At 62.4% G+C, this 56,887-nt stretch carries 53 protein-coding genes (2 of these 53 only partly in view); 23 read left to right on the top strand and 30 right to left on the bottom strand.

Annotated features, from left to right (window positions below; genetic code table 11):
* Positions 1-527, top strand: partial view of a PAS domain-containing sensor histidine kinase gene (locus HF916_RS39435; protein ID WP_168794129.1) — the 3' end only. Its footprint begins 982 nt before the window's first position; 527 of the gene's 1,509 nt are visible here — the last part of the coding sequence; the start codon falls outside the window, past its left edge; the stop codon is at positions 525-527.
* A gap of 10 nt (positions 528-537) precedes the next feature.
* On the opposite strand, the gene HF916_RS39430 is transcribed toward HF916_RS39435, so the two are convergent.
* From HF916_RS39430 to HF916_RS39415, 4 genes are read right to left on the bottom strand one after another with little or no spacing between them, the layout of a single operon-like run.
* Positions 538-1,854 carry an MFS transporter gene (locus HF916_RS39430; RefSeq protein WP_168794128.1) on the bottom strand — a complete coding sequence of 439 codons (1,317 nt, stop codon included), beginning with the start codon at positions 1,852-1,854 and terminating at the stop codon, positions 538-540.
* A 40-nt stretch (positions 1,855-1,894) separates the two neighbouring features.
* A complete protein-coding gene (locus tag HF916_RS39425; protein WP_168794127.1) occupies positions 1,895-2,278 on the bottom strand; it encodes a tautomerase family protein in 384 nt (127 codons plus the stop codon).
* A 31-nt stretch (positions 2,279-2,309) separates the two neighbouring features.
* Positions 2,310-2,810, bottom strand: coding sequence for an aromatic-ring-hydroxylating dioxygenase subunit beta (locus tag HF916_RS39420; protein ID WP_168794126.1), 501 nt, complete (start codon positions 2,808-2,810; stop codon positions 2,310-2,312).
* Positions 2,807-4,090, bottom strand: a complete 1,284-nt coding sequence (locus HF916_RS39415; RefSeq protein WP_168794125.1) for an aromatic ring-hydroxylating oxygenase subunit alpha — start codon at positions 4,088-4,090, stop codon at positions 2,807-2,809. The genes HF916_RS39420 and HF916_RS39415 overlap by 4 nt, the downstream gene beginning before the upstream one ends.
* A gap of 105 nt (positions 4,091-4,195) precedes the next feature.
* Between HF916_RS39415 and HF916_RS39410 the strand changes: the two genes are divergently transcribed.
* A complete protein-coding gene (locus HF916_RS39410; protein ID WP_134455941.1) occupies positions 4,196-5,116 on the top strand; it encodes a LysR family transcriptional regulator in 921 nt (306 codons plus the stop codon).
* Positions 5,117-5,133: 17 nt separating this feature from the next.
* On the opposite strand, the gene HF916_RS39405 is transcribed toward HF916_RS39410, so the two are convergent.
* Entirely contained in the window at positions 5,134-6,021 is an 888-nt protein-coding gene (locus HF916_RS39405) for a LysR family transcriptional regulator (protein ID WP_168794124.1), read from the bottom strand.
* 103 nt (positions 6,022-6,124) lie between these two features.
* On the opposite strand from HF916_RS39405, the gene HF916_RS39400 reads away from it, so the two are divergent.
* From HF916_RS39400 to catC, 3 genes are all read left to right on the top strand, one after another.
* Complete coding sequence (locus HF916_RS39400) at positions 6,125-7,282, top strand: muconate/chloromuconate family cycloisomerase (RefSeq protein ID WP_168794123.1); 1,158 nt, start codon at positions 6,125-6,127, stop codon at positions 7,280-7,282.
* Between the two features lie 63 nt (positions 7,283-7,345).
* The gene (catA, locus tag HF916_RS39395; RefSeq protein ID WP_168794122.1) at positions 7,346-8,254 is read left to right on the top strand and encodes a catechol 1,2-dioxygenase; all 909 of its coding nucleotides are present in this window, start codon (positions 7,346-7,348) and stop codon (positions 8,252-8,254) included.
* 140 nt (positions 8,255-8,394) lie between these two features.
* A complete protein-coding gene (gene catC, locus HF916_RS39390) occupies positions 8,395-8,685 on the top strand; it encodes a muconolactone Delta-isomerase (RefSeq protein WP_168794121.1) in 291 nt (96 codons plus the stop codon).
* A gap of 49 nt (positions 8,686-8,734) precedes the next feature.
* Here catC and HF916_RS39385 read toward each other — a convergent pair whose 3' ends face one another.
* Positions 8,735-9,712, bottom strand: coding sequence for a PDR/VanB family oxidoreductase (locus HF916_RS39385; RefSeq protein WP_168794120.1), 978 nt, complete (start codon positions 9,710-9,712; stop codon positions 8,735-8,737).
* Positions 9,713-9,874: 162 nt separating this feature from the next.
* On the bottom strand, positions 9,875-10,759 hold the full coding sequence (locus tag HF916_RS39380; RefSeq protein WP_168794119.1) for a LysR family transcriptional regulator: 885 nt from the start codon (positions 10,757-10,759) through the stop codon (positions 9,875-9,877).
* A gap of 147 nt (positions 10,760-10,906) precedes the next feature.
* On the opposite strand from HF916_RS39380, the gene HF916_RS39375 reads away from it, so the two are divergent.
* Positions 10,907-11,656 (top strand): sulfite exporter TauE/SafE family protein, encoded by a 750-nt coding sequence (locus HF916_RS39375; protein ID WP_240975695.1) that lies wholly within the window; start codon positions 10,907-10,909, stop codon positions 11,654-11,656.
* Positions 11,657-11,852: 196 nt separating this feature from the next.
* Here the strand turns inward: HF916_RS39375 and cynS are convergent, their stop codons facing one another.
* Positions 11,853-12,323, bottom strand: coding sequence for a cyanase (gene cynS / locus HF916_RS39370; RefSeq protein ID WP_168794118.1), 471 nt, complete (start codon positions 12,321-12,323; stop codon positions 11,853-11,855).
* A 27-nt stretch (positions 12,324-12,350) separates the two neighbouring features.
* The gene (locus tag HF916_RS39365) at positions 12,351-13,010 is read right to left on the bottom strand and encodes a carbonic anhydrase (RefSeq protein ID WP_168794117.1); all 660 of its coding nucleotides are present in this window, start codon (positions 13,008-13,010) and stop codon (positions 12,351-12,353) included.
* Between the two features lie 123 nt (positions 13,011-13,133).
* Here HF916_RS39365 and cynR point away from each other — a divergent pair, with 123 nt between their 5' ends.
* Positions 13,134-14,048 (top strand): transcriptional regulator CynR, encoded by a 915-nt coding sequence (gene cynR / locus HF916_RS39360; RefSeq protein ID WP_168794116.1) that lies wholly within the window; start codon positions 13,134-13,136, stop codon positions 14,046-14,048.
* Between the two features lie 307 nt (positions 14,049-14,355).
* Positions 14,356-15,102: a glucose 1-dehydrogenase gene (locus HF916_RS39355; protein ID WP_168794115.1), complete on the top strand. Its 747-nt coding sequence runs from the start codon at positions 14,356-14,358 to the stop codon at positions 15,100-15,102.
* A 224-nt stretch (positions 15,103-15,326) separates the two neighbouring features.
* Here HF916_RS39355 and HF916_RS39350 read toward each other — a convergent pair whose 3' ends face one another.
* Positions 15,327-16,211: a LysR substrate-binding domain-containing protein gene (locus HF916_RS39350; RefSeq protein ID WP_168794114.1), complete on the bottom strand. Its 885-nt coding sequence runs from the start codon at positions 16,209-16,211 to the stop codon at positions 15,327-15,329.
* A gap of 119 nt (positions 16,212-16,330) precedes the next feature.
* On the opposite strand from HF916_RS39350, the gene HF916_RS39345 reads away from it, so the two are divergent.
* Positions 16,331-17,563 (top strand): 2-aminoethylphosphonate--pyruvate transaminase, encoded by a 1,233-nt coding sequence (locus HF916_RS39345; RefSeq protein WP_206001963.1) that lies wholly within the window; start codon positions 16,331-16,333, stop codon positions 17,561-17,563.
* A gap of 56 nt (positions 17,564-17,619) precedes the next feature.
* Positions 17,620-18,423, top strand: coding sequence for a phosphonoacetaldehyde hydrolase (gene phnX / locus HF916_RS39340; protein ID WP_168794113.1), 804 nt, complete (start codon positions 17,620-17,622; stop codon positions 18,421-18,423).
* Positions 18,424-18,463: 40 nt separating this feature from the next.
* On the opposite strand, the gene HF916_RS39335 is transcribed toward phnX, so the two are convergent.
* Complete coding sequence (locus HF916_RS39335; protein WP_168794112.1) at positions 18,464-19,360, bottom strand: LysR family transcriptional regulator; 897 nt, start codon at positions 19,358-19,360, stop codon at positions 18,464-18,466.
* 64 nt (positions 19,361-19,424) lie between these two features.
* Positions 19,425-20,660 (bottom strand): amidohydrolase family protein, encoded by a 1,236-nt coding sequence (locus HF916_RS39330; protein WP_168794111.1) that lies wholly within the window; start codon positions 20,658-20,660, stop codon positions 19,425-19,427.
* A gap of 254 nt (positions 20,661-20,914) precedes the next feature.
* On the opposite strand from HF916_RS39330, the gene HF916_RS39325 reads away from it, so the two are divergent.
* Positions 20,915-21,946, top strand: coding sequence for a sensor domain-containing diguanylate cyclase (locus HF916_RS39325; RefSeq protein ID WP_240975694.1), 1,032 nt, complete (start codon positions 20,915-20,917; stop codon positions 21,944-21,946).
* Between the two features lie 13 nt (positions 21,947-21,959).
* Here the strand turns inward: HF916_RS39325 and HF916_RS39320 are convergent, their stop codons facing one another.
* The gene (locus HF916_RS39320) at positions 21,960-22,622 is read right to left on the bottom strand and encodes a LysR substrate-binding domain-containing protein (protein ID WP_240975693.1); all 663 of its coding nucleotides are present in this window, start codon (positions 22,620-22,622) and stop codon (positions 21,960-21,962) included.
* A 22-nt stretch (positions 22,623-22,644) separates the two neighbouring features.
* Positions 22,645-22,773, bottom strand: coding sequence for a helix-turn-helix domain-containing protein (locus HF916_RS51220; protein ID WP_240975692.1), 129 nt, complete (start codon positions 22,771-22,773; stop codon positions 22,645-22,647).
* A gap of 131 nt (positions 22,774-22,904) precedes the next feature.
* Between HF916_RS51220 and HF916_RS39315 the strand changes: the two genes are divergently transcribed.
* Both HF916_RS39315 and HF916_RS39310 read left to right on the top strand, forming a co-directional pair.
* The gene (locus HF916_RS39315) at positions 22,905-23,687 is read left to right on the top strand and encodes a glucose 1-dehydrogenase (RefSeq protein ID WP_168794110.1); all 783 of its coding nucleotides are present in this window, start codon (positions 22,905-22,907) and stop codon (positions 23,685-23,687) included.
* 309 nt (positions 23,688-23,996) lie between these two features.
* Complete coding sequence (locus HF916_RS39310) at positions 23,997-24,266, top strand: hypothetical protein (RefSeq protein ID WP_240975691.1); 270 nt, start codon at positions 23,997-23,999, stop codon at positions 24,264-24,266.
* Between the two features lie 11 nt (positions 24,267-24,277).
* Here HF916_RS39310 and HF916_RS39305 read toward each other — a convergent pair whose 3' ends face one another.
* The 4 genes from HF916_RS39305 to HF916_RS39290 all read right to left on the bottom strand — a co-directional run bounded on the left by HF916_RS39305 (position 24,278) and on the right by HF916_RS39290 (position 30,769).
* A complete protein-coding gene (locus HF916_RS39305) occupies positions 24,278-27,121 on the bottom strand; it encodes an Hsp70 family protein (RefSeq protein ID WP_206001962.1) in 2,844 nt (947 codons plus the stop codon).
* A complete protein-coding gene (locus HF916_RS39300; protein WP_168794109.1) occupies positions 27,118-28,977 on the bottom strand; it encodes an Hsp70 family protein in 1,860 nt (619 codons plus the stop codon). The genes HF916_RS39305 and HF916_RS39300 overlap by 4 nt, the downstream gene beginning before the upstream one ends.
* Positions 28,974-29,552 (bottom strand): DUF2760 domain-containing protein, encoded by a 579-nt coding sequence (locus tag HF916_RS39295; RefSeq protein WP_168794108.1) that lies wholly within the window; start codon positions 29,550-29,552, stop codon positions 28,974-28,976. Before HF916_RS39295 ends, HF916_RS39300 begins: the two co-directional genes overlap by 4 nt.
* Positions 29,553-29,872: 320 nt before the next feature.
* Positions 29,873-30,769 (bottom strand): LysR family transcriptional regulator, encoded by an 897-nt coding sequence (locus tag HF916_RS39290; RefSeq protein WP_168794107.1) that lies wholly within the window; start codon positions 30,767-30,769, stop codon positions 29,873-29,875.
* Between the two features lie 133 nt (positions 30,770-30,902).
* On the opposite strand from HF916_RS39290, the gene HF916_RS39285 reads away from it, so the two are divergent.
* A complete protein-coding gene (locus HF916_RS39285; protein WP_168794106.1) occupies positions 30,903-31,562 on the top strand; it encodes an NADPH-dependent F420 reductase in 660 nt (219 codons plus the stop codon).
* 350 nt (positions 31,563-31,912) lie between these two features.
* Here HF916_RS39285 and HF916_RS39280 read toward each other — a convergent pair whose 3' ends face one another.
* Positions 31,913-33,601, bottom strand: coding sequence for a peroxidase family protein (locus HF916_RS39280; protein ID WP_168794105.1), 1,689 nt, complete (start codon positions 33,599-33,601; stop codon positions 31,913-31,915).
* A 1,116-nt stretch (positions 33,602-34,717) separates the two neighbouring features.
* Here HF916_RS39280 and HF916_RS39275 point away from each other — a divergent pair.
* Both HF916_RS39275 and HF916_RS39270 read left to right on the top strand, forming a co-directional pair.
* Positions 34,718-35,884, top strand: a complete 1,167-nt coding sequence (locus HF916_RS39275) for a hypothetical protein (RefSeq protein WP_240975690.1) — start codon at positions 34,718-34,720, stop codon at positions 35,882-35,884.
* A gap of 430 nt (positions 35,885-36,314) precedes the next feature.
* The gene (locus HF916_RS39270) at positions 36,315-36,995 is read left to right on the top strand and encodes an MBL fold metallo-hydrolase (protein WP_240975858.1); all 681 of its coding nucleotides are present in this window, start codon (positions 36,315-36,317) and stop codon (positions 36,993-36,995) included.
* A gap of 267 nt (positions 36,996-37,262) precedes the next feature.
* On the opposite strand, the gene HF916_RS39265 is transcribed toward HF916_RS39270, so the two are convergent.
* From HF916_RS39265 to HF916_RS39255, 3 genes are read right to left on the bottom strand one after another with little or no spacing between them, the layout of a single operon-like run.
* Positions 37,263-38,606, bottom strand: coding sequence for a metal-dependent hydrolase family protein (locus HF916_RS39265; RefSeq protein ID WP_168794103.1), 1,344 nt, complete (start codon positions 38,604-38,606; stop codon positions 37,263-37,265).
* A gap of 19 nt (positions 38,607-38,625) precedes the next feature.
* The gene (locus HF916_RS39260; protein WP_168794102.1) at positions 38,626-39,411 is read right to left on the bottom strand and encodes an alpha/beta fold hydrolase; all 786 of its coding nucleotides are present in this window, start codon (positions 39,409-39,411) and stop codon (positions 38,626-38,628) included.
* Positions 39,408-40,289, bottom strand: a complete 882-nt coding sequence (locus tag HF916_RS39255; protein WP_168794101.1) for a fumarylacetoacetate hydrolase family protein — start codon at positions 40,287-40,289, stop codon at positions 39,408-39,410. Before HF916_RS39255 ends, HF916_RS39260 begins: the two co-directional genes overlap by 4 nt.
* Positions 40,290-40,438: 149 nt before the next feature.
* Here HF916_RS39255 and HF916_RS39250 point away from each other — a divergent pair, with 149 nt between their 5' ends.
* From HF916_RS39250 to HF916_RS39240, 3 genes are all read left to right on the top strand, one after another.
* Entirely contained in the window at positions 40,439-41,152 is a 714-nt protein-coding gene (locus HF916_RS39250; protein WP_168794100.1) for a FadR/GntR family transcriptional regulator, read from the top strand.
* A 619-nt stretch (positions 41,153-41,771) separates the two neighbouring features.
* The gene (locus HF916_RS39245; protein WP_168794099.1) at positions 41,772-42,206 is read left to right on the top strand and encodes a hypothetical protein; all 435 of its coding nucleotides are present in this window, start codon (positions 41,772-41,774) and stop codon (positions 42,204-42,206) included.
* Positions 42,203-42,484 (top strand): hypothetical protein, encoded by a 282-nt coding sequence (locus HF916_RS39240; protein WP_240975689.1) that lies wholly within the window; start codon positions 42,203-42,205, stop codon positions 42,482-42,484. Before HF916_RS39245 ends, HF916_RS39240 begins: the two co-directional genes overlap by 4 nt.
* Before the next feature lie 203 nt (positions 42,485-42,687).
* Here HF916_RS39240 and gfa read toward each other — a convergent pair whose 3' ends face one another.
* Both gfa and HF916_RS39230 read right to left on the bottom strand, forming a co-directional pair.
* Positions 42,688-43,263 carry an S-(hydroxymethyl)glutathione synthase gene (gene gfa / locus HF916_RS39235; RefSeq protein WP_168794098.1) on the bottom strand — a complete coding sequence of 192 codons (576 nt, stop codon included), beginning with the start codon at positions 43,261-43,263 and terminating at the stop codon, positions 42,688-42,690.
* A 73-nt stretch (positions 43,264-43,336) separates the two neighbouring features.
* Positions 43,337-44,446, bottom strand: coding sequence for an S-(hydroxymethyl)glutathione dehydrogenase/class III alcohol dehydrogenase (locus HF916_RS39230; RefSeq protein ID WP_168794097.1), 1,110 nt, complete (start codon positions 44,444-44,446; stop codon positions 43,337-43,339).
* A gap of 292 nt (positions 44,447-44,738) precedes the next feature.
* On the opposite strand from HF916_RS39230, the gene HF916_RS39225 reads away from it, so the two are divergent.
* The 3 genes from HF916_RS39225 to HF916_RS39215 all read left to right on the top strand — a co-directional run bounded on the left by HF916_RS39225 (position 44,739) and on the right by HF916_RS39215 (position 47,677).
* Entirely contained in the window at positions 44,739-45,776 is a 1,038-nt protein-coding gene (locus HF916_RS39225; RefSeq protein ID WP_168794096.1) for an aromatic ring-hydroxylating dioxygenase subunit alpha, read from the top strand.
* Positions 45,777-45,795: 19 nt separating this feature from the next.
* A complete protein-coding gene (locus tag HF916_RS39220; protein WP_168794095.1) occupies positions 45,796-46,770 on the top strand; it encodes a PDR/VanB family oxidoreductase in 975 nt (324 codons plus the stop codon).
* A 100-nt stretch (positions 46,771-46,870) separates the two neighbouring features.
* On the top strand, positions 46,871-47,677 hold the full coding sequence (locus tag HF916_RS39215) for a transporter substrate-binding domain-containing protein (protein ID WP_240975687.1): 807 nt from the start codon (positions 46,871-46,873) through the stop codon (positions 47,675-47,677).
* A gap of 96 nt (positions 47,678-47,773) precedes the next feature.
* Here HF916_RS39215 and hutH read toward each other — a convergent pair whose 3' ends face one another.
* The 3 genes from hutH to HF916_RS39200 all read right to left on the bottom strand — a co-directional run bounded on the left by hutH (position 47,774) and on the right by HF916_RS39200 (position 51,553).
* Complete coding sequence (hutH, locus tag HF916_RS39210; protein ID WP_240975686.1) at positions 47,774-49,348, bottom strand: histidine ammonia-lyase; 1,575 nt, start codon at positions 49,346-49,348, stop codon at positions 47,774-47,776.
* 199 nt (positions 49,349-49,547) lie between these two features.
* On the bottom strand, positions 49,548-50,477 hold the full coding sequence (locus HF916_RS39205) for a LysR substrate-binding domain-containing protein (protein ID WP_168794093.1): 930 nt from the start codon (positions 50,475-50,477) through the stop codon (positions 49,548-49,550).
* Between the two features lie 179 nt (positions 50,478-50,656).
* Positions 50,657-51,553 (bottom strand): fructose bisphosphate aldolase, encoded by an 897-nt coding sequence (locus tag HF916_RS39200; protein ID WP_168794092.1) that lies wholly within the window; start codon positions 51,551-51,553, stop codon positions 50,657-50,659.
* Between the two features lie 486 nt (positions 51,554-52,039).
* Between HF916_RS39200 and HF916_RS39195 the strand changes: the two genes are divergently transcribed.
* Positions 52,040-52,624 carry a TMEM175 family protein gene (locus tag HF916_RS39195; protein ID WP_168794091.1) on the top strand — a complete coding sequence of 195 codons (585 nt, stop codon included), beginning with the start codon at positions 52,040-52,042 and terminating at the stop codon, positions 52,622-52,624.
* A gap of 72 nt (positions 52,625-52,696) precedes the next feature.
* Here the strand turns inward: HF916_RS39195 and HF916_RS39190 are convergent, their stop codons facing one another.
* The 3 genes in view from HF916_RS39190 to HF916_RS39180 are tightly spaced (at most 12 nt apart) and all read right to left on the bottom strand, a layout consistent with a single transcriptional unit that may run on beyond the window.
* On the bottom strand, positions 52,697-54,235 hold the full coding sequence (locus HF916_RS39190; protein WP_168794090.1) for an efflux transporter outer membrane subunit: 1,539 nt from the start codon (positions 54,233-54,235) through the stop codon (positions 52,697-52,699).
* Positions 54,232-55,308, bottom strand: coding sequence for an HlyD family secretion protein (locus HF916_RS39185; protein WP_168794089.1), 1,077 nt, complete (start codon positions 55,306-55,308; stop codon positions 54,232-54,234). The genes HF916_RS39190 and HF916_RS39185 overlap by 4 nt, the downstream gene beginning before the upstream one ends.
* A gap of 12 nt (positions 55,309-55,320) precedes the next feature.
* Positions 55,321-56,887: the 3' portion of an MFS transporter gene (locus HF916_RS39180; RefSeq protein ID WP_168794088.1), read on the bottom strand. Its footprint extends 47 nt past the window's final position; only the last 1,567 of its 1,614 coding nucleotides appear in the window; its start codon lies off the right edge, out of view; the stop codon is at positions 55,321-55,323.

The following is a 56,887-nucleotide window of genomic DNA, read 5'->3' as shown; positions in this document are numbered from 1 at the left end:
TGCGCGATTACATCGTCAAGCGCGAGCCGAGCGAGACGCATGCGGATCTGCGCGAGGTGCTCGCGGACGTTGCGTACTTCATCGAATTGCGCGCGCGCGAGGCGGGCGTGACGCTCACGATCGAGCAGGCGCCGCAGCCGCTGCCGGTGTATGTCGAGCGCGTGTTGATCGGTCAGGTGGTGTTGAATCTGGCCTTCAACGCGATCGAAGCGCTGGGAGAAGGGGTAAACGAACGGGCAAACGAAAACGCGACGCCGCCGCGCCGCGAGCTTCGCCTCGTCACGCACTTGCGCGGCAAATACGCGATCGCCCAGGTCATCGACAACGGCCCAGGCGTTCCCGCCGATGCACACGGCCGGCTGTTCGACGGCTTCTCTTCGTCGAAGGCGGGCGGCAACGGCATTGGGCTCTCGCTGTGCAAGAACATCGTCACGCGACACGGCGGCGAGATCTGGGCGAAACCAGCGCAGCACGGCGGGCTCGAATGCAGCTTCTCGCTGCCACTCGTCGCCGCGCCGGCCGGTTGATTGCAACAGATCAATCATGCGTGGTGCTGGTGTTGCGGGGAATCGTCACGAGCGTGAGCGCGGTGATCACGCCAAAGCCGATCAGCATCAGCGCGACTGGCCACGGCGCGCGCACTTTCGCATACAACGCGGTGGCGACGAGCGGCGCGAGTCCGCCGGAAAAGACCGAAGCGATTTCGTGACCGAGCGCCATGCCCGAGTAACGCACTTCAGTGGGGAACAGTTCGCCCATCAACGCGGGTTGTGTGCCGATCATGGCCGCGTGGCAGAACGGCAGGCCGAGCACGAGCGACAGAAACACGAGCATTGGCTGATGCGTATCGATCAGCCAGAACGCGGGAAACGCGATCACCACCAGCCCGAGCGCGCCGATCATATACACCGGTCGCCGTCCGATCACATCCGATAGACGGCCCCACAACACGATCGTCACGAGTTCGAGCAACATGGCGACCATCACGCCGCCGAGCATCACCGAAACCGGCACGCCGATCGTCTTGCCATACACCAGCACGAACGAAAGAAAGATATACGTCCCGCCGTTTTCGGCGACGCGCAATCCCATCGCTTGCAAGACCTGCTTCGGATGATTGCGCAGCACCGTCAGCACAGGCATGTGCTTCGGTTTGGCGGCGGTGAAGTCGCGGCTCTCCGGCAAGCGCCGGCGAATGTACACGCCGACGCCGAAGATCAGCACGCTGGCCAGAAACGGCACGCGCCAGCCCCACGACATGAAGCTTTCGACCGGCAAGCGCTGCACCAGATAAAACGCGGCCGCCGACAACACGAAGCCACCCGCCACGCCCAACTGGCTGAACGCCGCATAGTAGCCGCGACGATTGGCCGGCGCGCTCTCGCTGATCAGCAGCACGCCGCCGCCCCATTCGCCGCCTGACGCGATGCCTTGTACGACCCGCAGACAGACGAGCGCGGCAGGCGCAAGAAAGCCGACTTGCGAGAACGTGGGCAGCAGGCCGATGCCGAAGGTGGCCACGCCCATCATCATCAGCGTGATGACGAGCGCGCGCTTGCGGCCGTGCCGGTCGCCGATATGGCCGAACACGATACCGCCCAGCGGCCGCGCGAGGAAACCGATCGCGAAGCCCGCGAAAGCGGCCAGCGTGCCAAGTAGCGGATCGCCGTGCATCGGGAAAAACAGCGGTCCGAAGATCAGCGCGGCGGCCGTGCCGTACAGAAAAAAGTCGTACCACTCGAGCGCATTGCCGAGCACGGAGGCGATGATGATCCGCCGCAAGGTCCGCGAGGTCGCCGGTGCTGCGGATACAAGTGGCGATCCGGCCGTGGGAGAAAACGTGTCGTTTTGCATCTGCGTGCCCGTTGGTTCGCGTTAGCTAAAAGGAAAGGCGCTAGCGCCCTAGTGATTTCGCAGTCTGGCCGCCGATGCCGAAATCGGTATTCGGAATGTCCTTGATCATCACGCGGGCGGCGGCAAGCGGCGTGTCGAGTACGTCCGCGCCGGTCTGGCTGAGCGCGGCGATCAGGGCTTCCTTCTGCGCGGGCGTGCGGCCCGCGATCAGGACCGCCACGATGGTCAGAAGCGGCGCTCGAACATTCGCGTTGCTCACGCCGCCCAAACCGAAATCGTGCGACGGCAATTCACTCAACAGAATCCGCACCGATTCAGCGGGCGCGCGGATTGCCGCTACGGTGGCCTTCGTAAGACCCGCGATCAATTGCGCCTTACGCGCCGGCGCCTGGCCTTCCGGCAAATAAACTTCTAATGTAGGCATCGCTGCGCTCGCGGTTTCAAAGGCTAGAAGATCAGAGCAGGAAGCCGATCGCGCTCAACGCTTCGGTCGAATCGATCAGGCGGATCACCTTCTGCACGATGCGCGGCTCGCCGCTCGCGAAACTGATGCGATGCGTGAGGTCCGCGGCGAACAGCGTCGACTTGCCGCGTTTGTACGCGACGATGACCTGCGCCGAATTCACGGTGACTTCATCGCTGGCGTCGCTCGTGAGCGTGAAGCGCGACACGGTGCGTACGGTGCGGGCGGCGTCGGAAGCCGAGGCCGAATAGCCGGACGTCATGCGTTGCACGCGTTTTTCGCGCATGTCCTGATCGTCGTACGCGTAGTTCAGCGTGGCGGCGAAGTCGGTGGTGTCGTGGTCGATCGGCACCACGTAGAAGCCCGTCGGGTCCCACAGCGTGAGCCACTCGCGATAGTCCTTGCGGTCCAAAAGTTCGGCTTCGCGCCAGATGAGTTCGATTGCGCCGGCGAATGTCTTTTGCGAAAACAGCGTGTTCCTGTCGTCCATCATGCTTGCTCCATCATCGTGCGCCATTGCGCGTACGCTTCGCGCATGCCGGTTTCGTCGGTGGCGTGCGCGGTCTTTTCGCCGTTCGGCGCGGTGCTTTCGCGATTCAAGCCACGGTTGACGAGAATCGGCAGATCGGGGCCGGCCTGCGAGCCGCGCTGCACGCGCTCCCACGCTTCGGCGTCGTCCGGGCTGCCGAAACCGAACGGGCCCTGGAAGTGTTCATGGATGCGCAGGCGTACGCGGTTCGCTTCCTCGGGGCCGCCGTCCATGGCGAGGGCGACGTGACGGATCTCGGTCTCGTTCGCGGAAATGGGCCGCAGTACGCGGAAAAATGCCATCGACAGCGCGAGGTTTGGAAACAGATTCAGGTTGAAGCCGACGCCCATCAGCGAGCGCACGATGCGGCGCACTTCCTCCGGCGTGTGATCCTTGGCGAGCGAGGCGGCAAGTTCTTCGAAGCGCTCGGGAATCGGCGCGCCGTCGTCCTTATCTAGATCGACGATTTCCGGCACCAGCACGGCGAGGCTGTGGCCGTTGCCGAGCGAGCGGCAGAAGGCTTGGTCGCTCGTCATGAAGCTCGTGATCGCGGCGGCGGTTTCGTCGTCGATCGATTTCATCCACGACTTGTGGACCACCGGAAAGTGATACAGGTCGGTGGTGTTTTCGAGCTGGATCTTCCAGTTGCCATTGAAGCGGAAACGATGCTCGCCGTTGGCCTTGATCGGATAGCCGGCGCCTTGCTTCATGAACAGATCGATCCACGGCTTGGCGCCGCCGAGGAAATCTTCCAGCGGCTCGATCTCCTGATTGAAGCTCGCGAAGATCAGGCCTTGATAAATGCCCACGCGCAGACTGGCGAGCGGCAGGTCGGTCTTGTCGATCACGCCTTCATAACCGTCGCCGTACGGCAGCGCGCGCAACGCGCCGTCGAGGCCGTAGGTCCAGCTGTGATACGGACACGTGAAGCCTTTCGCGTTGCCCTTGTGCTGTTCGCAGACGGTCGCGCCGCGATGACGGCAGCGGTTCTGCAGGACGTTGACCGCGCCGCTCTTGTCGCGCACCACGATCACCGGTTGACGGCCGATCGTGGTGGTGCGGAAGTCGCCTGGATTCGGCAGTTCGCTTTCGTGCGCGACCCAGATCCAGGTCTTGTAGAAAATGCGCTCGAGTTCCGCTTCGAAGACAGCCGGGTCGTAATACAGCGACGGGGCCACGCGGTCGGACTGCGCGCGCTGATACAGCGCGCTCGTGTCGACGGTCTGATATGAGGATTCGCTCATGGCTTGTGTAAGTGGGGTGGTCGATGAAGCAAAGTCTCGCCCAACCACTGATATGCGTCAAATTGATCTAAAATGAAATGTAAGATCAACCACATGGATATCTCGATGAACTCGCTGGACCACGTCGACCTCAATTTGCTGCGCGTTTTTCAGGCGATCGTCGAAGAACGCAGCCTGACTCGCGCGGGCGAGCGGCTGGCGCTGTCGCAGCCCGCTATCAGCTATTCGCTGGGGCGTTTGCGCACGCTGTTCGACGATCCGCTCTTCATCCGCACGCGCGCCGGCATGCAGCCCACGCCGATCGCGCTGGAACTGTCGACTATCGTGTCCCGCGCGCTCGACACCGTGCGCGAGGCGCTGCGTTACGCGGAGCATTTCGACCCGGCGGTGAGCACGCGCACGTTCCGGCTGTCACTGTCGGACGCGGGCGAATTGGCCTATCTGCCGCCGATTTGCGAGGCGTTGCACCGGCAGGCGCCGCGCGTGAGGCTGCGTATCGAGCCGCTGCCGGTCGAGGAAATGGAAGACGCACTGCGCGCGAGCCGGCTCGATTTCGCCATTGGCAATCTGCCCACGTTGACCGCGCGCACGCGGCATCAGGCGCTGTTCGAAGAGACGTATGTGTGTATGACGAGGAAGCGCCGCGGCTTGCCGCGCACGAAAGAACTGAGTTTGAAGGCGTTTCTGGATGCGTCGCACGTGCAGATCACGTCGGTCGAGCACAGCCACCACGCGCTCGACGACGAATTCCGCACGCAAGGCGTCGGGCGTCATATCGCGCTGGAACTACCGCATTTCGTGGCCTTGCCGAGCGTGCTGGCCGTCACGGATCTGTTCGCCACGCTACCTCGGCGTCTCGCGCACATTTTTAATCGCGACGGCGGTTTTCAGATTTACGAGTTGCCCGTGACCTTGCCGATCGCGGCGGTCACGATGCACTGGCACGAGCACTTCGATCAGGACGAGGGCAACGTGTGGCTGCGCAACCTGATGGCGGATATCGTAAGGCGCTTCGACGAGAAGTAAAAACGAGGCAAAGGCTCTCAGGTCTTTTTGAACAGGTCTCGCGCGATCGAACACAGCAACGTGGTGGTCGGCGATTCGTCCTGCAAACGGCGGCTCATGATGATCGGCGAAGCGACGTTGGCCGCCGGAATTGGCCGATACACTACGCCGTGCGCGCGCAAACCTTCCACGCTTTCCGGCACGAGACACACGCCCACTTGCGCCGCGACCAGACCTAAAGCGGTCTGCAATTCGCGCACTTCATGAATCGCCTTCGGCTCCAACGCATGATCGTGCATAGCCGATAGCTGCTGGTCGGCATAGCTCGGGCGCGGCGTGCTCGGGTAGACGATCAAGGTTTCCTGCGCGAGCGCCGCCAGCGTCAGCGGCTTCTTCTGCCGGGCTAGCGGATGGTCTTGCGGCAAGGCGGCGATCATTCTTTCTTCCAGAAGAACTTCACGCGCGAGCTGCGCGTCGTCGAAACGCAGGCGGCCGAAGCCCACGTCGATACGGCCGCCCTTGAGCGCCGCGAGCTGTTCGATCGTAAACATTTCGATCAGCGACAGTTCGATATGCGGTGCAGCCTCGCGAAACGCGCGGATCACGGCGGGCAGTGCGCCATATAACGTCGACGGCACGAAGCCGATCACGACGCGCTCGGCCAGTTGTGCCAGGCGCCGCGTGAGCGGGGCGAGTTCGTCCGCTTCGTCGACGAGGCGTTTGGCCTGTGTATAGAAAATCCGCCCGGCTTCGGTCAGCCGCAGCGGCCGCGCGCCGCGCTCGAACAGCGCCAGGCCGACGCTTTCCTCGATCTGCTGGATCTGGCGGCTGAGCGGCGGCTGCGTCATGTGCAGGCGATGGGCGGCCCGCGTGATGTTCATTTCTTCGGCGACCGCGATGAAATAGCGGAGTTGGCGAAGTTCCATGCATACCCCTACGGTATGGAAGTAGTCGGAATCGGTGTTGGACTGCTTCGCGGGTTGTTTCTACTATTGGGGCTCCCGGTTAAGCAGTTCAGGAGGGCAACGAATGATAGCAACACCCGTGAAGATCGAGAGCGTGGAGACGATTCTCGTCGACGTACCGACGATCCGTCCGCACCGCCTCTCGGTCGCAACGATGAACTGCCAGACGCTCGTGCTGGTGCGCATCCGTTGCGCCGACGGGGTGGTCGGCGTGGGCGAGGGCACCACGATCGGTGGTCTCGCTTACGGCGAGGAAAGCCCGGAAAGTATCAAGGTCAATATCGACACCTATTTCGCGCCGTTGCTCAAAGGGTTGGACGCGACGCGTCCGGGCGCCGCGATGGCGAAACTGCGCGAACTGTTTCAGGGCAACCGCTTTGCGAAGTCCGCGCTGGAAACGGCGTTGTTCGATGCGCAGGCACAGCGCCTCGGCGTGCCGCTGTCGGAGTTGTTCGGCGGCCGTGTGCGCGAGTCCGTGGACGTGGCGTGGACGCTCGCGAGCGGCGACACGCAGCGCGATATCGACGAAGCCGAGCAGGTGTACGAGACGAAGCGTCATCGCGTGTTCAAGCTGAAGATCGGCACGCGCGCCGTGGCCGAGGACGTGGCGCATGTCGTCGCGATCCAGAAAGCCGTGGAAGGACGCGGCGAAGTGCGCGTCGACGTGAATCAGGCGTGGAGCGAATCGGACGCGATCTGGGCCGCGCGGCGTTTCGCCGAGGCGGGCGTGACGCTGATTGAGCAACCCATCGCCGCGGAAAACCGTGCGGGCCTCAAGCGCCTGACCGACCTCGCGCTGGTGCCGATCATGGCCGACGAAGCGCTGCACGGCCCGGCCGATGCGTTCGCCGTCGCCAGCGCGCGCGCCGCCGATGTGTTCGCCGTGAAGATCGCGCAATCGGGCGGACTCGTGGGCGCCGCGCACGTGGCGGCCATCGCGTCGGCCGCGAATATCGACCTGTACGGCGGCACGATGCTCGAAGGCGCGGTGGGCACGATCGCTTCCGCGCAACTCTTCAGCACCTTTGGCGAGTTGAAGTGGGGCACGGAACTGTTCGGCCCCTTGCTGCTGACCGAAGAGATTCTCACCGAACCGCTGCGCTACGAGAATTTCGCGCTGCAGCTGCCTCAAGGTCCGGGTCTTGGCATCTCGCTCGACTGGGACAAGATCGACCGCCTGCGGCGCGATACGCGCAAAGGCGCCAGCGTCACCACGAACTGAAGCATCGAAGCACTGAAGGCTCATCCGTTAGCCATCCAGAACATCAATCGAAGGAGATACCCCGTGAACAAACAAGCTATCGACGCGCTGCTCAATAAAATCAACGACAGCGCCACCAGCGAAGGCAATCCGCGCACCAAGCAGATCGTCAACCGGATCGTGCAGGATCTGTTCTATACGATCGAAGATCTCGACGTGCAGCCCGCCGAATTCTGGACCGCGCTGAATTATCTCGGCGACGCCGGCAAGAGCGGCGAACTCGGTCTGCTGGCCGCGGGCCTGGGTTTCGAGCATTTTCTCGATCTGCGTCTGGATGAAGCGGAGGCGAAGGCCGGTATCGAAGGCGGCACGCCGCGCACGATCGAAGGTCCGTTGTACGTGGCCGGCGCGCCGGTCTCCGACGGCCATGCGCGCCTGGACGACGGCACCGATCCGGGCCAGACGCTGATCATGCGCGGCCGTGTACTCGGCGAAGACGGCAAGCCGCTCGCGCATGCGCTCGTCGAAGTGTGGCACGCGAACCATCTCGGCAACTATTCGTACTTCGACAAATCGCAACCGGCCTTCAATCTGCGCCGCTCGATCCGTACCGACGCAGAAGGCAAATACAGCTTCCATAGCGTCGTGCCGGTCGGCTATAGCGTGCCGCCGCAAGGCCAGACGCAACTGTTGCTCGATCAACTCGGCCGTCACGGACATCGTCCGGCGCATATTCACTTCTTCGTTTCCGCGCCGGGGTTTCGCAAGCTGACCACGCAGATCAACATCGACGGCGATCCGTATCTGTGGGACGACTTCGCCTTCGCCACGCGCGACGGCCTCGTGCCGGCGGTCAAGCAGGCTGAGGGCGCCGAAGGCAAACCGTATGGCGTGGACGGCAATTTCGCGCTGATCGATTTCGACTTCACGCTGTTCAAGGAACGTGACGATCTGCCGGGCGCCGAAGTGGAGCGTCTGCGCGCCGAAGCCTGATGCCGCTTTCGCAGGGCTGACGCCGGGCGTTCCAGAGAAAACGCCCGGACGTATCGCACGAATCTGTCGGCCCTGGTTGCGCGGCGCGATTGGCCGGGCCGCCAGGGCTTTTTTGTCACCGATCAGAGAGGAGAGCAAGCATGCTGTTTCACGTTGAGATGACCGTCCGCCTGCCGGCCGATATGGATGCCGAACGTGCTGCGCGCCTGAAGGCCGATGAGAAAGCGATGTCGCAAAGGCTGCAACAGGAGGGCGTGTGGCGGCATCTGTGGCGCATTGCCGGCCGCTACGCGAATATCAGCGTGTTCGACGTGGAGAGCCCCGCGCATCTCCACGACGTGCTGAGCCAGTTGCCGCTGTTTCCGTACATGGATGTCGAAGTGCGCGCGCTGTGCCGGCATGCGTCGTCGATTCGCGACGACGACCGGTAAGAAGAGGCGCTTGTGAAAGGTGCTGCGAATGCAGCACCTTGTTGAGGCTTTATAGATCCAGCACCAGAACCGGCGACGCGGCGCGCGAGATGCAGCAGCAGATCACCTTGCCGCTCGCGCGTTCCGCTTTGCTCAGGCAATGGTCACGATGCTCGGGCGTCCCGCTCACCACGTCGACCATGCACGTGCCGCACACACCTTCGCCGCACGACGTATCTACTTCGATGCCGATCGACGCCAGCGCCGCGACGATAGTCGTGTTCTTGTCCACGCGCACGGTCGCGCCGCTGCTTGCGATCTGAACGTCGAAGGTATCTAGCGCGGCCGATTCGGCGCTCGTGGTCGAAGCCGGTTCAGCGGCAAAGCGTTCGAGATGAATCGCTTCAGACGCGAGACGCGTTTCGCCAACCGCCACCACACGTTCCATGAAAGGCGCCGGCCCGCAGGTATAAACGTGCGTGCCTTCGCGCGCATTCGCGAGACAATCGCCGAGCACCGCATCGAGCCCATCGCGTGCGACGCCGAAGTGGAGCTTCACATAATCACTGAACGGCGCGCGTGCGAGCAGCGGCAAAAACGCCGCGTGCTCCGCGCTGCGCGCGAAATAGTGCAACACGAAGCGTTGTTTCTGCTTGAGCAGACGGTACGCCATGCTCAGGAGCGGTGTCACACCGATACCCGCGGCAATCAGAATATGTTCTTCGGCGCCCGGCGCGAGCTGGAACAGATTGCGTGGCGCGCCGATGGTCAATTCGCTGCCGACCGTGACGTCGTCATGCAACGAACGCGAGCCGCCGCGTGACGTGTCTTCGCGCTTCACGGCGAACAGATGCGCGTCCCGGTGGTCCGGGTCGCCGCACAACGAATATTGCCGCGTGACGCCGGATGGGCCGGTCACGTCGATGTGCGCGCCAGGTTCGTAGTGATCGAACGGTTGCCCGTCCAGACGCGAGACGCTGAACGAGCGCACGCCATGGGCTTCGTCGCGGACGCTATCGACGCGCACATTAAAGGTGGTTCTTTCCATGATCTTGCCGGCAAAAAGGTGGCGGACGGCGCATGCATCGAGTCGCATGCGGTTGTGCGTCAAGGATAAGAAACCGCGCTAAATCAGGCAAATCGATTAAAAATAGTCAGTTGGATAAACTGGACTGATAATACTGCGGCGCAGACATTCCAAAAGGAAAATTCAAATCCCGGCCAGATGCCGGACCAGCGCCTTTTCCGGCCGCGGCATCGCGTTCAGATCGCGCATGCAGATCAGCAACTGGCGCGCGGCCCAGCTATCGGTCATCTCGATCGTGCGGATGCCGGGCGTGCCGCGATAGCGCTTCGCCGCCGTGGCCGGCACGATACCGACGCCCGCGCCTTGTTCGACCATGCAGCAGATGGCGTCGAACGTCCGCACGTGGGTGCGGAAGCTGAGCGGCTGGCCGGCCAGCAGCGCGCGCTCGCCGAGGTAGGCCTGTAACGCGCTGTCCGCGCTCAGCCCGATGAATTCCCGATCCGCCACTTCCGCGAGCGTCGTGCGCCGGAGTGCGGCGAGCGCATCGTCGCGGCTCGTGATCAGCACCAGTTTGTCGATGGCGAAGGGGAAGGTCTGCAACGCGCCGTGTTCGACCGCATCGGAGATGATGCCGATTTCAGCCGCGCCGGTCAGCACCGCCTTGACCGTTTCGCTGCTTTGGCGCTCCTTCAGGTCGATCTGCACGTTGGGGTGATCGCGCAGAAACAGGCCGATCGCGGAGGGCAGGAACTCGGTGATGCCCGCCGTGTTGGTCCACAGCCGTATGCAGGCTTTGCGGCCTTCCTGATGCTCGCCCAGTTCGCCCTGCATGCGTTCGATTTGCCCAAGCACGAGCCGCGCGTGATGCGCGAGCGTGTCACCGGTCGGCGTGGATTCGACGCCGCGGCGGCCGCGTTCGAGCAGCGGCATGCCGAGCGCGTCTTCCATGCCGCGCAACCGCGCGCTCGCCGACGGCAGCGACATATTCGCGCTCGCGGCGCCGTGGGTGATGCTGCCGGTTTCGAGGATATGCAGAAACAGGCGGAGGTCGATGAGGTCGAAGCGCATGGAAGACGGATCGTTATGTGGAAGCCGGTGGGATTAGCAAGGGTCACAGCCTTAGCCCCAGCCTAAGTCACAGTAAGTATCTTACGCATTGTGGCCGGCCTTGCGGCGATTGAAAATTGCCGACATCACTTCAATAACGACATTCCGATGATCTCTTCGTTTGCGATGCGCATGGGCGTGGTCGTCGCGACTTTCCTGGTCGCCGGCTTCGTCAAGGGGGCGACCGGCATGGGACTGCCGACCGTCGCCATGGGCGTGCTCGGCACGCTGATGCTGCCGGCGCAGGCCGCCGCGATGCTGCTCTTGCCGTCGTTCGTGACGAACGTCTGGCAACTATTCGCGGGACCGAGCGTGCGGGCGCTGCTCAAACGTTTGTGGCCGATGATGCTGGGCATCGTCGCCGGGACGGTCGCGGCCGCGTCGTTCATTGCGGGCGGGGGCGGCGAATGGGCCGTGGTCGGACTCGGCGCCGCGTTGACGCTCTACGCCGTGGCCGGTTTGCTGGCGTGGCGCTTTTCAGTGCCGGCGCGGCACGAGCGCTGGCTGTCGCCGGCGATCGGCGCGGTGACGGGCGTCGTCACCGGCGGCACTGGCGTGTTTGTCGTGCCGGCGGTACCGTATTTGCAAGGGCTGGCTTTGAAGAAAGAGGATCTGGTGCAGGCGCTCGGTTTGTCGTTCACGGTGTCGACCATCGCACTGGCGATCGGCCTCACCAGAGAGCACGCGTTTGCCGCCGGCGATCTGGGCGAGTCGCTATTCGCCGTGGTCCCGGCACTGCTCGGCATGTGGATCGGACAGCGCGTGCGCGGACGCATCAGCGCGGAAACCTTCAGACGCTGGTTCTTTATCTGTCTGCTCGGACTGGGTATTCAATTAATGGCACGAGCATTCGTTTAATCAGGCAATGGTGAAACGAATGTGGAAGGAGCGATATCGTGTGGCACGTTATTCTGGATACACTCGGCGCGCTGGCGGTGCTGGCTAGTGTGGCCGCGCAAATCATGTTGCTGCGTAAGTGCTGAATTCATTGCGTGGTAAGCCGCGTCATCGGCATTGACGGAGCCGTTCCTGGTAGAACGACTCCGTTGCCACGTCAGAACGGTTTGGTCGGCAGATACTTTCCGTCGAGCGTGATCACGGCACGCTGACCGCCTTCCGGATCGTCGACTTTCTTGATGTCGAGCTTGAAGTTGATCGCGCTGATGATGCCGTCGCCGAACTGCTCGTGAACCAGTGCCTTCAGCGTCGAACCGTAGATCTGCACCATTTCGTAGAACCGATAGATGGTCGGATCGGTCGGCACGCCGCCCGGAATGCTGCCGCGTAACGGGATGGTTTGCAGCAGGCGCACCGCGTCTTCGCCGAGTTCGAGTTTGTCGGCCACGACCTTCGCGGCGTTTGCCGGCAGCGGATGCTGGCCGAGCAGGGCGGCGGTGACGAATGCGATACTCAACCCGGTGCCTTCGTTGATCTGCTCGAACGTCAGATTCTTGCGAACCTTCGCGTCGATGATCGCGTCGGTCAGTGCTTCACGCGGGGCCTGGCTGTATTGGGATTGCGTCATGATGAATTTCCTCGGAGTTAAGTAAAGTCAGGCCGCGACGTCGAGTCGAGCCGGGGTGGCACATGCATGCGGATGATCCGCGAGAGAAACGAAGCGGTTCGTCGAACCGTCGAGCGCATCGATCGAGCCGGTTTCGATGTCGTACACCCAGCCATGCAGCGCGAGATGTCCCTGTTCGAGGGCGAGCCGCACGGAAGGATGAGTCTTGATGTTCGCGAGTTGCGCGATCACGTTTTCGCGGACCATCGAGTCGACCCGGTCGCGTTCGCTCTTGTGCTCACGCGCCTCGTTGACGACTTTCGCGGAGTCCGCGTAATGCAGCCAGTTGCGCACGGCGGGCATATGGTCCATGCATTTGCAGGTCGCGATGGCCGTCATCGCGCCGCAATCGGAATGACCGCAGATCACCACATCGGTGACGCCGAGCGCGGCGACTGCGTACTCGACCGTGGCGGTCACGCCGCCCGGCTCCGGACCATACGACGGCACGATGTTGCCCGCGTTACGGATCACGAACAGATCACCTGGTTCGCGCTGCGTGACGAGTTCCGGCACTAGCCGGCTGTCTGAGCACGAAATGAACAAGGTGCGCGGGTTCTGGCTCGTGGCCAGCTTCCTGAACAGCTCGGAGCGCTGCGGAAAGGCGTCGCGCTGAAACTTCAGGAAGCCGTCGATGATGTCTTGCATGTTTCGCTCCATCAGGTTGTTCGTGGGGAATCGATGGACGAAGAATGCGCCGATCAAGCTATAGCGTCCAAGACCGGTTTATTATTCTCTCGATAAGAAACACCAATAGTTCGAGAGGACATCATGCTACTCAGGCACATCCGTTACTTTCTTGCTGTCGCTGAGCACCGCAATTTCACGCGCGCGGCCGAGGCGCTGCACGTGTCGCAGCCGACGCTGTCGCAACAGATCCGGCAACTGGAAGATACGTTGCGGGTGCAATTGCTCGACCGGTCCGGCCGCACGATCCAGCTGACCGATGCCGGCACTGCCTATGTGCACTACGCTCAGCGCGCGCTGCAGGACCTCGAGGCGGGCAAGCGGGCGATTCACGACGTCCAGGAGTTGAGCCGCGGTTCGCTGCGTCTCGCGATGACGCCGACCTTCACCGCCTACCTGATCGGCCCGCTTCTGGAGAAGTACAACCGCCGCTATCCGAACATCACGCTGAACATCCTCGAAATGCCGCAGGACCGGATGGAGGCGTTGCTGAACGAAGATGCGCTCGACGTCGGCATTGCATTCGACGAGACGCACACGCCGGACATCGAGACGCAAACACTATTCGTCGAAGCGCTGGCGATGGTGGTCGGCAAGTTGCATCCGTATGCAAAGCGGCGCTCGGCGTTGAAGCTGAGCCAGTTCGAAAGCGAAGCGCTCGTACTGCTCAATGCGGAGTTTGCGACGCGCCAATACATCGATCGATATTGCAGACAGCACGGCATTTCGCCGCGCATCGCAATGGAGGTGAATTCGATTGGCGCGGTCATCGAGATCGTGCGCCGCAGTGCGCTCGCCACGCTCCTGCCGGCCGCGATTGCACGCGGACATAGCGAGCTGTGTCTTGTGCAGTTGGAGCCGGCGCTGCCGCAGCGTACGGCTGCGCTGCTATTGCGGAAAGGCGCGTATCGGAACGCGGCAACGCGGGCTTTCATCGAACTCGCGCTCGAAGAGCGTGCGGCTGACACGGGCGGGCGGCGCACAAAGACTGTTTTATGAAAACGCCGACGCTTTGAACCGCCTACACTGACAGGGGAAGCGCTGTTCGGTCTTATGTGCGCGCTTACTCGTGATTTCCCATTCGCTCTGGCGGGTGACACCGTCGCTCGTATCAAGCCTTCGGGCTATCCGCGTCACCTGTCTTCCGATTGTTCGGTTCAACCGACGTATCTATTCGCCTTCAGCCGCTTTATCCGCGCGGCCGACGTGCCTACATTGTCACCAGTGTCAGCGCCAGTGAGTTTCCACCGCGGGCCGCGAATCTTCGCGACAGCGTCGGCGCCAATCCCATCTATAGGAATCGATCATGAGCAAGCTCACAGGTAAAGTTGCAGTCGTAACCGGTGCATCGAAAGGTATCGGCGCGGCGATCGCCAAGGCATTGGCCGCGCAAGGCGCTTCAGTGGTGGTGAACTATTCGTCGAGCAAGGCCGGCGCGGAGAGCGTGGTCGAGGCGATTACCGCTGCCGGCGGCAAGGCCGTGGCCGTTGCAGGCGACGTGTCCAAAGCGGCGGACGCGCAAGGCATCATCGATACGGCGGTGGAAACGTATGGCCGTCTCGACATTCTCGTCAACAACTCGGGCGTCTATGAATTCGCGCCGATCGAAGAGATCACCGAAGAGCATTTCCATAAGCACTTCAACGTGAACGTGCTGGGTCTGCTATTGACCACGCAGGCAGCGGTCAAGCATCTCGGCGAAGGCGCAAGCATCGTCAACGTCAGTTCGGTGGTGAGCCGCATCACGCCGCCGGGCAGCGCGGTCTATACCGCCACCAAGGGCGCCGTCGACGGCATCACGGGCGTGCTTGCACGTGAGCTTGGACCGCGCAAGATTCGCGTCAATTCGGTGAATCCGGGCATGGTCGCAACCGAAGGCACGCATACCGCGGGCATCCTCGGCTCCGACTTCGAAACGTGGGCCGTCAGCACGACGCCGCTCGGCCGTATCGGTCAGCCGGACGATATCGCCGATGTGGTCGCCTTCCTTGCTTCCGACGATGCACGCTGGCTGACTGGCGAAAGCCTGATCGCGAGTGGCGGCTCGCGTTAAGCGGTTTGGTGTGAAGGGATGAGGCGTGGCCCAATGGCGTCACGCCACATCGCGCCAGGTTGCGGAATTAGGAAGAAAGCCGCCCGCAGGCATTGCCTGCGGGCGGCTTTTCGTTACAGACCGCCGGGGTGGCGGGAGCGGGCCTCCCGTTTCATCGCGCCGGAGCAGCGGTAAGGGGCTTCCCGTTGCATCCGATCAGAGCAGCGAGAGTTTGACCTGGCGGTTCATCCCGCCGGCGCAGCCGCAGCCGGCTTCACCAACTCCACCGCGAACAACGCGTCCAGCAGATTCGACCCCGGCCGCTCGGCGAGCCGCGTCAGCGATTCGATCATCTGCACCCGACAATCCTGTAGCGGAATCATCCTGATCCGCCGCGATTCGTTGAATTCGGCGCGCGCGATTACCCCAACACCCATACCTTGCGCGACTGCTTCTTCGAGCGCCTCGCGGCCGTCCACGTACATGACCGGTTCCACCTGCAGCGACTCGCGCACCAGTTCGATTTCGAGCAATTGCTGAGTGACGGATTGCGACTCGCGGAAAATCATCGGCTGCCGCACCAGTTCGGCGTAGCTCAGCTTGCGTTTCTTCGCCACGGGATAGCTCGCCGGCACCATCGCCACCAGCGGATCGCGCCGCAACACGCGCGCCTCCAGCCGGCTGTGCACTTGCGGTGCGGCGGTAATGGCCGCGTCGACGGCGCTGGAGAGCACGCGCTGCATGCAGTCCGCGGCGTTGGCGATCGACAGCGTCACGACGATGCCCGGATGCAGCTTGCGAAACGCGCTGATCAGCGCGACCGCCAGGTCGGGCGCGTCCGCGGCCAGCGACAGCGAGCCGGATTCGAGCCCGCCCGCCGATTCGAGCAGTTGCCGCGCGTCGCGCTCGCAACTGAGCATCTGCCGCGTCACACTGAAGAGGCGCAGGCCGAGTTCGGTGGTCTCGACGCCGCGCGGCCCGCGTTCGAACAGTTTGACGCCGTAATCCTGCTCCAGTCGGCGCACGTGATCCGACACGGCCGGCTGCGTGAGCGAGAGCGCCTGCGCCGCTTTGGAGAACCCGCCATGTTCCGCGACCGCATGAAACGCCCGCAATTGCGCGTATTGCACGTGTGCCTCGCTAGCCTATAAGTTATTGCGATACCTGCATCGATTATATCGATTTTACCGATGCCACGCGTTTCTGTACTGTGTGAGTCACCAAACCAGCGATATCGGAGATTCCGAACATGGACAGCGTGATCGACCGTTCCCCCGCCGTGAACGCCGCAGGACCTTCCACCGTGACGTGCGCGGCGCCGGCCAAAGGCGAGCCGTATCTGTTGACGCCTGGGCCGCTCACGACGGCGTTCTCGACCAAGGAAGCGATGCTGCGCGACTGGGGTTCGTGGGACGGCGATTTCCGCGCGATGACCGCGCTGCTGCGGAGCAGCTTGCTGGAGATCGCCGGCGACACCGCGGGCGACTACGACTGCGTGCCGCTTCAAGGCAGCGGTAGCTATTGCGTCGAAGCGATGCTCGGCAGTCTGATTCCGCGCGACGGCCACGCGCTCGTGCTGGCCAACGGCGCGTACGGCAAGCGCATTGCGACCACGCTCGGTTATCTCGGCCGCGCCTGCACGGTGCTCGACAAGGGCGACTACCTGCCGCCGCGCGGTGCCGAAGTCGAACGCATGCTGGACGCCGATCCGCGCATCACACACGTGGTTGCCGTGCATTGCGAAACCAGCTCGGGGATTCTCAACCCGATCGAGGAAATCGCCGCCGCCACCGCGAAGAAGGGCCGCAAGCTGTTGATCGATTCGATGAGCGCCTTCGGCGCGGTGCCGCTCGACGTGCGCGAGATTGTCTGCGAGGCCTTCGTGTCGTCGGCGAATAAATGTATCGAGGGCGTGCCGGGTTTCGGGTTCGTGATTGCCCGCAAGAGTGCGTTGCAGGAAGCGAAGGGCCGCAGTCACTCGCTCGCGCTCGACGTCCATGATCAATGGGACGTGATGAACCGTACCGGCCAGTGGCGTTTCACGCCGCCCACGCACACCGTGGCCGCGTTTATCGAAGCGCTGCGTCTCTTCAAGCTCGAAGGCGGACAGGCCGGACGTCTCGCGCGCTACGCGAACAATCGCGACGTGCTGGTGGCCGGCATGCACGAACTCGGCTTCGAGCCGCTGCTGAACGCGCGCTGGCGCTCGCCGATCATCGTGACGTTCTTCGCGCCGGCGCATCAGTCGTTCAGGTTCGAGCGCTTCTATGAATTGATGAAGCAGCAGGGTTTCATCATCTATCCGGGCAAATTGACGGTGGTGGACAGCTTCCGTATCGGCTGCATCGGCCAGGTGGATGAGCACGTGATGCGCCGCGTCGTGGCGGCGTGCGGCAACGCGCTCAGGACGATGGGCGTCGAGCACGCCGCCCCGCCGGCGGCGGCGATCGAAGAACGCAAGAGATTGGCCGACGCGGCCTGAAGCACATAGCTTGGGCACACCGCGTCAGCTTTGGAAATTCCTCAGGATCGAAGTAAATGAAACACGTAAAAGCAGTGATTTTCGATTGGGCCGGCACCGTGGTCGACTATGGTTCGCTGGCGCCGATGGGCGCCTTCGTCGAGACATTCGAGCAGTTCGGCGTGGCGATCACGATCGATGAAGCACGCGGCCCGATGGGCATGGCCAAGCGTCCGCATATCGCGGCGCTGATGGCGTTGCCGCGCGTCGCGCAGGCTTGGGCCGACAAGTACGGCCACGCGCCGGGCGAAGCGGATATCGACGCCGTGTACGACGTGTTCGTGCCGAAGAACATCGCCGTGGCGGCGAGCTACAGCTCGGTGATTCCCGGCGTGGCCGACGTGGCGAGCGCGCTGCGCGGCGACGACATCCGGATCGGCACGACCACCGGCTATACGCGCGAAATCATGGCCGAGATCGTGCCGGGCGCGGCGGCGCAGGGGTTCTCGCCGGACAGCATCGTGTGCACCGGCGATACACCCGAAGGGCGGCCGTCGCCGTACATGATCTACAAGACATTGCCGGAACTGGGCGTCTGGCGCGCGAAGGATGCGATCAAGGTCGACGACACCGAAGTCGGCATCGAAGAGGGCATCAACGGCGGCACGTGGGCGGTCGGCGTCGCGGTGAGCGGCAATGCTTTCGGCATGGCCGAAGACGACGTCAAGGCGCTGGCGCCCGATGAGTTCGCATGGCGTCGCAAGGCCGCGATCGAGAAACTCCAGGCGGCGGGCGCGCATTATGTGATCGACAGCGTCGCGGATCTGATGCCGGTGGTGTATGACATCGACGCGCGGTTGGCGCGAGGCGAGCGGCCTTGATCGGGTGAGGGGCGGGAGAGGCCTCTCTATCCCTGCAGAATTATTCGAAAAACCCCACCGCCAGATCGATAAATTCCCGGATCTTGCGCGGCACGAACTCCCGGCTTGGGTACACGAGCGACACCGCCACATCGCCATTGAGCACGGCGTGATCCTCGAGAATCCGCACCAGCGTGCCCGCGCGCAATTCATCGTCGACCATCTCGAGCGGCAGCAGCGCAATACCCATCGCGCCGAGCGCCGCCTGTTTCTGCATGATCATGCTGTTGACCGTGAATGACGCATCGAGCGCGATGCTGTCTTCGCCGCCGTCGCCGTTGTCGAACACCCAGGTCTGCGGACTCGTGTCGAGCGGCGCGGTGATTACGCGATGCCGCGCGAGATCGGCGGGCGTTTTCGGATGACCGGCCTGCGCGAGATAAGCAGCCGACGCCACCGGCACCGCGTGCGAGTTGATCAGGCGGCGCACCACCAGCGACTCCGAGCGGATCATATGCTCGGTCACGATTCCCACGTCGAAACCGCCTTCGAGCAGATCGACGCGTTTCTCTGTCAGCGTGACGCGCAGATTCACATGCGGAAACTTGGCCTGATACTCCGCGAACAGCGGCGTAAGGCGAAATAGCGAAAAGCTGCCCAGCGCCACGATGCGCAAATCGCCCACGACCTCTTTCGACGCGGTGGTTGCGCGCGATTCGACTTCTTCGAGTTCGGCCATCAGGAGGCGGCAGCCGTCGGCATACTCGGCGCCGGCTTCGGTCAGCACCACCTTACGCGTGGTGCGCTGGAACAGGCGAATGCCGAGATGCTTTTCAAGGCTCGACACGTGGCGCGTGACCACCGAGGTCGAGACGCCGAGTTGCTCCGCGGCCTGCGCGAAGCTGCCCGCGTCGGCGACCTTGACGAACGCCTGCATGGCCTGAAAGAGATTGATCATGTGAATGCGAAATACGTTGTAGCGGGTGACGTGGCGCGAGCGCGCAGCTTTGCCACCGTCGTGTTCAATTCAGGGGTTCGGAAGCCGCGCCATGGCGTGCGACGATTTGGCCGTTGGCCACCACGAGCTTGCGCGGCGGCCGCGCGACGAGCGCATGCGCGAGCGTGTCGGCGTCCACCAGCACGAGGTCGGCGCGCGCGCCGGCGTGCAGGCCGTAGTCCGTGAACCCGCAGGCATGCGCGGCCGTGCTGCTCACGCAGTCGAAGGCGAGGGCGAGATCGTCGTCACGGCGCAGGCCGTAGCGCATCGCGATCAGCATCGCGCGTTCGAGCATGTCCGGCGAGCCGTAAGGCGTCCACGTATCGCGAATGCCGTCGTTGCCGCCGAATAGCGTGACGCCTTTTTCAAGGCAGGTTTTGAGCGGCGGCACCGGCGTCGAGGAGGGCGCGGTGGTCAGCAGCGCAACGCGCAGATCGGCGAGGCGGTCGAGCAACGCATCGCGTTCGCGCTCGGGCAGCGCGCCAAGGCAGAACGCATGACTGACCACCACCTGGCCTTGCATGCCGAGCGCGGCGACGCGATCGAGCAGCAGGCCGAGCGTGAATGCGCCGATCTCGCCGGGCTCGTGCAGGTGAATATCGATCGGCTTGTGATGGCGCTCCGCGAGTCCGAATGTGACGTCCAGCGAGGCAACCGGATCGCCGTCGATCAGTGCCGGATCGAGCGCGCCGAGCACATCGGCGCCAGCGCTCAGCGCGCCGTCGAGCAACGCATCCGTGCCTGCGCGGCCGAGCAGCCCCGATTGCGGAAACGCGACGATCTGCAGGTCGAGCACGTCGCGCAGCGCGTCACGCGTGGCGAGCACGCCTTCGAGGTGATGCAGACCCGCATCCGTGTCGATATCGACGTGCGTGCGCAGGCGCGTCGTGCCTGCCTGCAGAAACGCGCGCGCAAGGGCGAGCGACTGCGCGCCCGCGTCATGGCCGCTCTCGGCGCGCCAGCGTCGTTCGTTTTCGATGCGGTCGGTCAGCTTCGGCCCGACCTCGTTGCGATACCAGCGCATGCCCCAGTTGCTCTTGTCCAGATGCGTATGGCCTTCGACGAAACCGGGCAGCAGCAACGCGCCCGCGCCGTCCTCGAGCGTCACGCCGGGCTCGCGCGGCAGGCCCGCGCCGGTTGCCGCGCTGATTTGCACGATACAGCCGTCGGCGATCGAGACATCGACATGGGCGCCGTCGGCGAGGCGGACGTCGGTGATGAGCAAAGCGCTCGTCGGGCGGTGTTGGGCGGTTGTCGTCATGAGAACAGGTCGGCGGCGTCGCACGCGTGGCAAAGCGCGGTGAGCGCGTGTGCAATTGTCTGTTGAAAAGGATGCGCTGCCTGTTTATTGAGCAAACGCAGGCGGCGCGTGACCGGCGGGTGAATTGTACTTCCTGGCGCCACGCCTCGATCCGCGCCGCCACGCGTGGCTTGCGCGCCGACAAGCTTCACGGCTGCTCAAGTTTCGCGTGATTGTGCCGTTGACACGAGCTAATTACATTCTGGAACCCAGCCGTGCAACTCGCCTTCAGTAACGACCGTCTGTCCAGCCGCATGCAGTTCGATTCGTCCGCCGCCGGCGAACCCGAGGTGGAGTCGTCGGTTATCGAATGGCTGTTGCACGACGATCAGGTGATGCGCGAATGCTTCACCCACGCGGCGGAAATTCTCAAGAGCGTGACCGGCGCGGCGATCACCGCGATCACGCTGCTCGACGAGGAGTACCAGCACTATCGCGCCGAGGTCGGCATGGCGATGCCGCTCGTCACGCGGGCCCGCTCGCTCGCCGACTATGCGGTGCGCGACGAGGAACTGTTCGTCATCGAGGATGCGCACGACGACGCGCGTTTCGGCGAATGCATGCTGGTGCAGCGGCATCCGTTCGTGCGTTTTTATGCGGCGATTGCGCTGCGCGCGCCCAATGGCGAGATCGTCGGCGCGTTGTGCGCGATGGATCCGTCGCCCGGCCGGCTCGACGCGGGGCAGCGCGGCGTGTTCTACCACTTGCGCGCGATGATCGAGAACGATCTGAAGATGCGCACGGCCACCGCGATCGATCCGTTGACGCAGTTGTACAACCGCCGTTTCCTGCTGGAGAGCATCACGCGCCGCTGGAAAGAAGCACAGGACGGCGACGTGATGGGTTCGGTCGTGGTCGACGTGGATTGGTTCAAGCAATACAACGACACCTACGGCCACCAGGCGGGCGATCAGTGCCTGCGCAAAGTGGCCTCGGTGATGCAGGCCGCGGCCGATGGCGAGCGCATCATCGTCGGGCGCATGGGCGGCGAGGAGTTCGGCCTGCTGGTGTTGCAAGCGGAGCACGCAGCGCTCGAAGACACGCTCGACACGCTGCGCCAGGGCGTGGAGGATCTGGCGATCGAGCATCGCGCATCGCCGCTCGGCAGGGTGACGGTGAGCGTGGGCGCATCGTTGACGCGCATCAGCGAGTTTTCACGGCCGGCGCATCGCGAAGGTTTCGCGAGCGCGGATCGCGCGCTGTATCGATCGAAACATGGCGGTCGAAATCAGGTGACGATGGCGTAGCGCGCCTCCGCGTTCAGGCAGTCTCAAGCTCCGCGTAGAGTTGGCTGACCCAGTCGGCGAACACGCGCAGTTTGGTGCTGTAACGGCGGCTCGGCGGATAGGCAAGATAAACCTGCAGCGGGTCCGGCCGCCAGTCCGTGAGAATCGGCACGAGGTCGCCGCGCTCCACGGCCGGCCGCACCATGAAATCCAGCGTATGAACGATGCCGAGTCCCGCCAGCGCGGTGGCCAGGTGCGCATTGCTCTCGCTCACCATCACCGTATTGCGAACCTTGTCGAGCACGATACGCTCGCCGTCCTTGAGGAAATGCAAGGGCTGCGCGAGTCCGCTGCTCGCGGAAAAATAGCCGGCAACCGCATGCCGATCATCGACGATCTCGCGCGGATGTAACGGGGTGCCATGTTCGGCCAGATACGCCGGACTCGCGCACGTGGTCCAACGCAGCGTGCCGATGACGTGCGTCACCAGGTTGGGGTCGTCCGCCGTGCTGCGAATTGCGCAGTCGATGTTCTCCGCGATCAGATCGGCGGTCCGGTCTGTCACACTCAAGCGCATCTGAATGTCTGGATAACGCGCGCAGAACCCGGGTAGCGCGGGAATCAGGATGCCGCTCGCGGTCGAGCCGCCGCTGTCGACCCGCAACACGCCGCGCGGATTCGCGCGGTCGCGGCCCAAGGTCGCCTCGATATCGTCGAGTTCAATCTTCGAGCGACTTGACCCACTTGCTGACCGTCGCGTTGGGCATCTGCAGCGACTGCGCCGCCCGGCTGAACCCGCCGGTTTCCACCACGCGCGCAAAGATGCGGATGGCCTGCAAATGATCCATGCCGACTCCATTTCGCGATGATTATCCACATATGTGGATAAAGAAGTCACAGAATACCTATTTATCTCTATGTGTGCATGAAATAAGCTGGTCGTCATGGTCAACCGACCTCACACACATTGGAGCAGATCATGAACACGTCCACACTCGACAACGTCAATCCCCGCAAACACGCCGGCAAGATCGTGCTGGTGACCGGCGGCAGCAGCGGCATCGGCTTCGCCGCTGCAGCGCGATTCGCTCAGGAAGGCGCGACCGTCTACATCACCGGCCGGCGTCAAGTCGAACTCGACGACGCAGTGGAGCGCATCGGCCACGGCGCCACCGCGATTCGCGCGGACATCTCGTCAGCCGCCGACCTCGACCGCATGTTCAGCACGGTGCAGGCCGCCCATGACCGGCTCGACATTCTGTTCGCGAACGCGGGCGGCGGCGAGTTTTCGCCACTCGGCGCGATCACCGAGGCGCAGTTCGACAAGTACTTCGGCATCAACGTCAAAGGCACGTTGTTCACGGTGCAGAAAGCCTTGCCGTTGATGCGTCCAGGCAGCGCGATCGTCGTCACGGGGTCGATCGCCGGAAGCAAGGGCATGCCGGCCTTCGGTGTGTATGCGGCGACCAAGGCCGCGCTGCGTTCGTTCGCGCGCACGTGGGCAACCGATCTGAAGGGCCGCGGGATTCGCGTCAACGTGGTGGCGCCCGGCGTGGTGGTGACGCCGGCCTACAAATCCGAACTGGGAATGAACGACGAGCAGATCGCCGCCTTCACCCAGCAGGCCAGCGAAACGACGCCGCTTGGCCGCGTGGGCGTTCCGGACGAGATCGCCAAGGCCGTCTCGTTCCTGGCTTCCGACGACGCGAGCTACATCACGGGTATAGAAATGGCTGTCGACGGTGGCATGGCGCAGGTGTAGTACTACCAAACAATCGTCGAGTCTTCATACGAAAAGGCCGGTTTTTCCGGCCTTTTTTGCATGGGAAGTGCTACAGCGCCGCGGCGCATTCAGCAAAACATCCCGATACTCATCGAGCGAATGGGTGGCGTATATCCGGCGTGCGTCTGCATAGCTTTCATCCGTCACGCATAAGGTTCTCTTAAGCTTCAACTGTTCAGATAGAAGGAGAGGGTTGCTTCAGGCCAGAGCATAAGAACGCTTGGCCTCGCCAGCGGAAGAGAGCCGCTGGTTGTCCACGCAACGAAAAAACAGCCGAGAAAAACAACGATGAGTAACGGACGAAAATCCGCTCGAGAGGCAGAGAAGACGCTCTGCAGATCCACCTACATGATGGAGTTGGCGCGCGGCAGTTCGTACATTGCCAGCACGTTGACGCCGGCGACGCAACAGGCCGCCATCGCTGAAGTCCTGAACGGATTTCGCGAGCAGCACGGCACCGACACACTGCTCATCTTCCGCGATCTGCTCGCGGAGAGTCTCAGGAATCGCAGGGACAAGCTTGCGGCGGAGGCGGTGCTGAATTTCAAACTGCCCTAGTCGCGCCGGCCTCAGCTCGCGATCAGCTTCAGTCCCGCCGGCAGCGACTCGCCGAATACGCGGCCTTCGTCGGCGTTATCGAGTTCGACGCTCTCGCTTACCATGGTGATCCACGCGCGCGGCGCGTTGGCCGCTTCAAGGCGGCGCACTACCGCGAGACGCAAGTCTTCGGGCAAGTCGCGCGAGCGGTCGCCGGTCATGCGAGCGATCTGCACGGCGGCAAACGCGGCGGGATCGACCTTCTTCCAGTCGAGCGCGAGGATGGCGTTAAGCCATGCTCCGGCAATCTCCGGCGGCACGACGCTATGCGCGCTGCCGTAGAACGGCCGCCGCGCACCGATACGGCCGACCGCCCACCAGCTTTGATGGTTTTCAGCGGGTTTCCTCAGACGCGTCAGCACCGACTCGCCGAGCTCGATCTTGCGTTCGACGGGAATCCGTTCGAGCGATGCGCTCAGCCGAACCATGTCGGTGAAGCCGGTTTTCGCCACATCGAACGGCAGCTTGTGACGCGATTGCGCGGCGCCTTGCAGATACGCCATCGCGTCGAGTACACGCAGTTGCGCGCTCTCGTCGAGGCCGCCGGCGGCGCGGCGCCAGAGTGTCCACCATTCCGACCAGACCTGGCTTTCGTTGACGTACTGGATGCCGTCGTCGAACAGCGACCAGAGTTGTTCGACGCGCCATTCGTCGAGTGGATAGCCGAAGCCAGGCCGCACGCAATAGCCGGCCAGATTCAGCCAGAGGCGCTCGTGATCCACCGAGCGGCGCCGGCGGCGCGCGCGTTCCCACAGCGCACCGAACAGTTCGCGCAGCAACGCGCTGTTCCAGCTTTCGCGCGGGCCCAGCAATTGTTCGAGCTGCGAGCGCAGGCGTTTGACTTCTTTCGGATCGACCTTCTGCGCGCGCGAGCCGAAGCATCGGTCGATGTGGTCGATCGCCTGGTCGAGCGCCGGATGACGTACCGATGCGGCATCGTCGGTCAGGTTCACTTGCGCGTCTTCACGGCGCAACTGGAATTCGAGCAGCCAGCGCTGCGCGGGATTGTCGAGTTCGATGCAGTGGACGTCGAGCGTGCCCACCTCGGTCAGTGACGTCGCGATCTGCACCGCGGTCTCGCGCGTGTTGCTCGCGCCGCGCGGCTGCACGATGGTCGCGATCGGCGGCAAGCGGACGAAGTCGCCGCCGGCGAGATCGATCAGTTCGCCGGGTCGATACACCGTATCCGCGCTCGACGACACGAGGTGAAACCGCACCGGATGCCCGAGGCGCAGCGCGAAGGTGCGATCCGCGATCAGAATCTCGTGGCCTTCTTCCGTGCCGCGCGGCAGCAGGCAGATGCCGCGTGGCACGGGTTCGGCATCGGGCTTGCCGTCACCGGCTTCGTCGAGCACAAGGAAATAGCTGCGCGGCGAGCCGCCGCCGATTTTCGGCGCGTTGCCCGCGCGCGCGAGCGAATAGGCGACCGCGCCGCGCGCGACGGCCACGTCGGGGTTGTCGTTGTGCAGCACGTTGAGCGCTTCGCCGCGCCATGTGCCCAAGGTGCTGGCCAGACGCCGCGTGAGCGCTTCGGCCCGAAACACGCCGCCGTTTAGCAGAAGCGTGTCCGGCACGGGCAACGCGTCTTCGTCCGGTGAGCGGGAGGACTCGGCGCCTAGCGCTTTACGCGACTGCGCCGCGAAGCGGCTCAGGAACGCCGCGATATGACGCGTGACTGCGGCATCGGTCGCATAGGGCAAGCCGAATTCGACGATCGCGCCACGCGGTCTGCCGGGCCGTTCATTCGACGCCACCTCCGGAAAGAAGCCGTCGACGATGATCCGCTCGACCTCTTCGCGCGTGACCTGCGCCGTGCGCGCGCCACCGATCAGCTTCGAGCCCGCACCGAGCAGTGTGATCGACGTGGAGTCGGGCGCCTGCGCGCCGAGCAGTTGTTCCTTGGCGTTGCGGCAACGCTCGACCAGTTGCGACAGGCTCGCCGCCGACAAACGCGTGCGTTCGCCTGCCTGGTTCGTGCCCGGCAGCCGTGCTTCCACCAGATGCGCGAGCGCCAGATCCATGTTGTCGCCGCCGAGCATCAGATGATTGCCCACGCCGATGCGCGTGAGTTGCGGTTCGCCGTCGCGCAGGCCGACTTCGATCAGCGTGAGGTCGGTGGTGCCGCCGCCCACGTCGCAGATCAGGACGAGACGAGTGTCCGCGAGCTCGCTTGCCAGCCGCTCGCGATGATGAAACAGCCAGTCGTAGAAGGCTGCTTGCGGCTCTTCCAGCAGCTTCAGAGTGTGCAGGCCGGCCATGCGGGCCGCTTCCACGGTCAACGCTCGCGCGCCTTCATCGAAAGACGCCGGCACCGTGAGCACCACGTCCTGGCGTTCGAGCGGCGCGTCCGGAAAACGCTGGTTCCAGGCGGCGCGCACGTGCGCCAGGTAGCTCGCGCTGGCTTCGACCGGTGAGACTTTGCGGACGTCGTCGGCGGCGCCCCACGGCAGGATCGGCGCGGTGCGATCCACGGACGCATGCGAGAGCCAGCTCTTCGCGCTCGACACCAGCCGGCCGGGCACCTGAGCGCCCAGCACACGCGCAAGCCGTCCGATCACGACCGGCTGCCTATCCGCTTGCGCGCCGCTCTGATCCGCACCGGACCACGGCAATTGCAGATCGCCGGGGTTCAGTTCGCCTTGCGCCGCCTGATAGCGCACCGAGGGCAGAAGCGGCCGCGCGGCCACTTCGCCGGGACTCACCAACTGCTCGATCTCGAAGACGCGGATCGACTGCGATCCCGCCTCCGCATAGGCGAGCACCGTGTTGCTGGTGCCGAGATCGATACCGACGCTGTACCGCTTCATCTCATTCATGCATTCGCGTTGCCGCGCACGTCGAACTCGACCTTCCAGCGCTCATCGGTGCCGCGCGGCACGGCTTCGAGTTCGAGCGTGCCCGCTTCGGTGACGCGCGCATGCAGCTTCACCGGCACGACTTCACCGGCGTTGCGGCCGGAGGCGGGCAGCGTCGCCTGAATCTCTTCAAGCTCCTGCAATTCCTCGGGACCCCAGAAGTCGAGTAGCGTGCCGACCTGATCCTGACGGCGCACCGACGACCCGAAGAAGCGGAAGTGCACCGGCTCGCCGACCACCAGTCCGAATTCCTGCGCGGGCAGTTCGGCCTCGGTGCCTTCCTCCATGCCGAACGGCGCGACGCACAGCGCCTGAATCGGCGGTTCGAGACCGGGCACGGCGGGCATCGCCGATTCGATCGCGATGTAGTACGCGCGCGCCGTGCCGCCGCGAATCCGCACGCCGCGGCCGCGTCGCACATAGCCGTAATAGGCCGCGCCGCGCGCGACGGCGAGGTCGAGATCGGCGCCTTCGAGCAGCCGCGCCGGCGCCGCGCTTTCCGCGGCGAGCCAGTTGTTCAGCGTGCTCATGATGCGTTCGACCAGCAGGGGCGACTTGAACACGCCGCCGTTGAACAGCACCGCCGTGGGATGCAGGAAGCTCGCATTCTCCGCAGCCGCAATGCCGCTCGTTCCCGCCAGTTCAGCGAGCGCGCCCACTTGACGGCCGAGGAACGCCGCCAGATGGCGCGTGATGCCCGCGTCCTGCGCATACGGCAGGCCGAGTTGCGTCAGACCGGCGCGCGCGCGGCTCACCGGACGCGCGGCGCTGTCCACCTGCGGGAAGAAGCCTTCGAGGATCGTCTGGGTCAATTCGGCGCGCGTCAGCTCGGTGCGGATCGAGCCGCCGATCAGCTTCGAGCCGCGGCTCGGCACGACGAGCGGCACGGTATCGGTGGCCGGATCGCTGAGCAGCGTTTCCTTGGCCGCGCGGCACGCGTAGGTGAGGGCGCGCAGTTGCCACGCATCGGCCTGCGTGCCTGCCGCGGCCAGCTTGCGCGCGACCACGTGCGCGAGCGCGAGGTCCATGTTGTCGCCGCCGAGCAGAATGTGTTCGCCGACCGCGACGCGATGCAGTTCGAGATTGCCTTCGCGCTCGATCACGGCGATCAGCGAGAGATCGGTCGTGCCGCCGCCCACGTCCACCACGAGGATGATGTCGCCGATCTTGACCTGCTTGCGCCAGTCGCCGCCGCTCTTCTGGATCCAGCTATACAGCGCGGCCTGCGGTTCTTCGAGCAGGGTCATGCGGCCGAAGCCCGCGGCCTCGGCGGCTTCGGCAGTCAGCTCGCGCGCGGCCGGATCGAACGACGCGGGGATCGTCACCGTAATGTCCTGCTCGCCGAACGGCGCGTCGGGATGCGCGTGGTCCCAGGCTTCGCGCAAGTGCGTCAGATAACGCACCGAGCTTTCGAGCGGCGAGACGCGCGCGACTTCGGGCGGCGCGTCGTTGGGTAGAATCGCCGCGCGCCGGTCGACGCCCGGATGGCACAGCCAGCTCTTCGCGCTCGACACGAGGCGGATCGGCGTGGCCGCGCCGCGACTGCGGGCGAACTCGCCGACCGCGAATTCGCGTTGACCGGTCCACGGCAGATAAAGGTCGCCCGAGGCGAGTTCGTCCGGATGCGGCAGATAGAGGAACGAGGGCAGCAGATCGAGGTTGTCGATCGCGCCGGGGCCCGTGAGTTGCGCGATCGGCAGCACGCCTTGCGAGGTCTTTTCGCCGTCGCTGGTGCTGGTGTCCACGTAGGACAGCGCGCAGTGCGTGGTGCCGAGGTCGATGCCGATGGCGTAGCGTGATTGGCGTGTGTCGCTCATAGCTCCACCTCGGCCGGTGCGATCACCTTGGCGTTGTGGCTGTCCGCGAGCTTCGGCAGACGCACTTCGTCGACGCGCCAGCCGCGATGGCTGATGCTGCCGTTGAACGGCGCGCGGCCGACGACATTGCCGGTCAGGCGAATCGAGGCCGCGTCGAAACCTTCGGCCAGCGTGACGCGGCTGCCTTCGGCTTCGTCGCGTACCGGGCGGATCGTGAAGTGCTCGCGCAGCGTCGCGCGGCAACCGTCGTGCACGAGGCGCGCGGCCGCGCCGATATCGGCGTCGCTATAGCTCTTGATGTCTTCCTCGACGAAATCGATGAAGCGCGCGTCGCGTTGCAGCAGACCGAGCAGTTGCAGCGCGGCGTCGGGGCTTGCTTCCTTCAGCACGGGCGCGGGTTGCGGTGCGGGTGCGGGCGCGGGCGCGGGCGCCGGCGTGGGCGCGGCGCTGGCGGCAACGCCGCCATCGCGCAGACGCAAGACCCCGGCGGCGAATTCGCCATCGCCGAGAATGCGGAAGAACGTGCCCACGGCCAGGGAAATCCTGCCGAGGAAGGACGGGTTCGAATCGGTCATAAATGCTCCTGAGGTGCTCTGTTAAAGGACGAGCTGTCCTGGCTGCGCCGCACGCAGCCGGTCGCCGGAGCCCCGTTGGGCTTGAGCGGGCCGTCGTCGTGCGAGTTTGCGAAGGCCGGCGGCGTGCGTGCCGCCGGCGTCTGATTCATCGGGATGCGCGGCGCGGTTTGGCGCGCGCAAAACCCGTATTTTGCCTTGTAGCGAGCCCGAAGCGGACAAAGGCGGCCATTCTAGCGGGCAATGCGGCGAGATTGGCGGCTTGTCACGGGCGTGTGGTGCGCATTTCCGTGCGGCTCGTTCGCGCGATGTTCACGCGTCGTTCACGCGTTGTGCGGGTCGAATTCAGCCACGACCTGGTCGATGAACGCACGCAATTTCGGCGTGACGCGGCTGGCGGGAAACACCAGATGCATCGGCCGCGCGGTCGCTTCGTAGCCGCTCAGCAGGCGCATTAGGCGGGCCGCCGCGAGTTCGTCCTTCACGGCCACTTCGGGGGCGAGGATCACGCCGCCGCCGTTGAGCGCGGCGGCCAGCAGCGCCTTCACGTCATTGGCCTCGAAGCGGCCGGCAATCGGCACCACGTGCTCGCCTTGCGCATCGGCGAAACGCCATTCGGTGGCGGCCGGCATGCTCGTATAGACGAAGCTCAGACACTCGTGCGCCGTCAGTTCCTGCGGCGTGCGCGGTTCGCCGCGTTCCGCAAGATAGCCCGGCGACGCGCACGCGACCAACCGGTAAGGCATCAACGGCCGCGCGATCAGAGACGAATCCGACAGCGCGCCGAGGCGAATCGCGGCCTCGTAACCCTCGTCGATCAGATCGACGAAGCGGTCCGTCAGCGTCAACTCGACCCGCACCTCGGGATGCGCTTTCAGATAGCGCGTGATCATCGGCGCGAGACAGCAGGCGCCGAACGTGACGGGCGCGGTAATGCGCAGCCGTCCGCGCGGCGACGCCGACAGTTCCTGAGCGACCGACTCGGCCGCCGCGGCGTCGGCCAGCAGCGCCTTGCAGCGCTCGTAGAAGATCTGGCCGATTTCGGTGAGGCTCTGGCGGCGCGTGGTGCGGTTGAGCAATCTTGCGCCGACGCGCTCTTCGAGCGTGCTCACGTGCTTGCCGGCCATCTGCGACGAGATGCCGAATGCGAGCGCCGCCGCGGCGAACGAGCCGCTGTCGGCCGTTTTGACGAAGATCGCCATGCTGGTCAGTCGATCCATGATTCCCCATTCCTGCTTTCGACAGTCGTCGAATTGCACGTATTTATCCCGTTTGAGTTTTGAATCATAGTGGTTCTCACCGGCGAGCGTGGGCTCGACGGAGCGATCCTCGGACCTGCATGGAGTGTGAAACATGAAGATAGGCATTCTCGGCGCCGGCTTTATCGGCCGCGCGATGGCGACTTTGGCGAAGCAGAACGGTCACGAAGTCATGATCAGCAATTCCCGCGATCCGCGGACCCTGATCAGCACGGCTGCGGCGCTCGGCTGCGCGCTCGGCACGGCGCAGGAGGCGGCGAGGTTCGGCGAAGTCGTGGTGGTCGCCGTGCCGTTCAGCAGCATCGACGCGCTGCCGGCGGCGGCGCTCGACGGCAAGATCGTGATCGACACTTGCAATCATTATCCCGAGCGCGACGGCCAGATCGAGGCGCTCGACAGCCATGCCACGACCACCAGCCAGATGCTCGCCGCCGCCTTGCCTGGCACTCGCGTGGTAAAGGCCTTCAACGCGATTCTGGCGAGGGACCTCGAAACCGATGGCTCAGCGCCGCATACGCCGAAGCGCCGTGCGCTGCCGTTTGCCGGTGACGATGAATCGGCCAAACGCGTCGTGAGCGAACTGCTGGATCAGTTCGGTTTCGATCCCGTCGATGCTGGCGCGCTGGCGGACAGTTGGCGCTTCGAGCGCGCCAAGCCGGTGTATTGCATTCCGCTCGAACGCGCCGGCATGCTGGAAGGATTGGCCGCGGCACAGCGGGATGTGGAGTTGCCGCATGGGTCGTGGCGGCATTGATTGCCGTTGTCGCCGATTGCTTTGGAAACTGAGGAATCGGTGCTGATTGCGGCGCGCAGATCATGAACCGTGTAGCTGGCCTCCTGCGCGTCGTCGTAGGCCTTGCGCGCCCGGCGTTGCTCGTCGCTGATGTGGCGGACACAACGACGCCTTGATTCGTTTTCCGGCTTTACGCTGCCGTTCTCTGGAGCCGCTTTCATGCGGCGCTCGCATTGAGTCAGTGGTTGGCCGAATCGTTCAGCGGCATTGCCGAGTTAGGCGGCTATACGTTTTCGAGTGAAGGCATGACGGAAGACACGCCCGAGAATGTCCCGGCTGGGGACATTCTCAGTAAAACTGACCGTCGCGACTCAACGCGCCGGATTGACAGCGGACGCAGCATCGGGCCTCATCCCGCGAGGAACGGGTGTCTGACTCTTTTGGTGCGAGGGCGGTGTTACCGGCGAGCCCTGAATGAAGACATGCTGCGGCAATGCGGTTGTGTCCGTGTTAAGCAGGATGATGTCGGCAAGCGTCGTGTTCGTAATCATGCTGGTGGTGGCAGGATCGAAACCCAGGTTGAGCCAGAAGAAACGATCCCCAGCGCGCAACGCGGAAAACTGGTCGCCGATGATTCTTTGAAACGTTGGCCCGACAACCGCGTTGGGCGCATGCGCTTCCGCGAGTCCGCCAATGAAAAGGTCGACTTGATCGATGGTGCCATAGACAGTCTTTAAATGGGTTTGCAGCGCAGGATCGCTGGTCAATGCATCGAATGATCGATAAGGGGCGAGGCCTAACGCGATGCGGACCTGGTTCAGGCTGCCAACTCCCAGATCACGTTCGCGCTGGATGTCGATTGCTATCAGATCGATCAGGTCGACGCCGCCGCCCACGAGGCTGGCAGCCAGCAGATTGCGCAACGTCGCAACCACGTAGACGTCCGTTGCTTGCGCGAAATCCAGACTCAGCGAGCGCAGGAGGGGATCGGTCCCGTTCGCAATGTCGAGTTGAGGTGAATTGAAGAACGCCTGACTGAGCCCTTCACTGAAGGTGGTGACGCCAGCGTTGTCCACGCCCTCCTGGGTGTCCGAGATCTGCGAATGACCGACGCGGAACGCGGCAGCAGAAAATTCCTGGGAGATCTGCGCGTTTTGGGACGAGTCATACCCCTTGTACGGGCCGAGCACGGGGCCGATCAGCGCAGGTAAATATTCGGAATACACGATGTTCTCGTACTCGGCGGTGGTGATGGCGCGCGCCATGTTGTACAACTGGTCGCCTGACCAGGCCGGCTGTTGGGTTTTCAGCTGACTCACCCACCTATTGTGCTCGCGCATGAAAAGCGTCGTGGTCGCTGTGAGTTCGGGATTCTCCATCACTCGCGGATCACCACTTTCAAAGACCCCGGCGACAATCGGAAGCGAGTGTCCGTCGGGCGATGATTTCAACGTGCCGTCCGCATTGCGCAAGCCATCGGCCATCTCCTGGGTCGAGCCGTACAGTTGTGACAGGTCAAGATATCCTGCAACGGTGTTGACGATGGTATTGGTCGCCGGATTGCGGACCGCGCGGGTCATGGAAATGACGGTACCGGCGGTCACGTCCGGATCATTCGCAGGAATGGTGATGTTGATCGCGTCGGTCGTGAGCGGCGCAGCTTCGAGACCGAGATCGTGATCGACAAATTGTCCCCACACATAAAGCCATGCGGAGGCAACAGGATCGGTGGTCTGGCCATTTTGTCCCTGAGCGCCAGTGCCGCCCGAGATTGCGTTCGAGATAGTCCGGGGATTCGGGCCGCCTATCAGGCCGTTGACCGTGCCAGGCGCGAAGTTCAACGGGGCCAGTTTCAATTCCGGACTGCCTGGCGTGGCGTTGAAGTTGGGATTGGCGAGATTATTGCCAGTGCCGCCAATTGGTCGAAATGATTGCAGCAGCGTAATCGGATGAACTGCGGAGGGCGCGCCGTGATTGTCGGCGAAAACCCTTGCTGGAAGTGCAGCGGCGGCGATTATAAATGCCGAACACCCCACCCGCATATATCGATGGATGCGCAATGTAATTCTCCTCGTTGTCTATAATCGATCGACAGGACTAATCCGCCCGCGCTTTCTGGAGGCGGGGCATGGGTCGATCGTCGTTGACGCGTTGCGGATGGACGGCGCAAAGGCGTAAGGCACGATGCAACGAAGAAGAGTGAAGTTCAATAACAAATAATATTACGATCGACGCGCTTGATTTGGTTTGACTATGTGAACTGAATACAGCGATTTGTATGATTTGACTACCGCATGTTTCTATCGGGATCAGCGCGCGTGAAGGCGGAATAAACTTACTTGGTTGCAACCCATTTGTTTTAACTTACCGATCGCTGATTTCCGATAGGAATATCTAAAATATATTTTTTCGGGTGAAAATCAGGTCATCTTTTCCGATAATCGATAGCAATGGAAACTCGAAACCAGAAGACCTATGACTTGAATGACCTTATGGACAATGGAACGGACGATCGAGCGTTTAAGCGAATGGCGCTGGTGGGTCGATGAGGGAAGTTCGTCGTGGGAGCGGGTACGGCGACTTGCGGCCATTGGTCTGTTCTTTCACACAGACATTTCAACGTCGGCTCCGCCCAGGCAATGGACCTTCGAGGGGGAGAAGTCGCGAAAGCGCTTTTGAAAGATGACGAACGCCAACGCCGGCGCATGGATCAGAACCGGAAGTCACGGGCGACGTTTTCGCATGAGGATGCGGGTGTAACCGACGAACGTCGCGATCCATCGAGGCCAGCAACTGTATTAGCAAAGGAATTAGCGTGGCAAGCGACCCCAGTGCCGCCATCACGCTGGAATATTTAGCCCTTTCATCCGTTTACTGCACACGCTTCGCCCCCATTCGCGTTTGTCATCGGACGATCCAGTTCAAGTTGTGAATGACGCATGCCTCGTTCGCCGCGCACTCGCCGGCAACGGGTCTGCTTTTGCGTGGTTTACGTAATTCGCCCCACTGCTGCCGACGCTGTGCGACCCGCGTTCGAGTCGCAAGACTGCTGTGCTAGTGTCCGTTGCGCGGACACGGGCGAAATTCGCTTGCGGCGGCCGACACGCGATGCGTGCAGCGACAACAGACGCGTCCGCCCCGCAGCATTCGTGGAGAGCGAAGTCATGAATCCCCTCATGCAAAGTCTTACTCCGAAGTTCGGCTGGCAACCCTGCCACCGCGTTGCTCGTGGAAAAGGCCGCGCGCTGAAACGCCTGCTGCTGACCATGGTATACGGCACCAGTCTCGCGCTTTCCTTACCGGGCAGCGCCATTGCCGATGACCTCACGGCGCTGCTGCCGCCCTCGTTCGTCACCTCATCGACGGTGCCCACCAACGGTGACCTCAATCCGTATGGCGTCGCGTTCGTGCCCGACGGTTTCCCCGGCTACGGCACGATCGCAGCAGGCGACCTGCTCGTGTCCAATTTCAACAACTCGCAGAGCGCCGGCAACGTTCAGGGCAAAGGCACCACCATCGTCAAGATCGTGCCGCACGGCAACCCGGTCACGTTCTTCCAGGGTCCGGTGCGTCTCGGTCTGAGCACCGCGCTCGGTGTGCTCACGGCCGGCTTCGTACTGGTCGGCAATGTACCGACCAAGAACGGTACGTCCCCAACGGCCGGCTCGCTGCTGGTGATCAATCGAAGTGGCAGTCAAATTGCGGAATGGATGCCCCCGGCGGCAAAGATCAACGGTCCCTGGGATCTGACGATCTTCGATGAGGGCGACCATGCGAAGGTATTTGTGTCCAACGTGCTGGATGGCACCGTCACGAGGCTCGACGTTAGCATCGACGACAACGGCGTCCATCTGAACCGCGCCACGAAGATCGCCTCCGGCTACACATTTCGCTCCGATCCATCAGCACTGGTCCTCGGACCCACGGGACTTGCCTACGATCCGCAACGCGATGTACTGTATGTCGCCTCGACCGCCGACAACGCGATCTTCGCCGTCTCCGGCGCGGGCAGCTCGCAGCACGACGGCAGCAAGGGTGTGCTGATCTACGCGGACAACGGCCATCTGCGCGGCCCGCTCGGAATGGCCCTCGGACCGAACGGCCATCTGTTCGTCGCAAACGGCGACGCGGTCAACGCCGATCCGAAGCATCCGAGCGAAATCGTTGAGTTTACGCCGCAAGGCCGCTTCGTTGCGCAGTTTTCCATCGACCCGGCAGTCGATGGTCCGTTTGGCATCGCGTTTGGGCAGCCGAAGCATGAGTTCGTGCGCTTTGCGGCAGTCGACGACAACACGAACACCGTGACCGTCTGGCGTCTGCCGTTCGAGAACGCGGGCCAATGAGGTGTAACGCTGCACGTGGCGCATCACGCAACGGAGGTGCGCGCGTGCAGTCTGTCAGCGCGGATTCGCCGAAGTCGTTGCTGACGCGAACGGCCACTTGGCAGATGACCTGCGGAGCGACTCGAAGGAGTGAATGACCGTTGTACCCAGGGAGCTGCCGACCTGGTGGCGCTTCGTCCATCGTCCGTCGTGGGCCGATGACAGTCGGCCGCGACACCCCGGGTCCGGCGAGTAGTTGTTGTGCCCTGCGCACCCAATCGACGATGCCAGTCTCAACGCTCTCGAAGTGCGATGCGGAGTGTGTCAAAGTAACGGCTCTTACCGTGAGCGACCCCACATGACCAAGTTACCGATTGCCGACCGATGGTTCGAACTCAAACGCATCAGCGACGACATTACCCTGCTTTGGGAACCGCACGTCGTGCCGCTGATGCGCTGCAATATCTGGCATGTGCGCGGCCGCGACCGGGACCTGATGATCGACACAGGAATGGGTATCGTCAGTCTGCTGGATGCAGCCAGGCACCTGCTGAAGAAGGACGTCACGGCCGTTGCAACGCATACGCACTCGGATCATGTCGGCGGACATCATGAGTTCGAGCACACGCTGGTTCACGAGTTGGAGGCGGACAACCTGCGCTCGCCGCGTGAGCCAGGCACCCTTCTGGCGTCGGTATTAGGCGCCGAAGCAATTCGCCGGTATCGCGAAGCAGGGTATCCGTTCGACGGCGATCTGATCACGGCACTTCCCAGCGCTGATTACTCGATGTCCGGCTATCGCGTGCGTGCCGCAACGGTCACGGAAATCGTCAAGGAGGGGAACATCGTCGATCTCGGCAACCGGCATTTTGAAGTCCTGCATCTACCCGGCCACTCACCGGGCAGCATCGGCCTATGGGAAGCGGCATCCGGCACACTGTTCTCGGGCGATGCGATCTACGATGGCCCGCTGCTGGATGAGATAGGCGGTGCTGATATTCCGACCTATGTGCGCACGATGAAGCGCTTGCGTGAATTGCCCGTGCAAGTGGTCCACGCTGGACACGACGGGAGCTTCGGGCGGGAACGACTGGTCGAGTTGGTCGATGCTTATTTGGCTAAACGCACCTGATCGTTGGCCGGGTCCGCCGCTCGGTGCGTTGCCGGGGGGACTTCGCGCGCCACGGAACGGCTGGCGTATGTCGGCCAGAAGGGGCCAATCGGCCAGATTCTACGAACGGCCGCTTCGCTACCCACAGGCGCAGTTGCGCGTGGCAGTTTGAGCTTCTGCGCGGTTTGGTTTTCACGTCCCAGCTTCTTGTCAAACCGCGCATGGCGCGGTGAACTGGCGTTATCTTGTCGGGAAATGGCCGGGAGACGTGCAAACCCCGGCCGGAGTTCAGTGAGTCTCCGCGTGCATTGCCTTCTTGACGCCTTCATCTCTCATCGGCTCATTGCCACCGGTGACGTGAATGGGACCTTCTGGAATCTTCACGTCGTAGCAGCTCTTGATAATCTCGCCGTCCTTCATGACAAGGGATATCTTCGCCGGGTCCTGCAGCACCTTCAGGTCTTCAAGCGGATTGCCGTCGACCAGAACGATGTCCGCGTAATACCCCTCGGCGAGTTTGCCGATGCGGTCCGGCTCCATCATCAGTTCGCCACCGAGTTGCGTCGCTGACAGGAGCGCTTCCTTCGGCGTCATGCCGATATATTTGACGAAGTGCTCAAGGTCACGGGAGTTCGTACCGTGTGGCATCCACGCAAAACCATAGTCGCCGCCTGGCAGAATGCGGATGCCGCGCTTGTGCATCTTTTTGAGGGTCTCGGCCGCGACTTCAAGCTCGCGTGCGTAGCCCATCTTCGTCGCAACTTCTTCGGAGATACCCCATTTCTCAGCGTGATAGAGCGTGCTGACCAGCCAGCCAATACCGGGAGCGACAAAGTGCTTCTCCTTGTTCGCCTCGAGCATATCGAGCGCTTCTTCGTCTGCGAAGCTTGCGTGGAACACGAGTTCCAGACCGTGACGCACGCACTGCTTGACTGACTCACTCGAACGGGCGTGCGCGGCGACGCGCTTGCCGGCACGTTTCGCCTCGGCAGCCAGCATGGCGATTTCTTCCTCGGAGAACGGAGAGGCTTCTGCCGGAATACCTGCGATGTATTCGCCCGACAGATTGATTTTCAGATGGTCGACACCGTACTTGATGAACATGCGCGCTGCGCGCCGTACCTCTTCCGGCCCGCTGACAACTTCGCCGAAGTTCAACTCACGGAACGGCAGGTGGGGAAGCGTGTTATCGCCGAGACCGCCGAGCGTCGTGATTTCCTGGCTTCCCGCGAGATAGCGCGGTCCAGGGAATTCGCCGGCGTTGATAGCGTTGCGCAACACCACATCAAGACGCGGCTTTGCGGCAGCCGCGCCGAGCGCAGAGGTGAAACCCATTTCCAGATACCGCTTGGCCACGCGGACGCACCACAGAATGTGCTCTTCCGGCGGCATGAACTGAATGGCCGACAGGGACGGCTGGTCATTCCACGAAAAGTGGGTATGTGCCTCGGTCATCCCCGGCATGATGAACCGGCCGCGACCGTCGATGGTGCGGGCGTCCGCTGCGTTTACGGTTTCGCCGTTCTTCGCTACACGTGAAATCCGGTTGTCTTCAACAAGAATCTCGCCGATATACGGGTCAGCGCCGGTGCCGTCGAAAATATTGACGTTGGTAAATACGGTTCTGTTCATGTCTCCTCCAATAGGGGACTTACTTCGTTGACTTGTAAAAGGCCTTGAGCTCTTCGGCGCATTCGGCAGGCTTTTCGAACGTGGTCCAGTGGCCGCAGCCCGACAGAACCGTCACCTTGCTTCCGGCAATACGCTCGCCCATTGACTTCACCGCCGCCGGTTGTCCGACGCCGTCTTCATCCCCCGTCACGAGCAGCGTTGGTACGGCAATCTTCTCGACCTCGGCCGACTGAGCGCCGGCGAGTGCTTCGCAGCTTTGCGCGTAGCCCTCCGGCGACTGACGCATGACGCTTTCCCGGACCAGTGCGAGCGTGACGGGCCGCTGTGCCTTCGTCTCGGCGCTCGTCGCGCCCTTGACGATGGCGTCGGCAATTTCCTGCACGCCCGCGATTCCTTTCTCCCGCGAGAGCGCGGCGCGAGCCTGAATGCCTGGGCGTCCCTGCTCCGGCGGGGCGAGGAGCGGCCCAAACAGAGCGAGACTCTTCACGAGGTCGGGATGCTTGATGGCCAGATGCTGCGCGACGATGGTGCCCATCGAGTGTGCGACGACGTGCGCCTTCGAGATGCCCAGTTCACCCAACACACCCGCCAATGTCTCGACGTACAGGTCAATGGACAGAGGTTGCGAAGGGAGCGCCGAACGGGCGCTGCCAGGCAGGTCAGGCCGGACGACTTTCATGCCTTCGAACGCGGAAAGAACAGGCGTCCAGTTGTTCGATGAACCGCCAAGGCCGTGAATACAGACCACAGCCTGTCCATCGCCATCGATTTCTACCGCGATGTTCTTGACCAGGGTGGTCGTCATTCGCCCACCTCATTTTCCAGTACACCCACGTTCTCGATTTCGATGCGAATCACGTCGCCCTTTTGCAGGAATTTCGGCGGATTGAAGCCGATACCGACGCCAGCAGGGGTGCCGGTTGCAATCACATCACCGGGTTGCAGTTCGATGCCAGCCGACAGCGTTTCGATGAGCGTCGGAATGTCGAAAATCAGTTGTTTCGTGTTGGAGTTCTGGCGCAGTTCGCCGTTGACCCAGCACTTCACATCGACATTCTGGCCATCGACTTCGTCAGCGGTGACGAGGTATGGACCCATCGGGCAGAAGCCATCCAGCGATTTGCCAATGAACCATTGGCGGTGGAGCTTCTGCAGGTCGCGGGCCGTAAAGTCGTTGATGACCGTGTAGCCGAAGACGTATTCCATCGCGTCGGCCTTCTTGATGCCACGGCCGGCCTTGCCGATAACCACGCCGAGTTCGGCTTCGTAGTCCAGTTGACTGGTGACGTCGGTATGGCGCGGAATCTTCACGCCCGGGCCGATGACCGTGCTTGCGGTCTTCGTGAAGATAACCGGCGCTTCCGGTGCGTGTTCACCGTCCTTGGCGCTGCTATCAAAGCCGGATTTCTGGAATTCGGCTGCGTGCTCGTGATAGTTCTTGCCCACGCAGAAGATATTGCGACGCGGCTGGTCGATAGGCGCCAGCACGGTGGCTTCGCTCAAAGGGCGTCCTTCGCCAAGCGGGCGGAGGTCTCCCTTGTATTTGCCGAACGACTGGACCAATTGGACCATGTCTCCATTGAATTCCGGGACCAGCGCGGACACGGGCCAGAACACCGATTTATCCGTATCCACTACCGCTACAAGGGCGGCGCCGTCCACGTGGAGGTTTGCAAGTTTCATAAAATGGCTCCTGAAGTAGTCCAATTGGTTTGCGTATGAGGTACAGTAGAACCATATTGGGTAATTAACAAGTGAGGGTTAACCAATGTCGCTACCAATTGGTACCTCTCGTGGTATGATTCACTTGATAGAAACCGGGGAGCAGCAAGATGGGCGATGTCGAGGCAAAGAGCCCTGTACGGGCAGCCGGCGCGAAAGCGCTGGCGGCATATCTTCACGATGAGATCGCATCGGGTCGCATGCGCGATGGAGTCAAACTTCCGGCTGAACGCCAGCTGAGTGAGCAGTTCGGTGCGTCGCGTGGCGCGGTCAGGCGCGTCTTGCAGGACCTTAAGGACCGAGGCCTGATTACGCAGACTGTGGGCAGCGGGACCTTTGTGCTTCCCGGCGCTGCGAAGGCATTGCCAGCGCCGGAAATTGTCGTTGACGAGATATCCGAGACACAGACCAGCCCGGCGGAACTGATGGAAGCGCGACTCCTTATCGAACCGTTGATGCCGAAGCTGATTGCGCGCAATGCCACGTCGTCCGACTTCGCGCGAATGATGGAGTGCATCGAGCGGTCAGAAGCGGCACAAACGGTCGAAGAATTCGAGCACTGGGATGGTGAGTTGCATCGCACGTTCGCGCTGGCGACGCACAACTCGTTTTTCCTGAAGGTGCTTGAGTTGACCAATCGTGTTCGCGAACAGGGCGAATGGGGCAGACTCAAGCGCCACTCACTCACGCCTGAGCGTCGGAAGGAATACGAAGCACAGCACAGGGCGATCGTTGAAGCACTGCGTGACCGCGATGCTGAGCAGGCTGGCCAGGTTTTGACCGGGCACCTGCGGCAGATTCAGCACAACCTGTTCGGCATGTGATGGCTACATTTGTGCCGGCAAGCTGACGCAAGAGGAGCTCGACATGCCTCATGCGCGAGCGATGGGGTGTTCATTGAATTGAGCCGGGAACAGTGATGGCTTCTTTCGCTGACATCGGCGGATGTCCGCACTACGTCAGCAAACTGTCGCCCGCAACGTCGTCCCGAAGGGCCGCTGCGGATCGGGAGCACGCATTTGCGGACGGTTAGGTTCCACATTCGCGGCCATCGACGTGCGAACCGCAGGAAAGCGACCTGTAGCTGCCTCACGAACGTCGTCACCTCAATGTCGGCTCCGGCCGACAGAACTCGCCGGACAAGACGGCTGCTCGAAAGACTGTGCTACTTCGGAAGCTGCCGCAGCTTCCGCAGCTTCCGCAGCTTCCGCAGCTTCCGCGTCGGGTCGGAGGACTGATGTGGGCCGCTTCATATCGGCTGCATATTCACCGCGCTCAACGATCGAAACACGCACCCCCGTTTGATCGCAGACTCCACGTCCGTCGCTTGCACCGCGAGTGCCACGCCGCTAGAGAGCTTCGTGGCAAGGCCGCAAATCACTCAAGAATTTCCACTATTTGCCGATATCAAAGGCGAGCGTTTTTTCATCGAAGCGGAAATTCATGAACCTGCGATTCAAATCGTGGCTGCTGGCGGTCGTAACGAGCGCCGCGTGTGCCGGTATCGTGGCATGCCTGAATCTGGTGCTCCGAGGTCCGGAATATCCGCAGCCCCTTTGGTTGACCCATTTACACGTGGCTTGTGCGTTCGTCGGCGCGCTTGCCATCACTCGTTTCATCCAGGGCATTCCAGCCGCACTGGAGGGGCCGACTTCCCGATCCACCGTCGCACAAGGCGTCGTCGCCCACAACAGGGTGGACGTGGTGAACATCGTCGTGCCTGGGAAGAGCGCGTTCTTCTCGACGGCCCGTTGCGTCATGATTCTCTGCTTTGTGCTGTGCCTCATGGCGCAGTTCCTCCACGTCCGCAAGCTTGGCGATGACACAAGCGGTTCGCCTGCCGGTAGCAGCCCGCAAATGCGGAAGCTAAGTACATGATGCCAATCGGTAAGCCGCGCGAGGAACCCTCGGCGGCAGCAGACGCCCCGGAAGCAAAGCATGATGTGCGCCCCCGGTCCAGGCACGAAATGCTCGCCGTCTTCCTTCTCGCCTTGGGCATCGCGTCGATCTGCTTCGCACTCTACAGCCTGATTCAAGCGTTCGACGTCTTCGATCTTGCTACGGAGTTCAAGCTATGGTTCTCGCGCGCCGTCGCCGCAATGGTGATCGGCGTGATCGCCTTGCATATCGGCGGCAAGCGCGCCGAGGCGCTTTAGGGCGAAACTGAACAAGGCACTGAATCGGCGACGTTCAGTGCAATCAATAACCGGGCAGCGATCGGATGTGTCGGCAAAATCATATTGCTGAGTCGTAACGGTATGCGCCTTGCCAACCGTCAGAATAGGCGCGCTGTTCTATCCGTTCCATTGCGAATCCGGTAGACGGGCGGATAGGTACGGACGATCCGCCCTGAGTTTCGCTATTTCAGCACACCATTGCGCTTGGCGATATGCGTGGACATCGCGTCCATCAACGGCGGGTTGAGCGCATCGTACGGTGGGAGTCCGAGCTCAGTGAGCCGCGCACGCACATCGTCCATCTGTTCCGGTTTCGCGCCGCCAGCTTCGATGACCGACGAGACGAAAGCCGCAAAGCGCGGCTCTTCCCAACCGCTATCATCGGAGAGTTCGACGTGAATGAAGTCAAGACCGTAGAACGGATGGTCACGGTTTTCTATCCGGCCATACATGTGCGCTCCGCACGCCTTGCAGGCATGACGCTGGATTGCCGCTTCCTCGTCGACGACCTGGAGTTTCTCGGCATGAGCGGTGACCGTGACCTTATCGCGCGGCACCACGCCTATCATTGCGAAAGCCGCGCCAGCCGGTTTCCAGCACTTCGTACAGCCGCAAATGTGGTTGTGTGCGACGTTACTTTCTACCCGGACTTCGACTTTGTCGCTCTGGCATTGGCAGTGGAGCGTACCGCCGGTAAAACCAGGCGTGCCCTTCCTGACACCGGCGTCCACTGACGGGTGGATTGTCGTGGTATTCATTCTGTATCCTCCAACGTTTCCGAATTAAAATCGGCGCAATGACGCTGCACCGAAGAAGGCGCACAGTCGTGTCCTAGTAGCCGATCACTGTGCGAATCGACTTGCCGTCGTGCATCAGATCGAATGCTTCGTTGATCTGATCGAGCGGCAATCTGTGCGTGACGAACGGGGCGAGCTGGATGTCGCCTCGCATGGCGTCTTCCACCATGCCCGGCAGTTGTGAGCGGCCTTTCACGCCACCAAATGCCGTGCCTTTCCATGTGCGGCCCGTCACCAGCTGGAACGGGCGTGTCGAGATTTCCTGACCGGCCCCCGCGACCCCTATGACGACGGATTGTCCCCAACCGCGGTGGGCGCACTCCAGCGCCGCACGCATGACATTGACGTTGCCGATGCATTCGAATGAATGATCGACGCCCCAACCGGTCATCTCGACGATAACCTGCTGGATCGGTTTTTCATGGTCTTTCGGGTTCACGCAATCGGTGGCGCCGAAGACTTTCGCCAGTTCGAACTTCGACGGGTTTGTGTCGATCGCGATGATCCGGCCGGCCTTGGCCTGGCGAGCCCCCTGAATGACAGCGAGCCCGATGCCGCCGAGCCCGAACACGGCGACGCTGTCGCCTGGTTGCACCTTGGCGGTATTGTGCACGGCACCGATACCCGTCGTGACGCCGCAACCCAGCAGGCACACCTGTTCGTGATTCGCAGCCGGATTGATTTTTGCAAGGGAGACTTCGGCGACCACGGTGTACTCGCTAAACGTCGAGCAACCCATGTAGTGGTAGATCGGCTGGCCGTTGTAGGAGAAGCGGGTCGTACCGTCCGGCATCACGCCTTTGCCCTGGGTGGCACGAACGGCGACGCACAGGTTCGTCTTGCCCGACTTGCAGAACAGGCATTCGCCGCACTCCGCTGTGTAGAGCGGGATCACGTGGTCGCCGGGCTGGACCGACGTGACGCCTTCGCCGATTTCCACCACAACGCCAGCGCCTTCATGCCCGAGCACGCAGGGGAACAGGCCTTCCGGGTCGTCGCCCGAGAGCGTGAAGGCGTCCGTGTGGCATACGCCCGTATGGGAGATCTTTACCAGCACTTCGCCTTTCTTCGGCGGTGCAACGTCGATCTCGACGATTTCCAGGGGTTTTCCTGGCCCGAATGCAACTGCAGCACGTGATTTCATGACAGATCTCTCAATGACTCGCGACGAATTTGTATAGACAAGTTTGCACAATTAAAAAATGAGCCGCAAGAGGTTTCGATCCGGAAGTCGTCAATCCTCGGGAAACTCCTTACATATTAAGAGTACTTAGCATCATGCCAGGCGCGTCACACGAAACGAATTGAAGTGCGCTCGCGTGAGTCTTTAGAAAAACTAAGCCTCGCCTGTAGTTCAAATCGTTTGATGATCCGCTGCTGTTGTTCCTATTCTTGTGCCCACTGGACGATTGATTGAACACGAAAGGGGGCAGGGAATGTATTTGCGGAACGCGTGGTATGTCGCTGCCTGGAGCGACGAGATCGAAGACAAGCCGGTGCGGCGAATTATTCTGGAGGAGCCGGTCGTACTCTATCGCGATTTGGGGCGTGCGGTGATCGCGCTTGAAGATGCGTGCCCGCATCGCAAGCTGCCGCTGTCGATGGGCGAGGTGACAGGCGATAACCTGCGCTGTGGTTATCACGGACTGGAGTTCAATCCTGACGGCGTTTGCGTGCATGCGCCGGGTCTTGCCAGGATTCCGCCGAAGGCCTGCGTGAGGCGCTATCCGGTAGCGGAACGCTACGGATTAGTCTGGATCTGGACGGGGAACCCTGAGCTGGCCGATCCCGACGAAATACTGGCTGTTGCGCACTACGACGATCCGGCGTGGGGCGTCAACCTCGGTCCTGCGATGGACGTCAACTGCGGCTATCTGTATATGACGGATAACCTGCTCGATCCGTCCCACGTCACGTATGTCCACAAGACTTCGCTGGGTAACGTCGCCACCGCCGATGTGCCCGTCAGGATGACTGTCCTCGATAACGGCGTGCTCGCCTCGCGATGGATGCTGGATTGCGAACTTGCGCCGTTCTTCCGCCCGTATGTGAGCTTCGCCGGTCATGCCGACCGGCTGCAGCATTATGAGGTGCGCTATCCGTCGCACGCGATTATTCGCGACATCATCGCGCCGACGAATTCGGGCGCGCCGCAAGGGCAATTGCATCCGGATGTGTTCCTTCTCGACTCATATAACTTCGTTACACCGGTGACCGAGCATACCTGTCGCTACTTCTGGTTTCAGGTGCGCAACTTCCGCCCCGATTGCGCGGCGACAGACCGGGCGCTCACCAACGATTTCATCAGCGCATTCAATGAGGATCTGATCGTGCTGTCCGCGGTGGATTACGGCATGACGAACAGGCGAACGCCTAATACGGACATCGAAACCGACGCGGCGCCGCTGCGTTTTCGCCGCACGCTGCACAAGATGATCGAAGCCGAACATGCGCCACAACCTGTCGTTTCGTGACTTCCCGGGAGAGATTGCGATGAGCGCCGGTACAGATACGATTGAAGTTCGCATCACGGACGTCAACGCGGCGGCCGACGACATCCGTGTGTTCTGGCTGGCCCGTACAGACGGTGCGGCGTTGCCGGCGTATGCGCCGGGCTCGCATATCGACGTTCATCTTCCGATTGGACTGGTGCGCCAGTACTCGTTGTGCGGCGCCGACGCCAGCGCGCCGGAGTACCGGATCGCCGTCAAACGCGAACCCGCGTCCCGCGGCGGATCCGCATGGCTGCATAGCGCCGCGCAGGTCGGCACGCAAATGCGGATCGGCACGCCGCGCAACGCGTTCGCCTTGAGCGATACGGCAGACCAGCATCTTTTGATTGCCGGCGGCATCGGCGTCACGCCGATTCTTTCGATGGCTTGCGCGCTCGCAGCATCGCGGAGGCGATACACGCTCGCCTATTTTGCGCGCAGCGACACATCTGTCGTATTCCGTACGGAGTTCGAAGGATCACCTCTTGCGGACCAGGCGCGTATCCACGCCGGCCTTTCGTCAGCCGCGACTCGCGAGTGCATTATCGGTTTGCTGTCCGCAGCGTTGCCCAACACGCATCTCTATGTTTGCGGACCGCCCGCTTTCATGGAGATGACGGTGGGCCTTGCTCGCGACATGCTGGGCGAACAGTTCGTGCATCAGGAGTCGTTTGGTCCTGCGCTGCCGGTTCCTGGCGATGAACGCGAGTTCTCCGTACGGCTCGAAGGCAGGAGCGACGCAATCCCCGTCCCGGCCGGCAAGACCGTGCTGGCGTCTCTGCGCGAGGCGGGACTCGACATTCCATCGTCATGCGAAGTTGGCGTGTGCGGGACTTGCATGATGCGCGTTCTCGCAGGCGAGCCCGATCATCGCGACACCTATCTGACCGATGACGAGCGCGCGGCCGGGACGTGCTTCCTGCCGTGCGTATCGAGGTCGCATTCATCAGTGTTGGTGCTAGACGAGTTGGCATGAGTGGCACATGTATTTTCATTTACATCCATAGGTAGGGAGGCATCAAATGAACTTCAGTCGTCGAGACGTTGTAAAGGCCGTGGCTTGCGCGGCGTCTGTTATGGCCGTAGCGTTTTCTTCAACCGGTTACGCGAAGGAGTGGAAAACCGTCACGATTGCCCTTGAGGGCAGCTATGAACCGTGGAATCTGACGCGCCCGGACGGCTCGCTGGATGGCTTCGAACCGGAGCTTGCGAAAAATCTCTGCACGCGTATGCACGTCCAGTGCAAACTGATCGCGCAAGACTGGGACGGGTTGATTCCCGGGTTGAACTCCGGCAAATTCGACGTGATCATGGACGCGCTGTCGATCAGTGACGAGCGTAAGAAGGCGATCACCTTCTCGAAGCCGTATGCGAATACGCCGGCTGCTTTTGTCTCGGTCGGGTCGGGCGTGCTGCCAAAGCTGCCGCCGGGCGCCGTACCCCTCAAGCTGACCGGCAATCCGGCAGTCGACAAGCCGGCCGTCGACCTGCTGCGCGTCAGCCTGAAGGGCAAATCGATCGGGATCGTCACGGGCACGGTCTATAGCAAGTTCATCAACGAGAACTTCAAGGATATTGCGAGCATTCGCGAATACAAGAATGCTCCGGAACACGACATCGACCTGATCGCGGGACGTATCGACGTCGCGTTCGACGACGCGTCCTACTATGCGTCCGCCTTGTCGAAACCCGCCAACGCGACGCTGGGATTCACCGGTCCGAAGATTGGCGGTCCAATCTGGGGAGACGGTGAAGCGCTCGGTTTGCGCAAAGCCGACACGGATCTGAAAGCCATGTTCGATCAGGCCATTGCCGCGGCGCTTGCCGACGGGACCGTGCACACGCTCAGTCAGAAGTGGTTCAAAACGGACGTCACGCCCTGAAGCTCAATTTCCGGTCGATACGTAGTTTAGTGTTACTGATTGAATGAGCCGTCGATATCCCTGGAATCGACGGCTCATTTGTTATTAGCCGGGTGGTTATTCGTGCAGTGCGCCGGTGATGTTTTCGACGACGCTCAACAGGTCGCCCTGCGTGACCAGTTCGTGAATGTGCACCATGTCCGGATGGAAGAAGCGATCGTCCTCCACCTTGGGCACCTTCTGCCTGATCCGGGCGTAGACCGCTGCCGTCGCAGGCGAGGCGTCTGCGGGGTCGAAGAAGTCCAGAGCCTGGGTCGCCACCATCAGTTCGATAGCGAGAACATGCTGGAGTTTCTGCGACGTCTCATAAGCCTTGCGGGCGGCAAGATACGCAAAACTCACGGGGTCTTCCTGATTGCCACTCGTCGAGACGCTATCCACGGTCGCCGGATGAGACAGAATGCGCATTTCTCCGAGCAGGCCCGCGGCGGTGTACTGAACGATCATGTAGCCGCTATGCAGACCAGGGCGAGGCGCGAGAAACGCCGGCAGTTCGCTGAAGTGCGGATTTACCAGCCGATCGGTCCGGCGTTCGGAGATTTTGGCCAGATTGGTCATCGCAATACAGAGGAGGTCGCTCGCGATGCCAACGAACGTGCCATCGAAGTTCGCGCCTGAAATCGCGAGGCCGTCGCCCTCGTGTGGATAGATGACGGGGTTGTCGCCGCAGGAACCGACCTCGTCGAGAATGGCCTCGCGCGCGTCGTTGATGGCTCGCTTCGAGGCGCCATGGACTTGCGCCATGGCTCGCAGACTGTAGGTATCCTGCAACCGGTAATCGACGAAGCGTTCGGTCAATGCGCTGCCAGCGAGAATTCTTCGCAGATTGTCTGCCGCGTTGGACTGGTCCCGATGTTTCTTGACCGAGTGGTAGCGAGCGTCGAGCGAGCGCGTGGTGCCCTTGAGCGGCTGCAGAGACATGGCAGCCGCAATGTCGGCGACCTTGGACGCTTCTAGCGCGTTGTGCAGCGCGAGCATGCCGATTGCGGTCACCGAGGTCGTGCCGTTGACCAATGCCAGCCCCTCCTTGCAACGCAGGGTATGAGGTTTCAGGCCGGCTTTATCCAGCGCTTCCAGACCACTCATCCGTTCGTCGCGATAAGTCGCCTCGCCCTCGCCGATCAGAACGAGGGCCATGTGCGCTTCGGGTCCGAGGTAGCCGACCGAGCCGTCACCTGGCGCAACCGGCGTGATGCCGTTATTGAGCAATTCCGCAATCTGTTGCAGCAGATCGGGCGTGACACCGGAATAGCCTTTTCCAAGGCTGATCAGGATCATGAGTTGGGTTGCGCGGACTACCTCGCGCGGCAGCGGCGCGCCCACCGAGACCGCGTGCGACCGCACGATATTGCGTTGCAGGTCCTCGGCCTCTTCTGGCCGGATCACACGGGTGGAGTTGTCGCCGAATCCGGTCGTGACGCCGTAGACGAGACGATTTTCTTCGAGAAACCGTTCGACCAGCAGGCGGGAGCGCGATACGCGCTCGCCATATTTTTGCGAGAAGCGAACCTTCGCGCCATGTTTTGCTACCGCGATAAATTCCTCGATCGATATTTGGCCATCGCCGAGCAGCACTTCGCTAATGTCCTTTGGACGAGCCCGCAGGCTATCGTGCGCTGTGTTCATGTTCATGCGTGATCCCTATGATTTGGCTGGTTAGCTGAAACCATGCGGCCAGGCATGCACTGGCAAACAGCCATGGCTGATGCGCATGGATTCGCTTTCGAGCATAGGGTGGCGCATAGACGCCGACAAACCATTTAATCTGCGGAGCCCCTATAGTTTTTCTAAAACGCGAGTGGCGCTGTCGGGGCCGGCAAAGAGGAAAGGGTCAACCGAATATCGCGTTGATTTCGCGTTGCGTCTGTGCGGCTTCCTCGGTCAGCCAGTCAAGGAATTGCCGCGCGTCCGGCGTATTGAGCGCGCCGGTTTGCCACACCAGGTAGTACGGGTACGGCATGGGCAGCGAGATCCTGAACGGTGCGATCAGCAGTCCCTGCGTCAGGCTATCGGCAGTGAAAAGTCCCTGGCCGAGCGACACGCCTCTGCCGCGTAGAGTCGCATCGACGGCCATTCCGGAAAGCGAATAGGTCAACGGAGCCAGTGTGTCCGGCACGGGAACGCCGGCTGCGCGCAACCAGTCGCCCCAGGTCGGCGGCGACCTGTCGTCCCAGCCCCACTCGACATGGACAAGCGGGTAGTGCAGCAAGTCCGCGGGCTGCTCGATCGGGCGGTCCGCCCGCAGCAGTGACGGCGAGCAGACGGGCGTCACCCGGTCGGTGAACAGGAGGCGGCAGTGGGCTCCGTCCGCGGGCGGCGATCCATACGTCATACGGATATCCCAATTGCTTTCCCCACGCTTTGGCTCGCGATCCGTGGCCTCGACGTGGACGCGCACGCCGGGTGACAGCGTGTGCCACTTATCTAGCCGGGATGCAAACCAATGCGTGGCGACCGAAGGGAACGTGCTGAGTGTCAAGTGGGGACCATGCTGTGCCGCTCGCAGGGTGGTGTGCGCGGCATGAAAGCATTCGAAGCCGCGGGCCACTTGCTCGTGGTAGAGCTGACCGAGCGCGGTGGGGCGCAGGCCGGTGCTTTCGCGGTCGAACAGCGCGACGCCGAGGAACTCCTCGAGCTGGCGGATTTGTTGACTGACTGCGCCGGGCGTCACGTGCAGCGATTCGGCGGCGGCGACTACATTCTTGTTGCGAACCACGGCATCGAATGCCTGGAGGGCGCGCAGCGGCGGCAAACGGTTCATCTTCAGGGTTCCGGAACTGGCGGCTCAGGCCATGTCGCGTTTTACGCGAATGTGCGAGGAAGAATTCGTGGAGCATCAGGCCGCGAGCTTTGTCCGGTCGTGAGACCGGACAAAGCAGCCTGTTCACGTTCGGCGAACCCGGGCCATGATTCGCCAGGCGCCACCTCCCGAAAGTCGCTTCAAACCTTGATGACGGAGGCCTGATAGATCTCGTCGACGGCCTTCTCGAGCGTCGCGTTGAACTCGCTGTCGCTCATCGATTCCTTGAGCTCGTTGATCAAAGCTCTTGAGAAGCTGGCGATCATGCCGTGATTCGAAGCGAGCCGTGTGCACGCGTCGGCTCGCGCGTAGCCTCCGGACAGCGCCACCACCCGTGCGACACGCGGGTGCTCCATCAGTGGACGATAGAAGTCCGCCACGTCGGGTATGGTCAGCTTGAGCATCACGCGACGGCTATCCGGCAACGCATCGAGACCCTTGATCAGTTCCGCGAGGAGGGTGGCTTCCGCGCCGGGCTTGTCCGGACTCTTGATCGAAATCTCGGGTTCCAGGATCGGCAGGAGGCCGTGCGCGTCGATCTGGGCCGCCAGTTCGAACTGTTGCTTGACGATCGCTGCGATCCCGTTTTGCGAATTCAGATTGATCACCGACCGCATCTTGGTGCCGCAGATGCCGAGCTTCGCGGCCCGGGCGAGCAGATCGTCCAACCCGGGAATCGGCTTCATCAACTGGACACCGTCGGCTTCGGCTTCCAGGCCCTTGTCGACCTTCAGGAACGGCACGACGCCGCGCTCTTCCCACAGGAAGGCCGGAACGGGTTTCCCCTGTGCCTGTCCGTCCATGGTCGCCTCGAACAGGATGGCGCCGATGATCTTGTCCCCCGTAAAGGCGGGCGCCGTGATGATGCGCACGCGCATCTCGTGTATCAGTTTGAACATCTCGGCGTCACCGTTGTAGGCGCTCTCCGGAATGCCGTAGAGCCGCAGTGCGCCAGGGGTCGATCCGCCGCTCTGGTCCAGGGCGGCAAAAAATCCCTGTTTTTCACAAACTTGCGTCAGCATCTTCTCATCAGCCACGATCGTCTCCCTCTCTTTCACAGTGGAATATCGAACCAGCACGTCCGGTCGCGACGCGTCGAGTTGCATACGTTCAGTGTCACGATGTTAATGCAAATGTGAGATTTGACGAAAAAACGGTGGCCGGCGCGGCGAGTCGCCTTGCCCCCGGCTTTCTTTCGGCACGGCGTTCAGGCGATCAACGCCGCAGATGCGCACAGTAGCATGACGACCACGATCACGGCGACGGCCAGCCTTCGTACGACAGGCCAAACGCCGGACTGTCTGAGCACGATGGGTGCTGCTGGATAGTCGCGGTACGCCGTTTCCTTATCTCCCGCCGCAAAACCGACCTCTCAGACCGGCCTGCAAACTTCCCGATGTGTCTGTCTCGCGTGGACTGCCAGCATGATCGAAGCAGTTGACCGGTTATCCTGTGTATGGGCGCGTCCCACCGCGTCAACATGACCAACCGAATGACTTCTTGCTCATCCCAGGGAGCCTGCCATGCGTGAAGCAAAAGCCACCGCTGAACGTCTAGCTGCTTTTTCAGACGGCGTCTTCGCAGTGATCGTGACCATCATGGTGCTGGAACTCAAGGCACCCGAGGAGCATTCGTTCTCGGCCCTGTTGCCGCTATGGCCGATCGCCCTCAGCTATGCGGTGAGCTATCTCTTCATCGCGATCATCTGGATCAATCACCATCACCTGATGCGCTTCGTCGGTCCGCCGACGCTGGGAATGATATGGATCAACTTCATTCATCTCTTCCTGATCTCGCTGTTGCCATTCGCGACCGCGTGGGTAGCAACGACGCAACTCGCGTCCTCGTCGGTGATCTTTTACGCAGGCCTGTTCATATGCATCGACGCGGCCTACAACGTTTTCGAACACCAGGTATTGACTCATGCGGATGCCGCCACGGTGTCCGCGCGTATGCGGCGTACCGCGAGATACCGGTCGCTCATCGTCCTTGCGGCTTTCACGGCCGCCATGCTGGTGGCGATCGCGGCGCCGCGCGTCGGCTTCGCTCTGATATGCCTTGCGCTGATGCTCCACTTGCGGCCGGACCTCTCCGGGATCAGGGTGTGATCGATCTCCGGGGACAACGCTTGTGAGAAAGCTGTTCCCCGCGAAAGGAGCGAACAGATTCGCGCTCACCAATCAGTGAGGACTGTCCTGCCTGGCGTATGTCGATTCCCACCCGCCACCGAGTACCTTGCACAGCGTGATGAGGTTCGCGTCGGCGTCGGCCTTGCTCTGTTCAAGATTACTCTGCGCATCGAGCAACTGTTTCTGCACGTTAAGCACATCGAGGAAATCCACCGCACCTGCCTTGTACCGTTGCTGCGCAATCGACAGCGCGCGCTGGTTCAGACTCACGACCGTTTTCAGGCGATCGCGCCGCCGCTGTTCGGCGTCATAGACGACGAGCGCATCGTCCACCTCGCGCCATGCCTGGAGCACGGTGTGCTTGTAGACAATCGCCGCCTCCTGCTGCTGCGCCTCGCGCAAATGAAGCGTGCCCTTGAGACGTCCGCCTTCGAATATCGGCATTGTGATCGACGGTCCCACGACAAACTGACCGGACGCCCAGTCGGCGAGATTCGACAGTTGCAGGCTCTGGAACCCCGCGCTGCCATTCAGCGATATGCGCGGATAGAAGTCGGCCTTCGCCATACCGATCGTCGCGGTGGCCGCATGCAGTTGGGCCTCCGCTTTTCTGATGTCGGGTCGGCGCTGTACCAGTTCCGACGGAACGCCAATCGGCACCTGATCGGGCAGTGCCGGCACATCGTGCGGCTCGGCGAGCATCTGCTGCAATGCGCCCGGTTCTTTCGCCAGGAGCACGCCTATCGCATTGATCGTGGTCGTGCTGCGCGATTCGAGCGTCGGGATCAGGCTTTCGATCGACTCCGCCTGGGCCATCGCGTTGGCTACGTCCAGGTCCGTCGTGACGCCTTCATGCACCCGGTTTTCCGTGAGCTTCGTGGCATCGTGCGCGATTTCGAGGTTCTGTTTCGCGATCTGGAGCAGGGCCTGCGTGTCGCGCAGTTGAATGTAGTCGCGCGCGAGTTCGGCGCGGGTGGACAGCAGGATTGCGTTGCGGTCCTCGTACGAGGCATCGGAGAGCGCCGACGCGGCCTCGACACCGCGTCGGACGCGACCCCAGAAGTCGAGTTCCCATGAGGCATCGAAACCGAACTGGTAAAGATCGTAAGCGGGCGAGCCCTTGGCGCCCGGCAATGGCGCGACGCCAAGCGGCGCGCTGCCCGATGCCGACTGCGTCTGACTCCCCGTCGGGGTGACGCCAAGCAGCGACAGGATGCCGTTCGGACTCCCACGCTCGCGGTTATAGGAGGCGGCGCCGTTCAGCGTCGGATATTCTTCGGCACCGGCAATGCGCTGTTCCGCCCGGCTTTGCCGCAGACGCGCCGATGCGGCCGCCACATCGAGATTCGCATCGGTCAGTTGTTGTTCCAGCGAGTTCAGTATCGGATCGTTGAACAGCGTCCACCATTCCGGCGTGAATTCGGATTCGACTGCTTTGCTCGAAGCCCGCGCGGCTTGGGTGCGGTTGAACACGTCGGGCGTGGCCGTCTGCGGAGGTTCGAAGTTCGGGCCAACCAGACAGCCCGTGAGCATGGAGCACAGCAGCAACGCGAGCGCCGGCGTGCGGAGGGAGAAGTCGCTCGCGTTCATTTTGCGTCCGCTCCCGCGATCCGCATATCGGCACGCTTGCCGACGGCGACCTCCGTTTCGACCGACAACCCAACGCTCAATGCGGACGCGGCCTGTTGTCCATGGTCGATGGTGATTCTGACCGGCACGCGCTGGACGATCTTGGTGAAGTTGCCCGTTGCGTTGTCGGGCGCGATAGGCGCGAAGCTCACACCCGTAGCAGGGGCAAGACTATCGACATGGCCGCGGATCACCACGCCCGGAAAACTGTCGACCTTGATACGGACCGTGTCGTCGGGCCGCATTCTGGCAAGCTGGTTTTCCTGGAAGTTGGCGACGATATAGGCGTCCGACAGCGGGACGATCGCGAGCAGCGGCGCGCCGGTTGTGACGAATGCGCCGACGCGTGCCGAACGCCGTCCAACCTTGCCGTCGACAGGCGCGTGGATCTCCGTATACGACAGGTTGAGTTTCGCCTGTTCGAGCATGGCCTCGGCGTGGGCCAACGCGCCGGCCGCCTTGTCGCGCTGCGTCTTCAGAACGTCGAGATTCTGCTCGGTCGCCACGAATGCGGCGCGGTTGCGCGCCTGCTGCGCGAGTTCCTCGGCCAGCGTGCTTGCGGCGTGCTGTTGCTCCTGTGTCGTTCCCGCACCGGTCTCCGAGAGATTGCGGTAGCGCGAGGCATTCGCGCGCGCAAACCCGAGCGTCGCGTCGTCTGCGCGCAGCGTGGCGCGCGCCTGATCGACGAGCGCGGGCTGCCGCGCGATCTCGGCCTCGTAGTTCGCGACCGATGCCCTGGCTGCCGCCACGTCCGCCTGCGCACTCATCAGGGCGGCGCGGAAGTCGCGGTCGTCGATGCGTACCAGTAATTGCCCGGCCTTAACCTGCTGGTTGTCTTCGACGAGCACCTCGGAAACCTGACCCGCGACACGCGGCGCGACCAGCGTGAAATCGGCCGTCACATAGGCATCGTTCGTGATCTCGCTGGATGAACTGGAAAACAGCCGTATGCAGGCCAGGACAGCGACGCCGAGTATGACCGCATACGCGGCAAGACGAATCGTTCTGGGAGGAAATCGGGTAGCGGATGACATAGATAGCGTCGCTTAGCGGGAAGAGGGCTGCGTCGTGCTCCAGGGCGGATAAATACGCACGGGCAACACCGGAATAACGAAAAGAAAGGCGACGGCGATACCTGCCATCACGCGATAGAGATCCGCCGATGTGAGCACGACGGCCTGCTCGTGGATCCGGTGTGCGAGTTCACCGAGACCGTGACCGGCATCGATGCTCTGGCCGGTGACCAGCGCGTTGTTGCCCAGATGGTCCACCAGCATGCTCGAATGAAAATGCTCGCGCGCAGTGCCGAGCCCATCGATCAGACCGGTTGCCGCGGCGCCGGTAAACGTCTTGAGCGTGTTGAACATGGCCGAGGCAAACGGGCCTTCCGTCGGCGGCAAGCCAGTCGTGACGCCCATCAGGATTCCCATGATCACCATCGGTTGCGCCAGGATCTGTAACGACTGAAGCCAGTAGAAGTTCTCGCGAACCCAATCGGAGGTCACGAAACTCCCCAGAAAGCACGTGGTGGCCATCAGGGAAAGTCCAATGGCCATGATCCAGCGGTGGTCGACCTGCCGGAGGTTCAGGACGGCGGCGGTTGCAGGGAGCGTAATCAACAGGGGAATGGCCACCAGCAAAAACAGCGGCGTGGTTTGCAGTGGCCTGTAACCGTGAATCTGTGCGAGATACTGGCTGGGTATGGCGGCAACGCCCACCAGCAGCGTAACTGCGCCCACCAGGGTCAGCAGTCCGTGCGTGAAGTTCCTGCGGGCAAGCAGTTGAAGTTTGAAGAACGGCACTGGATGAAACCATTCGTTGACAAGGAACGCCACGAACAACAGCGCGCCGCCGCAAAACATCGTGGAGATCAACGTGGAGTTCAGCCAGTCGAGGCGATCACCCTGCAGCAGGCCGATCACGAGCATGGCGATGGCGGGATATCCGAGTATGAATCCGGTCCAGTTGAAGGAACGGAGCCGTTCGAGTTTCGTGGGATCCGCCGGCAGTCCTTTGTAGATTGCCACGCAACTCACGAGGCCAAGCGGCAAGATTTGCCAGAATGCCATTTGCCAGCCGACATATTCCGTCCATAACGCGGCGAGAGGCGTGCCGAGCGCCGGTCCGAAGGTCGCGGTGAGTGCATATCCCGCGAGCCCGTATAACTTGACCTTCGGGGGCAGGTAACGCAGCGCCACGATGATCAGCATCGGCGGCAGACATCCGCCGGCGACGCCCTGCAGCGCACGCAATACATAGAGCGTCAGCAGGTTCGGCGCAAAGGGGCAGAGGAATCCAAGGACCATCACGGCCAGCACGGCGCCGATCGTGAAGCGCTTGAGCGTGAACGTCACGCCGAACCACGGCGCGAATACCATCGTGGCCACGTTCGTCGCCTCGAAGAGGGCGGTCAGCCAGGTCCCATCGTCACGTCCGATCGAGAACGCGCCGCGAATATCCGCGAGCGCCACCGCGGTGACCTGTTCGTTCAATATCGCCAGCAGCGATGCCAGCAACATGCCGAGCAGGCCGATAGCGAGGCGCAGTGGCAGTGTCGCTTCGGTCGGCGTTTGCTGTACTGGAGTCGCTGAGACCGGCGTCGACGATGGCGCG

The organism is Paraburkholderia aromaticivorans (assembly GCF_012689525.1).
Classification (GTDB): Bacteria; Pseudomonadota; Gammaproteobacteria; order Burkholderiales; family Burkholderiaceae; genus Paraburkholderia; species Paraburkholderia aromaticivorans_A.
Note: the sequence above shows the minus strand (reverse complement) of the source record. Positions and strands in the feature narration are given on the sequence as shown.

Coding starts and splice junctions, on each gene's coding strand:
- HF916_RS39285 (WP_168794106.1), top strand. CDS start 30,903: ATGAAGATAGGCATTCTCGGCGCCGGCTTTATCGGCCGCGCGATGGCG.
- HF916_RS51220 (WP_240975692.1), bottom strand. CDS start 22,773: ATGGATCATTTGCAGGCCATCCGCATCTTTGCGCGCGTGGTGGAAACC.
- HF916_RS39345 (WP_206001963.1), top strand. CDS start 16,331: ATGGACAGCGTGATCGACCGTTCCCCCGCCGTGAACGCCGCAGGACCT.
- HF916_RS39195 (WP_168794091.1), top strand. CDS start 52,040: ATGCGTGAAGCAAAAGCCACCGCTGAACGTCTAGCTGCTTTTTCAGAC.
- hutH (WP_240975686.1), bottom strand. CDS start 49,348: ATGAACATGAACACAGCGCACGATAGCCTGCGGGCTCGTCCAAAGGAC.
- HF916_RS39260 (WP_168794102.1), bottom strand. CDS start 39,411: ATGACGACCACCCTGGTCAAGAACATCGCGGTAGAAATCGATGGCGAT.
- HF916_RS39240 (WP_240975689.1), top strand. CDS start 42,203: ATGATGCCAATCGGTAAGCCGCGCGAGGAACCCTCGGCGGCAGCAGAC.
- HF916_RS39330 (WP_168794111.1), bottom strand. CDS start 20,660: ATGACGACAACCGCCCAACACCGCCCGACGAGCGCTTTGCTCATCACC.
- HF916_RS39425 (WP_168794127.1), bottom strand. CDS start 2,278: ATGCCTACATTAGAAGTTTATTTGCCGGAAGGCCAGGCGCCGGCGCGT.
- HF916_RS39225 (WP_168794096.1), top strand. CDS start 44,739: ATGTATTTGCGGAACGCGTGGTATGTCGCTGCCTGGAGCGACGAGATC.
- HF916_RS39310 (WP_240975691.1), top strand. CDS start 23,997: ATGAGTAACGGACGAAAATCCGCTCGAGAGGCAGAGAAGACGCTCTGC.
- HF916_RS39305 (WP_206001962.1), bottom strand. CDS start 27,121: ATGAATGAGATGAAGCGGTACAGCGTCGGTATCGATCTCGGCACCAGC.
- HF916_RS39295 (WP_168794108.1), bottom strand. CDS start 29,552: ATGACCGATTCGAACCCGTCCTTCCTCGGCAGGATTTCCCTGGCCGTG.
- HF916_RS39415 (WP_168794125.1), bottom strand. CDS start 4,090: ATGAGCGAATCCTCATATCAGACCGTCGACACGAGCGCGCTGTATCAG.
- phnX (WP_168794113.1), top strand. CDS start 17,620: ATGAAACACGTAAAAGCAGTGATTTTCGATTGGGCCGGCACCGTGGTC.
- HF916_RS39250 (WP_168794100.1), top strand. CDS start 40,439: ATGGGCGATGTCGAGGCAAAGAGCCCTGTACGGGCAGCCGGCGCGAAA.
- catC (WP_168794121.1), top strand. CDS start 8,395: ATGCTGTTTCACGTTGAGATGACCGTCCGCCTGCCGGCCGATATGGAT.
- HF916_RS39410 (WP_134455941.1), top strand. CDS start 4,196: ATGAACTCGCTGGACCACGTCGACCTCAATTTGCTGCGCGTTTTTCAG.
- HF916_RS39400 (WP_168794123.1), top strand. CDS start 6,125: ATGATAGCAACACCCGTGAAGATCGAGAGCGTGGAGACGATTCTCGTC.
- HF916_RS39185 (WP_168794089.1), bottom strand. CDS start 55,308: ATGTCATCCGCTACCCGATTTCCTCCCAGAACGATTCGTCTTGCCGCG.
- HF916_RS39335 (WP_168794112.1), bottom strand. CDS start 19,360: ATGATCAATCTCTTTCAGGCCATGCAGGCGTTCGTCAAGGTCGCCGAC.
- HF916_RS39265 (WP_168794103.1), bottom strand. CDS start 38,606: ATGAACAGAACCGTATTTACCAACGTCAATATTTTCGACGGCACCGGC.
- HF916_RS39275 (WP_240975690.1), top strand. CDS start 34,718: ATGCAAAGTCTTACTCCGAAGTTCGGCTGGCAACCCTGCCACCGCGTT.
- HF916_RS39420 (WP_168794126.1), bottom strand. CDS start 2,810: ATGATGGACGACAGGAACACGCTGTTTTCGCAAAAGACATTCGCCGGC.
- HF916_RS39405 (WP_168794124.1), bottom strand. CDS start 6,021: ATGGAACTTCGCCAACTCCGCTATTTCATCGCGGTCGCCGAAGAAATG.
- cynS (WP_168794118.1), bottom strand. CDS start 12,323: ATGACGCAATCCCAATACAGCCAGGCCCCGCGTGAAGCACTGACCGAC.
- gfa (WP_168794098.1), bottom strand. CDS start 43,263: ATGAATACCACGACAATCCACCCGTCAGTGGACGCCGGTGTCAGGAAG.
- HF916_RS39255 (WP_168794101.1), bottom strand. CDS start 40,289: ATGAAACTTGCAAACCTCCACGTGGACGGCGCCGCCCTTGTAGCGGTA.
- HF916_RS39385 (WP_168794120.1), bottom strand. CDS start 9,712: ATGGAAAGAACCACCTTTAATGTGCGCGTCGATAGCGTCCGCGACGAA.
- HF916_RS39290 (WP_168794107.1), bottom strand. CDS start 30,769: ATGGATCGACTGACCAGCATGGCGATCTTCGTCAAAACGGCCGACAGC.
- HF916_RS39190 (WP_168794090.1), bottom strand. CDS start 54,235: ATGAACGCGAGCGACTTCTCCCTCCGCACGCCGGCGCTCGCGTTGCTG.
- HF916_RS39205 (WP_168794093.1), bottom strand. CDS start 50,477: ATGAACCGTTTGCCGCCGCTGCGCGCCCTCCAGGCATTCGATGCCGTG.
- HF916_RS39230 (WP_168794097.1), bottom strand. CDS start 44,446: ATGAAATCACGTGCTGCAGTTGCATTCGGGCCAGGAAAACCCCTGGAA.
- HF916_RS39270 (WP_240975858.1), top strand. CDS start 36,315: ATGCGCTGCAATATCTGGCATGTGCGCGGCCGCGACCGGGACCTGATG.
- HF916_RS39220 (WP_168794095.1), top strand. CDS start 45,796: ATGAGCGCCGGTACAGATACGATTGAAGTTCGCATCACGGACGTCAAC.
- HF916_RS39375 (WP_240975695.1), top strand. CDS start 10,907: ATGATCTCTTCGTTTGCGATGCGCATGGGCGTGGTCGTCGCGACTTTC.
- HF916_RS39215 (WP_240975687.1), top strand. CDS start 46,871: ATGGCCGTAGCGTTTTCTTCAACCGGTTACGCGAAGGAGTGGAAAACC.
- HF916_RS39365 (WP_168794117.1), bottom strand. CDS start 13,010: ATGCAAGACATCATCGACGGCTTCCTGAAGTTTCAGCGCGACGCCTTT.
- HF916_RS39315 (WP_168794110.1), top strand. CDS start 22,905: ATGAACACGTCCACACTCGACAACGTCAATCCCCGCAAACACGCCGGC.
- cynR (WP_168794116.1), top strand. CDS start 13,134: ATGCTACTCAGGCACATCCGTTACTTTCTTGCTGTCGCTGAGCACCGC.
- HF916_RS39355 (WP_168794115.1), top strand. CDS start 14,356: ATGAGCAAGCTCACAGGTAAAGTTGCAGTCGTAACCGGTGCATCGAAA.
- HF916_RS39380 (WP_168794119.1), bottom strand. CDS start 10,759: ATGCGCTTCGACCTCATCGACCTCCGCCTGTTTCTGCATATCCTCGAA.
- HF916_RS39245 (WP_168794099.1), top strand. CDS start 41,772: ATGAACCTGCGATTCAAATCGTGGCTGCTGGCGGTCGTAACGAGCGCC.
- HF916_RS39430 (WP_168794128.1), bottom strand. CDS start 1,854: ATGCAAAACGACACGTTTTCTCCCACGGCCGGATCGCCACTTGTATCC.
- HF916_RS39300 (WP_168794109.1), bottom strand. CDS start 28,977: ATGAGCGACACACGCCAATCACGCTACGCCATCGGCATCGACCTCGGC.